This window comes from Allobosea sp. 05T433, assembly GCF_056396065.1.
This window is the reverse complement of record NZ_JBFTKS010000037.1, coordinates 1-44,064: the sequence shown is the minus strand read 5'-3', so window position 1 is coordinate 44,064 and position 44,064 is coordinate 1. Positions and strand designations below refer to the sequence as shown.

The 44,064-nt window shown below is 62.5% G+C and carries 43 protein-coding genes and 3 pseudogenes; 23 read left to right on the top strand and 23 right to left on the bottom strand.

Annotation, left to right across the window (positions count from 1 at the left end; all coding sequences use genetic code 11):
- The first annotated feature begins 74 nt into the window (after positions 1 to 74).
- A complete protein-coding gene (locus AC1DGP_RS31265; RefSeq protein WP_476832973.1) occupies positions 75 to 656 on the top strand; it encodes an SDR family oxidoreductase in 582 nt (193 codons plus the stop codon).
- Positions 657 to 789: 133 nt separating this feature from the next.
- On the opposite strand, the gene AC1DGP_RS31260 is transcribed toward AC1DGP_RS31265, so the two are convergent.
- The 4 genes and pseudogenes from AC1DGP_RS31260 to AC1DGP_RS31245 form a co-directional block, all read right to left on the bottom strand.
- Positions 790 to 1,137: a hypothetical protein gene (locus AC1DGP_RS31260; RefSeq protein WP_441509149.1), complete on the bottom strand. Its 348-nt coding sequence runs from the start codon at positions 1,135 to 1,137 to the stop codon at positions 790 to 792.
- 715 nt (positions 1,138 to 1,852) lie between these two features.
- A pseudogene (locus AC1DGP_RS31255) lies at positions 1,853 to 2,559 on the bottom strand (IS110 family RNA-guided transposase); the annotation flags it as partial.
- Positions 2,560 to 2,987: 428 nt separating this feature from the next.
- Positions 2,988 to 3,215 carry a hypothetical protein gene (locus tag AC1DGP_RS31250; RefSeq protein WP_476832972.1) on the bottom strand — a complete coding sequence of 76 codons (228 nt, stop codon included), beginning with the start codon at positions 3,213 to 3,215 and terminating at the stop codon, positions 2,988 to 2,990.
- 7 nt (positions 3,216 to 3,222) lie between these two features.
- Complete coding sequence (locus AC1DGP_RS31245; protein ID WP_441509148.1) at positions 3,223 to 3,450, bottom strand: helix-turn-helix domain-containing protein; 228 nt, start codon at positions 3,448 to 3,450, stop codon at positions 3,223 to 3,225.
- A gap of 217 nt (positions 3,451 to 3,667) precedes the next feature.
- Between AC1DGP_RS31245 and AC1DGP_RS31240 the strand changes: the two genes are divergently transcribed.
- Both AC1DGP_RS31240 and AC1DGP_RS31235 read left to right on the top strand, forming a co-directional pair.
- Positions 3,668 to 3,886, top strand: a complete 219-nt coding sequence (locus AC1DGP_RS31240; RefSeq protein ID WP_441509147.1) for an ATP-binding protein — start codon at positions 3,668 to 3,670, stop codon at positions 3,884 to 3,886.
- A gap of 103 nt (positions 3,887 to 3,989) precedes the next feature.
- Positions 3,990 to 4,184 carry a response regulator gene (locus AC1DGP_RS31235; protein WP_441509212.1) on the top strand — a complete coding sequence of 65 codons (195 nt, stop codon included), beginning with the start codon at positions 3,990 to 3,992 and terminating at the stop codon, positions 4,182 to 4,184.
- Between the two features lie 366 nt (positions 4,185 to 4,550).
- Here the strand turns inward: AC1DGP_RS31235 and AC1DGP_RS31230 are convergent, their stop codons facing one another.
- A complete protein-coding gene (locus AC1DGP_RS31230) occupies positions 4,551 to 4,886 on the bottom strand; it encodes a type II toxin-antitoxin system RelE/ParE family toxin (RefSeq protein ID WP_476832971.1) in 336 nt (111 codons plus the stop codon).
- Positions 4,883 to 5,161, bottom strand: coding sequence for a type II toxin-antitoxin system Phd/YefM family antitoxin (locus AC1DGP_RS31225; RefSeq protein WP_476832970.1), 279 nt, complete (start codon positions 5,159 to 5,161; stop codon positions 4,883 to 4,885). Before AC1DGP_RS31225 ends, AC1DGP_RS31230 begins: the two co-directional genes overlap by 4 nt.
- Positions 5,162 to 5,630: 469 nt before the next feature.
- Between AC1DGP_RS31225 and AC1DGP_RS31220 the strand changes: the two genes are divergently transcribed.
- From AC1DGP_RS31220 to AC1DGP_RS31210, 3 genes are read left to right on the top strand one after another with little or no spacing between them, the layout of a single operon-like run.
- Positions 5,631 to 6,206 (top strand): (2Fe-2S)-binding protein, encoded by a 576-nt coding sequence (locus AC1DGP_RS31220; protein WP_476832975.1) that lies wholly within the window; start codon positions 5,631 to 5,633, stop codon positions 6,204 to 6,206.
- Positions 6,203 to 7,231, top strand: coding sequence for an FAD binding domain-containing protein (locus AC1DGP_RS31215; RefSeq protein ID WP_476832969.1), 1,029 nt, complete (start codon positions 6,203 to 6,205; stop codon positions 7,229 to 7,231). The genes AC1DGP_RS31220 and AC1DGP_RS31215 overlap by 4 nt, the downstream gene beginning before the upstream one ends.
- Positions 7,232 to 7,243: 12 nt before the next feature.
- Positions 7,244 to 9,484 (top strand): xanthine dehydrogenase family protein molybdopterin-binding subunit, encoded by a 2,241-nt coding sequence (locus tag AC1DGP_RS31210; RefSeq protein ID WP_476832968.1) that lies wholly within the window; start codon positions 7,244 to 7,246, stop codon positions 9,482 to 9,484.
- A 116-nt stretch (positions 9,485 to 9,600) separates the two neighbouring features.
- Here the strand turns inward: AC1DGP_RS31210 and AC1DGP_RS31205 are convergent, their stop codons facing one another.
- Positions 9,601 to 10,266 (bottom strand): trimeric intracellular cation channel family protein, encoded by a 666-nt coding sequence (locus tag AC1DGP_RS31205; RefSeq protein ID WP_476770633.1) that lies wholly within the window; start codon positions 10,264 to 10,266, stop codon positions 9,601 to 9,603.
- Between AC1DGP_RS31205 and AC1DGP_RS31200 the strand changes: the two genes are divergently transcribed.
- The gene (locus tag AC1DGP_RS31200; RefSeq protein ID WP_476770632.1) at positions 10,183 to 10,359 is read left to right on the top strand and encodes a hypothetical protein; all 177 of its coding nucleotides are present in this window, start codon (positions 10,183 to 10,185) and stop codon (positions 10,357 to 10,359) included. The two genes, AC1DGP_RS31205 and AC1DGP_RS31200, sit on opposite strands and share 84 nt — an antisense overlap.
- Before the next feature lie 6 nt (positions 10,360 to 10,365).
- Here AC1DGP_RS31200 and AC1DGP_RS31195 read toward each other — a convergent pair whose 3' ends face one another.
- The 3 genes from AC1DGP_RS31195 to AC1DGP_RS31185 form a co-directional block, all read right to left on the bottom strand.
- A complete protein-coding gene (locus AC1DGP_RS31195; protein WP_476770628.1) occupies positions 10,366 to 11,646 on the bottom strand; it encodes a M20 family metallopeptidase in 1,281 nt (426 codons plus the stop codon).
- A gap of 395 nt (positions 11,647 to 12,041) precedes the next feature.
- Positions 12,042 to 13,691, bottom strand: coding sequence for a cytochrome c oxidase subunit I (gene ctaD, locus AC1DGP_RS31190; RefSeq protein WP_476832967.1), 1,650 nt, complete (start codon positions 13,689 to 13,691; stop codon positions 12,042 to 12,044).
- 269 nt (positions 13,692 to 13,960) lie between these two features.
- Positions 13,961 to 14,155: a hypothetical protein gene (locus AC1DGP_RS31185; RefSeq protein WP_476770626.1), complete on the bottom strand. Its 195-nt coding sequence runs from the start codon at positions 14,153 to 14,155 to the stop codon at positions 13,961 to 13,963.
- 549 nt (positions 14,156 to 14,704) lie between these two features.
- Between AC1DGP_RS31185 and AC1DGP_RS31180 the strand changes: the two genes are divergently transcribed.
- A complete protein-coding gene (locus AC1DGP_RS31180) occupies positions 14,705 to 15,166 on the top strand; it encodes a DUF6894 family protein (RefSeq protein WP_476832966.1) in 462 nt (153 codons plus the stop codon).
- 127 nt (positions 15,167 to 15,293) lie between these two features.
- On the opposite strand, the gene AC1DGP_RS31175 is transcribed toward AC1DGP_RS31180, so the two are convergent.
- Positions 15,294 to 16,817 (bottom strand): PAS domain S-box protein, encoded by a 1,524-nt coding sequence (locus AC1DGP_RS31175; protein WP_476832965.1) that lies wholly within the window; start codon positions 16,815 to 16,817, stop codon positions 15,294 to 15,296.
- 81 nt (positions 16,818 to 16,898) lie between these two features.
- Complete coding sequence (locus tag AC1DGP_RS31170) at positions 16,899 to 17,486, bottom strand: diguanylate cyclase domain-containing protein (RefSeq protein WP_476770623.1); 588 nt, start codon at positions 17,484 to 17,486, stop codon at positions 16,899 to 16,901.
- 151 nt (positions 17,487 to 17,637) lie between these two features.
- On the opposite strand from AC1DGP_RS31170, the gene AC1DGP_RS31165 reads away from it, so the two are divergent.
- The 3 genes from AC1DGP_RS31165 to AC1DGP_RS31155 all read left to right on the top strand — a co-directional run bounded on the left by AC1DGP_RS31165 (position 17,638) and on the right by AC1DGP_RS31155 (position 19,260).
- A complete protein-coding gene (locus tag AC1DGP_RS31165; RefSeq protein WP_441508577.1) occupies positions 17,638 to 18,648 on the top strand; it encodes a S1C family serine protease in 1,011 nt (336 codons plus the stop codon).
- A gap of 181 nt (positions 18,649 to 18,829) precedes the next feature.
- The gene (locus AC1DGP_RS31160; RefSeq protein ID WP_476832964.1) at positions 18,830 to 19,018 is read left to right on the top strand and encodes a hypothetical protein; all 189 of its coding nucleotides are present in this window, start codon (positions 18,830 to 18,832) and stop codon (positions 19,016 to 19,018) included.
- Positions 19,015 to 19,260, top strand: coding sequence for a hypothetical protein (locus tag AC1DGP_RS31155; protein ID WP_476770620.1), 246 nt, complete (start codon positions 19,015 to 19,017; stop codon positions 19,258 to 19,260). The genes AC1DGP_RS31160 and AC1DGP_RS31155 overlap by 4 nt, the downstream gene beginning before the upstream one ends.
- A 238-nt stretch (positions 19,261 to 19,498) precedes the next feature.
- On the opposite strand, the gene AC1DGP_RS31150 is transcribed toward AC1DGP_RS31155, so the two are convergent.
- Together AC1DGP_RS31150 and AC1DGP_RS31145 are read right to left on the bottom strand one after the other, a co-directional pair.
- Positions 19,499 to 19,789, bottom strand: coding sequence for a hypothetical protein (locus AC1DGP_RS31150; protein WP_476770619.1), 291 nt, complete (start codon positions 19,787 to 19,789; stop codon positions 19,499 to 19,501).
- Between the two features lie 301 nt (positions 19,790 to 20,090).
- On the bottom strand, positions 20,091 to 20,453 hold the full coding sequence (locus tag AC1DGP_RS31145; protein WP_441508573.1) for a hypothetical protein: 363 nt from the start codon (positions 20,451 to 20,453) through the stop codon (positions 20,091 to 20,093).
- Between the two features lie 456 nt (positions 20,454 to 20,909).
- On the opposite strand from AC1DGP_RS31145, the gene AC1DGP_RS31140 reads away from it, so the two are divergent.
- The 3 genes from AC1DGP_RS31140 to AC1DGP_RS31130 all read left to right on the top strand — a co-directional run bounded on the left by AC1DGP_RS31140 (position 20,910) and on the right by AC1DGP_RS31130 (position 22,244).
- The gene (locus tag AC1DGP_RS31140; protein ID WP_476832963.1) at positions 20,910 to 21,209 is read left to right on the top strand and encodes a PepSY domain-containing protein; all 300 of its coding nucleotides are present in this window, start codon (positions 20,910 to 20,912) and stop codon (positions 21,207 to 21,209) included.
- A gap of 11 nt (positions 21,210 to 21,220) precedes the next feature.
- Positions 21,221 to 21,757, top strand: coding sequence for a hypothetical protein (locus AC1DGP_RS31135; protein WP_476770617.1), 537 nt, complete (start codon positions 21,221 to 21,223; stop codon positions 21,755 to 21,757).
- Between the two features lie 199 nt (positions 21,758 to 21,956).
- Complete coding sequence (locus AC1DGP_RS31130; RefSeq protein WP_476770616.1) at positions 21,957 to 22,244, top strand: DUF6894 family protein; 288 nt, start codon at positions 21,957 to 21,959, stop codon at positions 22,242 to 22,244.
- Between the two features lie 109 nt (positions 22,245 to 22,353).
- Here the strand turns inward: AC1DGP_RS31130 and AC1DGP_RS31125 are convergent.
- The 5 genes and pseudogenes from AC1DGP_RS31125 to AC1DGP_RS31105 form a co-directional block, all read right to left on the bottom strand.
- A pseudogene (locus tag AC1DGP_RS31125) lies at positions 22,354 to 22,700 on the bottom strand (xanthine dehydrogenase family protein molybdopterin-binding subunit); the annotation flags it as partial.
- 522 nt (positions 22,701 to 23,222) lie between these two features.
- Entirely contained in the window at positions 23,223 to 23,459 is a 237-nt protein-coding gene (locus tag AC1DGP_RS31120) for a hypothetical protein (RefSeq protein ID WP_476770615.1), read from the bottom strand.
- Between the two features lie 278 nt (positions 23,460 to 23,737).
- The gene (locus AC1DGP_RS31115) at positions 23,738 to 24,247 is read right to left on the bottom strand and encodes a DUF4399 domain-containing protein (protein ID WP_441508568.1); all 510 of its coding nucleotides are present in this window, start codon (positions 24,245 to 24,247) and stop codon (positions 23,738 to 23,740) included.
- Positions 24,248 to 24,259: 12 nt separating this feature from the next.
- Positions 24,260 to 25,852 (bottom strand): SUMF1/EgtB/PvdO family nonheme iron enzyme, encoded by a 1,593-nt coding sequence (locus AC1DGP_RS31110; protein ID WP_476832962.1) that lies wholly within the window; start codon positions 25,850 to 25,852, stop codon positions 24,260 to 24,262.
- A 496-nt stretch (positions 25,853 to 26,348) separates the two neighbouring features.
- Complete coding sequence (locus AC1DGP_RS31105; protein WP_476832961.1) at positions 26,349 to 27,428, bottom strand: YihY/virulence factor BrkB family protein; 1,080 nt, start codon at positions 27,426 to 27,428, stop codon at positions 26,349 to 26,351.
- A gap of 262 nt (positions 27,429 to 27,690) precedes the next feature.
- On the opposite strand from AC1DGP_RS31105, the gene AC1DGP_RS31100 reads away from it, so the two are divergent.
- The gene (locus tag AC1DGP_RS31100) at positions 27,691 to 29,217 is read left to right on the top strand and encodes a PAS domain S-box protein (RefSeq protein WP_476832960.1); all 1,527 of its coding nucleotides are present in this window, start codon (positions 27,691 to 27,693) and stop codon (positions 29,215 to 29,217) included.
- Between the two features lie 151 nt (positions 29,218 to 29,368).
- On the opposite strand, the gene AC1DGP_RS31095 is transcribed toward AC1DGP_RS31100, so the two are convergent.
- Both AC1DGP_RS31095 and AC1DGP_RS31090 read right to left on the bottom strand, forming a co-directional pair.
- Positions 29,369 to 30,736 (bottom strand): NAD-dependent succinate-semialdehyde dehydrogenase, encoded by a 1,368-nt coding sequence (locus tag AC1DGP_RS31095; protein WP_476832959.1) that lies wholly within the window; start codon positions 30,734 to 30,736, stop codon positions 29,369 to 29,371.
- A 59-nt stretch (positions 30,737 to 30,795) separates the two neighbouring features.
- Positions 30,796 to 31,326 (bottom strand): nuclear transport factor 2 family protein, encoded by a 531-nt coding sequence (locus tag AC1DGP_RS31090; RefSeq protein WP_476832958.1) that lies wholly within the window; start codon positions 31,324 to 31,326, stop codon positions 30,796 to 30,798.
- Between the two features lie 573 nt (positions 31,327 to 31,899).
- Here AC1DGP_RS31090 and AC1DGP_RS31085 point away from each other — a divergent pair.
- The 6 genes from AC1DGP_RS31085 to AC1DGP_RS31060 all read left to right on the top strand — a co-directional run bounded on the left by AC1DGP_RS31085 (position 31,900) and on the right by AC1DGP_RS31060 (position 40,184).
- The gene (locus tag AC1DGP_RS31085) at positions 31,900 to 32,106 is read left to right on the top strand and encodes a CsbD family protein (RefSeq protein ID WP_069880139.1); all 207 of its coding nucleotides are present in this window, start codon (positions 31,900 to 31,902) and stop codon (positions 32,104 to 32,106) included.
- A gap of 191 nt (positions 32,107 to 32,297) precedes the next feature.
- Entirely contained in the window at positions 32,298 to 32,561 is a 264-nt protein-coding gene (locus tag AC1DGP_RS31080; RefSeq protein ID WP_476832957.1) for a hypothetical protein, read from the top strand.
- Positions 32,562 to 32,669: 108 nt separating this feature from the next.
- Positions 32,670 to 33,422 (top strand): ImuA family protein, encoded by a 753-nt coding sequence (locus tag AC1DGP_RS31075; protein WP_476832956.1) that lies wholly within the window; start codon positions 32,670 to 32,672, stop codon positions 33,420 to 33,422.
- The gene (locus tag AC1DGP_RS31070) at positions 33,337 to 34,860 is read left to right on the top strand and encodes a DUF6504 family protein (protein WP_476832955.1); all 1,524 of its coding nucleotides are present in this window, start codon (positions 33,337 to 33,339) and stop codon (positions 34,858 to 34,860) included. Before AC1DGP_RS31075 ends, AC1DGP_RS31070 begins: the two co-directional genes overlap by 86 nt.
- On the top strand, positions 34,857 to 38,129 hold the full coding sequence (locus tag AC1DGP_RS31065; RefSeq protein ID WP_476832954.1) for an error-prone DNA polymerase: 3,273 nt from the start codon (positions 34,857 to 34,859) through the stop codon (positions 38,127 to 38,129). The genes AC1DGP_RS31070 and AC1DGP_RS31065 overlap by 4 nt, the downstream gene beginning before the upstream one ends.
- 678 nt (positions 38,130 to 38,807) lie before the next feature.
- Complete coding sequence (locus tag AC1DGP_RS31060; RefSeq protein WP_476768012.1) at positions 38,808 to 40,184, top strand: transposase; 1,377 nt, start codon at positions 38,808 to 38,810, stop codon at positions 40,182 to 40,184.
- Between the two features lie 119 nt (positions 40,185 to 40,303).
- On the opposite strand, the pseudogene AC1DGP_RS31055 reads toward AC1DGP_RS31060, so the two are convergent.
- A pseudogene (locus AC1DGP_RS31055) lies at positions 40,304 to 41,056 on the bottom strand (autotransporter outer membrane beta-barrel domain-containing protein); the annotation flags it as partial.
- 12 nt (positions 41,057 to 41,068) lie between these two features.
- Complete coding sequence (locus AC1DGP_RS31050; RefSeq protein ID WP_476832953.1) at positions 41,069 to 41,368, bottom strand: hypothetical protein; 300 nt, start codon at positions 41,366 to 41,368, stop codon at positions 41,069 to 41,071.
- A 1,533-nt stretch (positions 41,369 to 42,901) separates the two neighbouring features.
- On the opposite strand from AC1DGP_RS31050, the gene AC1DGP_RS31045 reads away from it, so the two are divergent.
- Together AC1DGP_RS31045 and AC1DGP_RS31040 are read left to right on the top strand one after the other, a co-directional pair.
- Entirely contained in the window at positions 42,902 to 43,495 is a 594-nt protein-coding gene (locus AC1DGP_RS31045; RefSeq protein ID WP_476832952.1) for a hypothetical protein, read from the top strand.
- The gene (locus AC1DGP_RS31040) at positions 43,485 to 43,631 is read left to right on the top strand and encodes a putative quinol monooxygenase (RefSeq protein ID WP_476832974.1); all 147 of its coding nucleotides are present in this window, start codon (positions 43,485 to 43,487) and stop codon (positions 43,629 to 43,631) included. The genes AC1DGP_RS31045 and AC1DGP_RS31040 overlap by 11 nt, the downstream gene beginning before the upstream one ends.
- Positions 43,632 to 44,064: the final 433 nt, after the last annotated feature.

Here is a 44,064-nt window from a genome sequence, read left to right as displayed (position 1 = left end):
CCCCTAGATTGACCTGTCGGCTCTGGATCTGATGGCATGGTGTGGCGGTCTTCGTACTGACCACGGACAGAAGCATGATCCTGGCGACGAGATATCGTTCAGAGGGACTTGACGATCAAAGGCCCATTACAGAAGCCCTTACAGAAGCTCTGCGAGGTGGTCCGATTACAAGGCTTGTGAACAATGTCGGGGCGGTCTTCCCGAGTAGCGTCGAAACCCAGACGCTGGCCGAGTTGGATATGGCAGTTTCACTGAATTTACGTTGTGCTCTTCAGTGCCTTCAAGCGGTCTTGCCAGGCATGAAGGATGCTGGATTTGGTCGGATCGTGAACATCTCTTCGCGTGCGGCCCTTGGTAAGGAGCTTCGGAGTGCATACGCCGCAACCAAGGCTGGTCTGATTGGTATGGCTAAAGTCTGGGCTCTCGAACTGGGGTGTCACCGGATCACCGCTAATAGTGTCGGGCCTGGTCCCATTCGTACAGAGCTGTTCGAGCGCGCCAATCCGAGAGAAAGTCCTGCAACGCAAGCGATTATCGATAGCATCCCGGTTGGTCGAATGGGCGAACCGGAGGACGTGGCCCATTCGGAGCATACCTCCTTGATCAGCGAAGCGGCTTTGTCACCGGACAGACACTCTATGTATGTGGGGGAATGACGGTTGGCGCCGCGGGTGCATGAGTGTGTCGATCGGCAACGTAATCCGCTCGGCGTCCTTATAAGGTGATCGAAGAGACGAACTGCCCCGCCCACTTGCGTAGGGGGCGTTCGGTATTGCAATCCTTCCGGTCTCAATCCGTCAGTCGGATCGATTTCTCACGGCAAAGATCGATGCCCTCATTGTCGCTCTCGACCTCGTCGCTGAACTTGGCGAGGACGGAGTAGTTGCAACCCGCCGGCTTGTTGAGCTTGAGCGCAATGCTCTTACCGGCGGCGAGCGGCTTGGAGAGCTTCGCAATAAGCCGCGGCTTATCACCCGGGGTAGTGATTTCCAGGGAGACGACCGGCACGAGGCGGGCATTCGTGACTTTGACTTGCGCGGGCGGCTTGGCGGATTGCGCAGTGGCTGGATTAGTCGCGAGGCAAATGGATACAGTGAAGCCGATTAAGCCGGCCGAGATAACGGGCTGACATCTCATGTTGTATGGTTCCCCCCTTGCGAGCCTGATGCTGCTCGCATCTAATTTCCGGCTATAATGGGCAGGAAAGCGGCTGCTGTCCTCCCGAACAGCAACCTTCTCCCGCAGAGCGGCGTTCCCCCCGAGATTATTATTAGCCCCGTGCTTTTTCTCGGCTGCAGGTACAATCACACACGCTGTTGCGGGACGACAGCTATACTTTATATGGCCCACCATTAATCTGCCACATTGTGATCCGCAACTTCCCCGGGTGTCGTTTCAAGTACTGTTAATGTTTCTCACTGTGTAAGCTTTCATTTACCGCTGTGAAACATCCTCGACGAGGTTCGATCAGTCAAACGGTCGCCCGCCTGCCGATTGCTAATGGAGCCCCTGCCATTAATTCAGGAAGAATGAGGATGCAGCCAAACGTGCCGACCTCTCGGCCACATAACCCGATTACTGAAATGTTCAACCGGTTGAAGCGCGAAGAGGCCGTTTTGCCTCTCGTCGGCACTTCGGACTCACCGAATGTTACGGCTCAAATGCCGCCTCCTACCCATCTTGGAAGAAATCAGACGGCATTCGTTGATCGGCCAATGAATAAAGACGCGATTTTATAAGCATCTGGCGGTTTGTAAGGCCACGTTATTCACGAGGTAGCCTCTTCCCGCGGACCGGTATTTCCATCAATGCCACGCGCATTTGATTGCCAACTTCGCCCCGTGGGAAGCAACCCTCGGGCCGATTTTACGGGTAGCAATCTAGATTGGAGTGTTGCGGCGGAGTCAGTCCGGAACTGGTCGGGATCGGTTACGGCTGCGGCACTGCCGTGGCCGTGATCACGCCGAGGCCAGGGATGGCGGCGAGCCTGCGACTAGTTTCGCTCTCGGCATGCCAGGCGGTGAGCTGTTGGTCGAGGACTGCAATCTCGCCGCTGCTGATCGTCACGATCTGGCGGATCAATATCTCCAGAGCGGATCGAGCATAGGATGGCAGCGCATCCTTGTCGGCAAGCGCCTGCTCGGCGAGCCTCGCAAGATGGGCGATACCGGGGTTGGCGACGAGGCCCAGCTCCGCCAGATGCCCGCGCACGGCATTGGCCAACATGGTGCGCTGGCGCACGAGCAGGGATCGGGCGCGATGAGTCATGAGCACACTCTGTTGCTCCACCGTCTTGCCCGGCCCAAACCGCATCGTCGGACGGTGGACGGCTTCGCAGATCGCTTCGGCGTCGAGCGCATCGCTCTTGCCGCGCTTGATGTAGGCCTTCACGTAGGACGGAGGAATCAGCCGCACTTTGTGGCCCATGTTGGCGAGCGTGCGTGCCCAGTGATGCGCCGTTCCGCAGGCCTCCACGCCGATCAGGCAAGGAGGCAGCTTCGAGAAGAGGGGCAGCATCTGCTTGCGGTGTAGCCGCTTGACCAGAATCGTACGTGAGGTTGGCCCGCTTGTACCGCGCAAGTTCTGAGGAGTGACGAACGCCGCCCTCCCGAGATCCGGCGACGCTCGGTGCTTCAACTTGGCAATATCCTAAGGTGCACGTTTATCGCTTCGCTAACTGGTTCTACGCCTTTTGTCTCATGCCGACCTTGCTGCTACCTCGCGAGCGAGTAACAATAGGGGGCGCGGCGACACCTCCACGCGGCGTTCCCCTCCACTCGGCCGCCAACGGGCGGCCTCTTTTTGATCAGGTGGGAACAGTAGAGCCTACAGCATAGTTGGCGGACTTTCCTGCGCTTCGAGGAACTCGGTCCGAGTTCTGCCCCTGCCGGCTCCCCTCGCTGACGATCTTGTCCTCAGCCCTGATCGCACGAACTGGCGATCTTTGGGCGGTTAGCGGATGAAGGCGCTCTGCTTGGGCCGAATGGCTATCCCAGGTTCCGTTCAATTGCGGATCGGGCGGCCTGGAAGGTTGCTACTGCTTCCGGCACCGCTCCTTGCTGCTGTTCAAGAATGAGAAGGGCAATTTCGTAAATCTCCCTGACGTCGGCTGCTTCCAATAGGCCTTTCTGCACCAGGCAGCGCAGTAGGCCGGCCATTGTTGCTGAGGAGACCAGATTTGCTGCGGCGACGCCATTCAATGAGGCAACGGACATCGGGGGCTCATTGTGCTTCTGTATGCGCAGGTTCCGGCACGGTGTAGCCGTCCGCTGCGTACGAAGTTATTTTGTTTCGCAGCGTGCGGATGGCGATGCCGAGTAGCGAGGTGGCGTGGGTGCGGTTGCCGCCGGTTTCCCGGAGCGTGGCTAGGATCAGTTGGCGTTCGACAAAGGCTACTGGCAGGCCGACGAACTGATCTACGACGGGTCGCTCACCATCGAGCAGTTGCATGGTCACGGTCCTTTTCGAGCCCCCCAACTCTTCTGGACCCCTTAGAATGGCGCCCGCCGTGGTTAAGAAGCGGTAAATCGATATTGTGAGTGGGCTCGGGACAACGTTGGGTTCGGCGCTCTCCGCCTCTGCGCGCCCGCAGGGCGCAAGTCTAATCGCTAACTGCATCAACTTACTTGGGCAGTGACGACTTCACCCGACTTGGGATTGCACTGACTTGCGCCCTCTGTTCCGTGGAATAAATAAGCGCTATGCCGGAAGGCTCACTATCGAAGCACAGAACCTGACCCTTGCGCCGGGTGAAGTCGCCGGGCTGCCTATTCACGGGAGCCAAGATTTTGTTGCGATCACAGTGCGCGACACCGATGTCGGCATGTTCGCGGACGTGATTGAAAAGGCTTTCGATCCGTTCTTCACGACGAAACCGATCGGCTAGGGAACGGGCCTAGCTGTCTTGGCTTCGCCGGCATCGGCAGCGCGGCGAGCGCAGGATTCACGACCGCAGATCAGCCCCGCATCACTGTCCGCATGCAACGCCCGTGCAGCGCGTCGCCGCGATCGAATCGCTGAGGGCAAACCCGCATATCGACCTGTTGATCTCCGATGTCGGACTTCCCGGGATGAACGGTCGTCAGCTTGCAGAGATTGCGCAAGGCCAGATGCCGGATCTCAAGGGGCTATTCATCACCGGCTATGCAGCCAATGCGGTCAACCGCAACCGACTTTCTGGCTGACCCGCATGGATATGATCACCAAGCCCTTCGGCCTGGAAAAGCTCGGACGGAAGATCGGCGAAATGCTGGCGAGAAACTAGCGAAATGCCGATCCAGGTCAGAGGACTTCTCTGGATGTACGCCGTGCATTTCGCAGTGACGATTAGATTTGCGCACCAATGCCGGGATCCGTGCGCGCAATGCGCGGTGTGGATGTGTTCTGCGTCTAGACGCCCCTTCGAGAGCGGCTCATCGGCTACTTGGCTGCGGTGTAGCTCGATTGATGGTTTTAGATGAGCGTTCCCGGGCCGAGATGCTGGCCCCGGCTCCAACTCGTCCGTTCGCGCTCACGCAACAGCGATCGAGAACCTGGGAGCAGGTTCGTGATCACCGGCCAAGTAGGCGGCGTTCAAGCAAAGCCTGCATGTCGCGGCGGCCGTCAGCGATGACGAAGATGACGACTTTGCTGCCAATTACGCGGTAGATTAGGCGATACGGATCGAGCAGAATCTGCCGGAATTCCCGAACACCTAACGCCTCAAGTTCCTTGGGGAAGCTGCCCCGTTCCGGGTAACGCTCCAGTGTGGAGATCCTTTCAATGAACGAATCGAGCAAGCACCCAGCCGCTTCCATTGAACGGTGTTCAGCCAGGTAGTAGTGAATGGCTTCGAGATCATCCTCTGCGCCTTGCGTCAGCTCGACCTCAAAGAGGCCCTCCTTCATCGACGATCCGCCGCTTTTCCGCGCAGTCTTTCGACGACAGCGCGAGCCGGCTTGGTCTTGCCTGCATCGACATCCTGATTGCCGATGGCAAGCAGCTTCAACAGCGCGAGCGTCTCTTGCGTCTGTTCAAAGGAGGCAACGTCCTGGAGCACCGCCTTGGCCTCGCCATTCTGCGTGATCACCAGAGGCTCTCGCCTTTCGGTGAGGTTGAGGAGGATGTCGGCTGCGTTGGCCTTCAGATAGCTGATCGGTTTGACTTGGGCAGAATACCGCAAAGGAGCCTCCCGGACTAAATTCGGTTCGAATATAGTCCGGACGTTAGCGCCGTGCAACTGTGGCGTAGCGGCTGGTGCCTTCCGGTGTTCGCGATCGTCCAGTCAATAGTAAGCGTCGGCACGGAGCCAACCAGCAGCAGTGATCATCGCGGCGTTGTCACGTTAACTGCCGGCGTGCGCAAAGAGGTGCATTCGGCCTGGTGAAAGGCTCACGCGGTGACGCCGGCCACGGCTAACATCATGGTTTGAGCTCCCGTTTCGAGTGCGGTCGAGGCTGCAACCCATGCGCCGGCCGGTTGGTTCCGGCCTGCTTCCTGCCTTGTCCCATGACGCTTCGGTCGCCGCGCGCAGGCCTCTTAAGGGATGGTCAGGTGCACGCTCCGCCCCGAAGCAGCAGCCGAACTTAGGGCTGGATCAAACTGTTCCTGTTCGAAGGAACACATCGTGCTCGCGAGCCGTTGTCGTCGAGATGAACTTGCGCGCCCGCGCCCCCCACGCCCAGAACCATGCGCCCAAGGAGATCGCCGTGACACTCCGCACGCTCGCTCCCGACGAAAAAATCGAGATTTCCCTCGGCCTGAATGGCCGGCCCGTTCACATCGAGGTCGATGCTGCAACGACCTTGCTCGATATCCTGCGCAACCATCTCGCGCTGACCGGGACCAAGAAGGGCTGCGATCACGGTCAATGCGGCGCGTGCACGGTGCTGATCGATGGCGAGCGAATGAATTCGTGCCTGAAGCTCGCGGTGATGCTGGACGGCAGCGCTATCACCACGATCGAGGGCTTGGCAGAGGATGGCGCGTTGCATCCCATGCAGCGCGCCTTCATCGAGCGCGATGCATTCCAGTGCGGCTATTGCACGCCGGGACAGATCTGCTCGGCCGTGGCGCTCGTAGCCGAAGGCCGCGCCCATAGCCGCGACGAGATCTGCGAGCTGATGAGCGGGAATATCTGCCGCTGTGGCGCCTATCCGAACATCGTCGACGCCATCGAGGACGTCATCGCCCAGCAGACAGGGCACATGCGGGAGGCCGCAGAATGAACCGCTTCTCCTATCTCCAGGCCGAGAGCCTCGAAGGCGCGCTCGCCGCGCTGGCAGCCGACCCCGGCGCTAGGCTGATTGCCGGCGGCACGAATCTGCTCGATCTGATGAAATATGATGTTGAGCAGCCGGACCGCCTGATCGACATCACCCGCCTCGGGGATCTCGATACGATCGCCGAGACCGCGGACGGCGGCATCCTGATGGGGGCGCTCGTCTCGAATACGACGATCGCCTATCACCCGTTGGTCGCCGGGACTTTCCCGCTGCTGTCGAGCGCGATCTTGGCGGGCGCGACGCCACAACTTCGTAACGCCGCGACGGCCGGCGGCAATCTCAACCAGCGCACTCGCTGCCATTATTTTTACGATGCCGCATTGCCCTGCAACAAGCGCGAACCTGGCAGCGGCTGCCCGGCGATCAAGGGCGTGAACCGCAATCATGCCATTCTCGGCGCGAGCACCGACTGCATCGCAACCCATCCCTCCGACATGTGCGTCGCGCTTGCCGCACTCTCGGCGAGCGTCCATGTCGCCGGGCCGCAGGGCACCCGGACGATCGCGATGGCGGATTATCATCGGCTGCCGAACGGTTCACCGGATCGCGACACGACGCTCGGCGCGGGCGAGATCGTCACCGGCATCGAGTTGCCCGCCGAGGCGCAACGTTTTGCCGAGCACCACAGCTATCTCAAGCTGCGCGACCGGCTCTCTTATGCCTTCGCGTTGGTTTCCGTCGCGGCCTGTCTGGAAATGGGCAGTGGCGGTGCGATCCGCGATGCGCGGCTGGCACTTGGCGGCGTTGCTCACAAGCCTTGGCGTCGGCCGCAGGCAGAACAGGTGCTGATTGGCCGTAAGCCCGACGATGCGAGCTTCGCCGCGGCGGCGGACGTTCTGCTGGAAGGAGCACAGGGCCGCGAGCACAATGCCTTCAAGATCGAGCTCGCGCGCCGCGCCATCATTCGCGCACTGACCCAAGCCGCAGCCGGGACGCCGCAATCGCAATCCGACAAGCGCATCGCCTGAGGGAGCACGGCCATGATCAGCAACGATCCCCATGTCGGCTCGCCGCGGAGCCGGGTCGACGGCGTAGCCAAGGTCACCGGCCGCGCGACCTATGCAGCCGAGTTCGTTGCTCCGGACCTGCTTCATGGCTGCATCGTCGGCAGCGCGATTCCGCGCGGCAAGATTCGCGATTTCGATCTCACGGCGGCGCTTGCAGTGCCGGGTGTCGTGACGATCTTCACCCATGAGAACCGCGCTCACACCGCCTGGTTCGACAGCAGCTACCGGGACCAGGTCTCCCCGCCCGGCAAGCCGCTCCGCCCGCTCCACGACGCCACCATCCAGCACAGCGACCAGCCGATAGCCTTGGTCGTCGCGTCGAGCTTCGAGGCCGCCCGTGACGCGGCCTCCCTGGTCGGCGTGTCCTATGAACGAGAACCGCACGAGACCGATCTCGAGCGCGCCCGCCAGGACAGCTATGAGCCGCCGAAGAAGCGCGCAGGCATCGCGCGGCCGCCCGATCCGAAAGGCGACGCGGAAACTGCCTTCGCAGACGCCCCGATCAAGGTCAGCGCCGAGTACCGCGTCCCGACCGAGCACCATAATCCGATGGAACTGCACGGGACGACGGTGGTCTGGGAGGGCGACGGCAAGATCACCGTCCACGACAAGACGCAGGGCGCGCTCAACACGCAAGGCTATGTTACGTCGGTCTTCGGCCTGGCAACCGAGGATGTCCGCGTGGTTTGTCCCTTCGTCGGTGGCGCCTTTGGCTCCGCGCTGCGGCCGCACCACCAATTGTTCCTCGCGGTGATGGCGTCGCTCGCACTCGAGCGATCCGTGCGCGTGGAGATGACCCGGGCCCAGATGTTCAGCCATGCGCATCGTCCGCAGACGATCAATTCTGTCGCGATCGGTGCCGATGCCGAAGGGCATATCCGTTCGCTCCAGCACCATGCGGTCGCCGCGACCTCCGGCTACGAGGATTATCAGGAGAACGTCGTCAACTGGTCGGGCATGCTCTATCACAGCGAGACGTCGCTGCTCGCCTACGAACTCGCCAAGCTCGACATCCCGACGCCCGGCGACATGCGGGCGCCCGGTGCGCCGACAGGCCTGTTCGCGCTGGAAAGTGCCATGGACGAACTGTCCTTTGCCACCGGCATCGACCCGATCGAACTCAGGCTCAGGAATTACACCACGCGGGACGAGAACGACGACAAGCCCCTGACCTCCAAGGAGCTGCGCGCCTGCTATGCCGAAGGCGCCGCCCGCTTCGGCTGGCACAGGCGCAAGCCGGCGCCGCGCTCGATGACAAACGGCAAGGAGTTGGTGGGCTGGGGCATGGCCAGCGGCGTCTGGGAAGCGATGATGATGAAATCCTCCGCCCGCGCGACGCTGACGCGCGACGGCAGGCTCGAGATCGCCTGCGCCACATCCGATATCGGAACGGGCACCTACACGATCCTCAGCCAGATCGGGGCCGATGCACTGGGGCTCGATCTCGACGCGGTGACCGTGAAACTCGGCGATTCATCGCTCCCACCAGCCCCGATCCAGGGGGGCTCCTGGACGGCGGCTTCCTCGGGGAGCGCGGTGATGCTGGCCTGCCGAAGGCTGTGCGAGACCCTGCTGAAACACGCAAAGTCCATCGAAGGATCGCCTCTGTCCGGCGCCCGGATCGATGACGTCGTCTTCAATGACGGGTTCGTTCGGTTGCGCCAGGAGCAATCGAGCGCCGTCTCATTCGTCGATGCCCTGAGTGCGGCGCAGGTTGAGCGGATCGAGGCCGAGGAAACAGCCAGTCCTGGCCTGATCGCGCCGCTGCGCCGCGCTTCCTACACCCATTCGGCCGTCTTCGCCGAGGTCCATGTCGACGAGCAACTCAATATCGTGCGCGTGACCCGGGTGGTTAGCGCCATCGCGGCCGGGCGCATCCTCAACCCCAAGACGGCGCGCAGCCAGATCATCGGCGGCGTGGTCTGGGGCATCGGCATGGCCCTGCACGAGGAGACGCTGACCGACCATCGCTTCGGCCGGTTCATGAACAGGAACCTCGGCGAGTATCATGTACCAGCCAATGCCGACATCGGTGGGATCGAGGTCCTCTTTGTCGAGGAGCATGACGACCAGATCAATCCGATCGGCGTGAAGGGGCTGGGCGAGATCGGCGTCGTCGGCACGGCGGCGGCCATCGCCAACGCCATTCATCACGCGACGGGCAAACGCATCCGCAGCCTGCCGATCACCGTCGACAAGCTGCTTGCGGCGTGAGGAGCAGCATAGTTGGCGTCGCGAGAGGCCGATCTCGGCAGATATTGCGCGCCATTGGAAACGCGAGGCCGCGCTTCACCCTCCCTCCCGGAGGGCAAACCGTTGGAGGGGCAAACTTACCGCCCGCTCTCATCCTCCGAAGCATCTATTGCAGCGCGCCCTTGCGCGGAGAGATGAGCGACCGGCAAATGCCAACCACGTCTGATCGCCATGAAACGAAGGCCGAAGCACACGGCAGCTCCAGCCAGCGCTGAAACGCCATAGGAAACGCCGAGCACATGGCCGATAACAACGAAGGACGCGGCGGTCAGCGCTGCGACGGCGTACAAATCGGAACGCAATACCTGCGGAATCTCCGCAAGCAGAACATCGCGCGTCATGCCTCCGCCGATTCCGGTCAGCATGCCCAGAAGCGCTGACATCACCGGGTTTAGTCCGAACTCGATCGCCTTCTGTGCACCGACCACCGCGAAAAACGAAAGGCCTACCGCGTCGAACAGGAGGACGGGGCTACGCAGCTTGCCGACGCCGGCATACCAGAAGAAGGTGATGAGCCCGGCCAGGACTGAGACCAGCAGGTACCGCCAATCCGTCAGAGCGGCAGGCGGGATTGCGCCGATCAGGACGTCGCGAGTGATCCCGCCAAAATTCCCCGTCACGAACGATAGGACGAGGATACCGAAAATGTCGAGGCGGCGATTGACTGCGGCAACCGCCCCGCTGATCGCGAAAACGAAGGTGCCGCCCAGGTCGAGAAGTCGCACAAGGGTTTCGATGGCGATCATGACGGGTCCGCCTGCGAAAAATCCTACCGCATCGGGACGAAAGCACCGAACAGCCTTCAAATAAGACTGATCTGCGATGCAATCGGGTAGAACAGTTCATTTTTTGTTCGGGCCGAGCCAGGCGAGCGCTCCGACGACCAGTGCCTCGACGCCTGTTGCCAGCGTGGGATGGAGGACGGGCGCGAATTGCGGACTGTGATTGACCGGAAGTTCGTTCAGCTTGCCGGCCGCCTTAGCCTCTGCATAGACCTTGGGATCGTTGCCACCCACGAACCAGAACACCGAAGGCACCTGCCACGCGGTGCCGAAGCAGCCGAAATCCTCGCTCGCCGGGGCGGGGCCGGTGTGCTTGACCCGGTTCGGCGAAAAATGGCCGCGAAACGCTGCGGCGATGCGGTTGCTGGCGGCTTCGTCGTTGACGTTTAAAGGGTAGCGGTCGAGCGGCGTGATTTCCGGTTTGCGCGGCGCCCCGGAGGCTTCGGCCTCGGCATTGACGATCCGCTCGATGGCGGCGAGCACATGCTTGCGCACGCCTTCGTCGAACGTACGCACATTGAGCTTGATGACGGCGTCGTCGGGGATGACGTTTTCCTTGGTTCCTGCCTGTAGCACGCCGACAGTGACCACTGCCGCGTCGTTGGCGGCAACCTCGCGGGACACGATGGTCTGGAGACGCAGCACGACGGAGGCCGCCATGATGACGGGATCGATGCTGGCCTGCGGCATCGACCCGTGCGCGCCGCGCCCGAACAGGCGGATTTGCAGGCTGTCCGCAGCGGAGGTTATCGGCCCGGCACTGCCGGCGACCGAGCCGGAGGGTCCGACCATGACGTGCTGGCCCAGCACGACATCGGGCTGCGGAAAGCGCTTCAGCAGACCATCGTCGATCATGGCCTGGGCGCCTTGCGCGGTTTCCTCGCCCGGCTGGAAGACGGCCATCAGGGTGCCCTTCCAGGCATCGCGCGCCTGTGACAGCAATGTCGCCGCACCGACCAGCCAGGCGACATGCATGTCATGTCCGCACATATGGCTCACGGGGACGGTGCTTCCCTCGGGGTCCGTCGCAGTAACCTTGCTGGCGTAAGCAAGGCCGGTATCCTCTGCGATCGGCAGCGCATCCATGTCAGCGCGCAGCATGACCGTCGGCCCCTCGCCGTTGCGAAGCAATCCGACCACGCCCGTCTTACCCACGCCAGTCGTTACCTCGAAGCCGGCTTTCCTGAGCTTGTCGGCGGCGAGACCCGCAGTTCGCATCTCCCGCATCGACAATTCCGGGTGGGCGTGGACGTCCTTATAGAGCGCCTCGATATCGGGCAGCAGCTTGTCCAGATCCGTCAAGACGACGGATGCGCTTCCGGAAGAGGTGTGCTCAGCCATGATGATCCCCTCCTATATTTCCGACGGGGGCAATGGGGTCGCAGCGATGCGTAGATCGGCATGGCCATGGGCCTGTCGCGCAACGCGGTCCATCCACATATCGAGGCGGCGAAATCCAAGATCGACGCGAATTCTCGTGCGCAACTCCTGCGCGGCGTGATGGCGGGCATCCTGAGATCGAGCCCTTGGCTTTAGCCAGCGCTTGCCTTTTCAGAGCTGAGTTCGGACCTCGGAACGCCGCGTGGCCCGTCAATCCCCCTCGCTCGTAGCGAATGGCTCCCTTCAGAGCACTTTCACCGTCAAAGACCACGCCACCGAGTGTCGGGCGCGAGCGATGCCGACGTAGAGGTTTGGGGCGGATGCTTCGACATGCGAAAAATCGCCCGGTGGACGAACTATCGATCCCAGTGGTCCGAGCTGACGATGCGCGGCAGGGTCTCGAACTGGTGGAACGGCGGAGGCGAGGACAGGGTCCATTCCAGCGTCGTTGCACCTTCGCCCCACGGATTGTCTCCGGCGAGCTGCTTTTTCGTGAAAGCGATGATCACGCCGTAGAAGAAGATGAGCAGGCCGGCAGCGAAGATGTAGGAGCCGATCGACGACCAGAAATKCCAGCCGGCGAAGGCATCCGGATAGTCCACATAGTGACGCGGCATGCCGGCGAGACCAAGGAAGTGCTGCGGGAAGAACAGCAGGTTGGCGCCGAAGAAGGCGACCCAGAAGTGCAGCCTGCCGATCCAGTCGGGGATGATATAGCCCGACATCTTCGGGAACCAGTAGTAGAAGCCGGCGAACAGGCCGAATACGGCGCCGAGCGACAGCACGTAGTGGAAATGGGCCACGACGTAATAGGTCGCATGCAGCGAGCGGTCGATGCCCGCATTGGCCAGCACCACGCCGGTCACGCCGCCGACGGTGAACAGGAAGATGAAGCCGATGGCCCAGAGCATCGGCGCGGTGAAGCGCAGGCTGCCGCCCCACATCGTCGCGATCCAGGAGAAGATCTTGATGCCGGTCGGCACGGCGATCACCATCGTGGCGAAGACGAAGTAGCGCTGCGTGTTGAGCGAGAGGCCGACTGTAAACATGTGGTGCGCCCACACGATGAAGCCGACGACGCCGATCGCCACCATCGCATAAGCCATGCCGAGATAGCCGAAGATCGGCTTCTTCGAGAAGGTCGAGATGATGTGGCTGACGATGCCGAAGGCCGGCAGGATCATAATGTACACTTCGGGGTGACCGAAGAACCAGAACAGGTGCTGGTAGAGCACCGGGTCGCCACCACCGGCCGGATCAAAGAAGGTGGTGCCAAAATTGCGATCGGTCAGGAGCATCGTGATGGCCCCGGCCAGGACCGGCAACGCCAATAGCAGCAGGAAGGCAGTGACCAGCACGCCCCAGGCGAACAGCGGCATCTTGTGCATGGTCATGCCAGGCGCGCGCATGTTCAGGATAGTGGTGATGAAATTGATCGCGCCCAGAATGGAAGATGCGCCCGCGAGGTGCAGCGCGAGAATGCCGAAATCGACCGAGGGACCGGGGTGGCCCGCCGTCGAGAAGGGCGGGTAGATAGTCCAGCCGGTGCCGACGCCATGGGCGCCAGGCGCGCCTTCGACGAACAACGAAATGGTCAGCAGGATGAATGCGGCCACGACGAGCCAGAACGAGATATTGTTCAGCCGTGGAAAGGCCATGTCGGGCGCGCCAATCATCAACGGCACGAACCAGTTGCCGAAGCCACCGATCAGTGCCGGCATGACCATGAAGAAGATCATGATCAGGCCGTGGCCGGTGACGAAGACGTTGTAGCTCTGGCCGTTGGCGAAGATCTGCAGGCCGGGCTGCTGAAGCTCGATACGCATCATAATCGACAGGAACCCGCCGACGAGTCCCGCCATGATCGAGAAGATCAGGTAGAGCGTCCCAATGTCCTTGTGATTGGTGGACAGTAGCCAGCGTCGCCATCCTGTCGGATTGGCATGAGCTTCCCCGTGTTCGCGAGCGTCGACAGTTGGGAATTGGGCGTTCGGGGCGGTTCCCATGGGTTCGCCTCCCATTAGGACAGTTTCGAACTTTCATTTCCAATGGTCAAGGCCTGAGCCACGCCTGGCGGAGCCGCCATCAGCAAAACGCACAGTCGCGTTCAAGGTGAACCAACTATCGTGGCTTTGAACTGGGCGCATCGGGGCGGCGCCGTGGACGAGCAACTCATCCGTGGCATTCGCCTCGCCGCCCACTCAATGGATAACCCGAGGGCGCAACTATTTGGCGAGAGGCCGGCGCGTATCCACCGCTCTTACATTAAAGATGGTCATTTCAGTGACTGAACGAATACGTACAGCCACCAAATCCCATAACCCAGAAGCATAAGCACCGCGACCATGACCAGAAACAAAACTAGCGCGATTGAGCCCCCTTGAACGCGGGGTGAAAACCCATCCAAGGCGTCAGTTGTTTTGGTTTTTCCAGCGCCGATCGGCTGCTGAGTCCGCTTGCTTGTCGTCATTTCTACCTCCCAGGGGACGTGCATCAGCGTCCATTGGGCTGACTATTAGAACGGTCGCTTTCGGCAATAGCGTCATATGAATACTGCTGCTGGGTCAGCTCACCCGTCCCGAGGCACGTTCCTGCGCGCCGTGGAACGGAGAGCTTCGGCACCAATAGCCAGACGCGCTATCGAAAGAACGCGAGCAGGATGATGATCGGCAGGGGAATGCCCAACATCCAAAGAAGAATACCGCGGCCCATTGTTCGTCCTCCAATTTGTCGAGGCAGAACCCGCCACTGAAAGGAGTGTTCCCGGCCCTATAGGTTCCGGCTGGAACTCTTTTGCTTCGCCATCTGTTCACCCCTCGTCACGTGTGTGACGGAGCATCGGAGGGTCTCATGAACGGCGTCATCTACATCGTCGGCCTTATCGTGGTCGTGTTGGCCATACTTTCATTTCTCGGTCTTCGGTAAGGCATGTTTCCGATGGCAAGTCTGCCACCTTGGAACGGGCACTCTTCAGACGCGTTCTGTGAGAGCCGGATCCGTCGCTTAGCCGGTAACGAACATGACCCGTTATTTCTTCGACAGCACGGATGGCGACTTCGTCGATATCGACGAGGACGGAATTGAACTTTCCAGCGACGAAGAGGCGCGGCGATCAGCGTTGGACGCCTTGCCRGATATGACACGCGCGGTGATGCCAAACGGCGACTGCCGATTGTTCACCGTTAGCGTCCGCAGGGAAGAAGGTGGCGTCATTTACCGGGCGAGCATGGAACTTTTGGACGAGCGATCCGAAAACTGGAGCACAAAGGAGGTCGATATGGCGAATGCAGATCCAAACAAGGCGGCAGGTCAGCCCGGGAGGACAAGTGATAGCCGCCCACGACCGGGCACAGGCATACCGAAAGACGATCGCGGAACGCCGGCGGCGGATGCGAGCGTCGCTTCGCCAGCAAAGGGCGAGCCAAAACCCTCCAGCTCGCCGAGCGCACTCGACCCTGGGCGGCCGGTTAAGAAAACCTGATCTGCGGGGCCGCTAGGAACGCCTCGGCGTGCGCCGGTTTAAGCTGGGATGAATGAACCCTTCCGACGGCCGCAGATGTTGCCAAGTTATCGGCGCATGGGGATCGAGTTGATCGCTTGCGGTGCTGTCAAGCTTCGAGCCTGTCACGCTCGATGACGAGCTCGATGACCACGCCCAACGTGTCCCAAACTCTGCTGACCCGGCCAAGTTGACTTGCCGTCGCTTTGACCAAGCGGCTCCCGAAGCCTTCGCCTCCCGATCTCCGCGGAGATGGACCACCGCGCTCGCGCCAGACGATCACGAACTCGGACAGTCGCTCTGAGCATGTAATCTCGACCATGCCGTCCATCGTCGAAAGACTGCCGTATTTCGCGGCGTTGGTCGCGAATTCATGGAGCAGCAGCGAGAGCGATGTCACCAAGGTGGAAGGGATTGGAATGTCAGCACCGCGAACCTCGCAGCGCGACCGTTCACCCGCACGATAGGGTGCGAGTATGGCTGCAATCAGCGGGTGCAACGTGGTTGCGGCCGGTTCGCTTCCCGCAGCTACGGACGACATAGTCAAAGCGTGCGCGCGCGACAGGGTGGCGAGACGCTCGCTAACCGTTGAAGCGAGCTCGGCCGGGGTATTGGCTGAACGCGCCGTGAGATTGACGATTCCGCTCGTGAGCGCGAAGACGTTCTTGACGCGGTGGTTCATCTCGTGAAGCAGCAACTGTTGCTGTTCCTGCGCCCGTTGCCGCTCCGAGATATCCCGGGCAATCTTCGAGGCCCCCACGATTTCGCCTCTGGCGTCCCTGATGGGCGAGACGGTCAGCGAGATCGCTACAGGCGTTCCGTCCTTGCGGCGGCGGATGGTTTCGTGGTGCTCGATGTGCTCCCCGGCGCGAATGCGCTCCAGAATCGTTGGCTCCTCGCCCCGACGGTCTTCCGGAATGAGCAGCATGACGGGCTGACCCAACATCTCCTCTCGCCGATACCCGAAAAGGCGCTCGGCGCCCGGATTCCAGTCGGTGATGAGACCGTTCAGATCCTTTGCGATGATCGCGTCATCGGACGATTCGACGAGCGCAGTCAGCCGGCGGGCCGAGGCGTCCCCGGCATGACGTTCGAGGGCAAAGCCGAGCTGGCGTGCGACGAGCAGCGCGAGGTCGCGCTCGTGATCGGTGAAGACCCGCGGAGTGTCATAATAGACCATGAACTTGCCTGCCAGTTCGTCGGCTCCGGCGAGCGGGATGAAGGCCAAGGCATGGATGCCCTCGCCGATAATGGTTTCGATGAGTTGTCTCGGCTCCTTGCTGAGGGCGACGTCCGAGAGGAAGATCGGGTCGGTTTCGCGCTCATGGCGCTTCCAGGGCGAGTGGCCGTCTACAGCGGCGCGGTATCCATCCGAGAGGCCGCGCCAAGCGACGAAACGCATTGTTCCCCCATCATCGAAGCGAAGGATCGACGCCCGCGAGCACATGAGGGTTTCACAAATGGCGTCAAGCGCACACTCGTAGATCTCGACGACGGTGCGGGCTCGAAACAGGCGATCGGTGAAGCGGAAGAGTGTGGTCTGCTCCCGAACCTGGCGCGCCAGATCGTTCGCAGCGTCGGTGGTCCTGCTGCGGACCGTAACCGTCGCCTGACGATCGGTGCTTTGCTCCATGGGCACCCTCATGAACAGCCGAGATCTCGCACAACGAGGAATCCCCTCTGGCGACCGGGGCATTCGAGCACCGAACCCGGCTCATCGCAATGTCATTTGGTCATAATCCGTTCTTCGTTTGAGCAGGGGTTCGTGCGCGCCGCCAGCGCAGTAAGGCGTCTGCGCCAACGACCGCACCTGTGCAAAGATCAACCTTGGGCTGATACTGAAATCCGAACTCGTCGTTCGCCAGCGTTGCATTTCGTTCGTCAGGCGAATGCGATTGCGACTCTGAATTTCGTCCTCGGCCCTGAACTCGCACGCCTCGCGGGATGGAGAGGATTTCGAGCGCCGGAGGGCGGCTCCGGCCCGACCGAGCACCAACCTGGTGTCGAAGCCGGCCTCGGCGATCACGAAGCCGGTGGCAAACCGAATGGTGATCGTCGCTCCCGAAACGACGAAGGTCGCCGACAACGCAGAGATCAACCTCTTGATGATTTCAGGGCCTTCATCGGAGCTCGCGAGCGGCTTTACCAGCGCAAATTCATTCGAGTCGATGCGTCCCACGACGCCGACGCCGGTGGTGCCAATGCGCTCGGCGATTTGGACGAGAACCTGGTCGCCGACGTCGAAGCCATAGCCGGAGTTGATGTCATGAAAGCCCGCGACATCCAGCTTTGCGATCAGCATAGGACCTTTGCCCGTGGCAGCGAGGCCCGCCACAGAATTCACGCAGTATCGCTCCATGGGTCCTCGTGTCCGGGACCTGGCCGGGCTCAGCCCTTTTGCGGCGGGGACCGCATCGCCATATCCAGGCAAACAACGCAGGGCGGTTCCACCAATGCTCGACGTTACACCTCGCTTCGTCCTCAACGAGGACGACTTCGATTCGTCCACGCTTCCGCTCTCACCAGCAAGCGATGGCGCGCTGCTTGATGCTTATTCGCTTGCCGTCACCGACGTGGTGGAGCGGGTGGGCCCGGCCGTCGTCAGGCTTAATGTCCGCAGGCACGGGCGCCCCTCCGGCTCCGGCTCGGGCGTGATCCTGTCGCCGGACGGGCTCATTCTCACCAACAGCCATGTCGTGCAAGGCTCGGCGCGGGTCGGGGTGCAGATGCCAGACGGGCGGCATTTCGATGCGCGTCTGATCGGCGATGACCCGGATACCGATCTGGCGCTCGTCCATGCCGAACCGCCCGTGAGCCTGCCGACGGGCCGTCTCGGTGACAGCGGGCTGCTGAAGCGAGGACAGATCGCCGTCGCCATCGGCAACCCGCTCGGGTTCGAGGCGACGGTGACGGTCGGCGTGATCTCGGCGCTCGGCCGCTCGCTGCGCGCCAAGAACGGCCGGCTGATCGACGATGTGATCCAGACCGATGCTGCGCTCAATCCGGGCAATTCGGGCGGCGCGCTGGTGTCATCGCGGGGCGAGGTCATCGGCATCAACAGCGCCATGATCATGGGCGCGCAAGGCATCAGCTTCGCGGTGGCGTCGAACACGGCGAGCTTCGTGATGGGCGGCCTCATCCGCCACGGTCGGGTCCGCCGGGCCTCGATCGGCATCGCGGCGCACCCGGCCGTGATCGCCCGTCGCATCCAGGTTGCGGCTGACGTGGATCAGGCGGCGGGCGTCATGGTCGACTCCGTGGAGGGCGGAGGCGCGGCTGATGTGGCCGGCATACGGGCAGGAGACATCATTGTGGCGGTCGACGGCACCCGTGTCTCCGGTGCCGACGATCTCGTGCGCCTGCTGGCCGAGGACAAGATCGGCCGGCCCACCGCCTTCGGACTGCTGCGCAATGGCCGCAGGCAGGTCATTGAGGTCACCCCACGCGAGAGGCGGGGGACATGAAGGCTGTTCCCCTGATGCTTCAGCCGCATGGGCTCACGCAGCAAAACGGATGGACGCGAACTCATTGAAGTCGTTGACGAAGCCGTGCTCGTTCGCGAGGCCCCTTTCATCTCAGGAGACACGGGAGGCTCACATGGGACCCTCAGAGGCAGTTGCTTCCGGCCAGGATCTTGCGCTGCGCATGAATGCAGCGTTCCCGCGCCGCGATTGGGTTGCTCTCCTGGCGGAACGGTCGCGAGAGAGTCGTGAGTTCGTCGAATGGCATCTTCAGGAAGACATCGCACCTCCGGAGACGCTGTTGCGCGCAGCATCAGGCCTGCTCGACGAGAATGCCGCCAGCGACAACTCACAAGTGGATTCCCCGACATGACGTTCAGAAACCACGAGGAGTATGAGGCTGCCGTACAGCGCGCCGCCGCGTTGAGCGATGCGCCCGAAGGATCTCCGCAGGCGGCCGAGTTCCGTCAGCTCACCGCTGAGATCCGCCGCTGGAATGAGGCGGACGAGGACGAGAACAGTCACGGGCCGGCCCCGCCCCACAGCTTGCTCACGCCGGACGATCTTCCCTTTTCGGGGCTGCCGGGCAATCTCGGGAAGCTCAGGAAGGACTGAGCCGTTCTCAGTCAAATGATCGGATGACCGCCGGTCACAGCGATGGTGGCACCCGAGACGTGGCTCGAACGCGGATTGGCCAGCGATATCCCGTCATTTCGGCAAGCCCGCGCGCCTGCTCAACGATGCCGAGGTACAGGGTTTGCCGAGTGAGGCCGGGCCATCGAGCGCGCGCCTCACTCCTTTCAGTCGGCAAGCCTAGCCTGCCCAACCCGATTGGGGCTCGATGTCAGACGTACTAGTCGAGTTCGTCGACTTTCGTGGTTCCAGATGCGCCAGCAGCACCAGTGGCTTTCTTTCCAGCCTTGGCTCCAGCGCTGCCATGCCCGCTGCCGCCTGCCTTGATGCGTGGGGCCACGACCTCAGCGTCGACATCGGCATTTCCGCTGGCTGAGGGCGCGGGACCGCCGATTTTGCCCTGTGCCTTGCCGCGTGTCTGGGTATCGACCGAGACGCCCTGCGCCAGAGCAGGCCCTGCAAGTGCGGCAGACATCGCAAGCACAATCGCGGACAATTTCACGCCATTCATCGGCTTCTCCTAGTCTGAATGCGCGACGGTATCGGTATTGGTGCGCCGCTCGCCTGGAACAATTGGACCGCCGCGCCAGGTCGGTACGAACGACGCAGGCCCATGCAAACGGCGCAGCATGACCATTGTTCGGATTTTCTGGGGTGATTTCGCGAGTCCGGTGCCGTATTGCGGCCCCGCATGTGGCAGTGATGAATCCCTGGCCCACAGGGGCGGGCGCTTCAAATATGTCGCCGTTCGGATAGGCTCATTGGTCGAATGACCTGCGACGTCGCATAGCCAGGATGCGACCACACGGCGATCAGCTCGCCCGTTTTGCAACGATGGTCAGCATGCCGTCTTCACCGAGCTGGGCAACGACCACGTCCCGTGATGTGAAGCCCTTCGCCGCGAGCGCCGATTTCAGCTCCGGCTCATTCTCTATGGCCGCTTGCAATTGCTGGATCTCGTCAGCCGAACGGTTTGTCAGTACCTGGTTGACCTGCACCTGGGCCTCAGCCGGAAGCGCAGCGAGATCGACGACGCTCACCGATTTGATAGTTGTTCGGCCCGAGCCCTGTTGCGGTGATGCAGACGGAGGTGTGGGCTGTGATAGACCCTGCGCATTCGCGCCGCCTGCCAGAATGAATGTAACGCCGACCACAGTTGTTATGATCTTTCGCATCGGATTTCCTTCCATGAGCTGTGGATAGGCGTCCAATTCCATAACGCGAATGCGGTCAGGGGTTGAAGCTGATCTGGTCATTTATTGACCATATAGTGGCAGGGCTGCGTGATCGGCCTCCCAAACTAGGTGCGATCACGCGCCGATCGACGCGATCGTCAGCAGGATTTCCTCATCGATCTTGAGGCGGGAAAGCGGTCATGCCAGCTCGGCGGTAGCCTTCTCGTCGACGAGGCGCTCGGTTTTTGCCTCACTGAGCTCGCGGCCGAGCCTGAGTTGCGGACCGGGCCGCGGAGTCCAAGCTTGGCGCGCCAAAGTCATGCCTCCGCGGCGCGTTCGTCGCGCGCAGCCTACCAGATGGAGACCGGACGCCAGCACCTATCGACATCCCTGGAACAAGTGCCCAAGCGCCCGGTTTGATTGTGCATATATGGCAACTGTTTCAGGGAGATATCGATGAAACGGACGATCATCGCGGCGGTGTTTTGCGGGGCGACGATCCTGGCAGCTCAGGCGCAAACGCCGACGACTGCACCTACTCCTTCGCCAAATGCTCCAGACGAAGCGAACGCGCCGCTGCCCGGTGCCAACAGCTTCACGGAAGGCCAGGCGAAGAGCCGGCTCGAGACCAACGGCTACACCGCAGTGTCCGAACTCAAGAAGGACGACAACGGTGTCGGGAAGGGCAGGGCGACGCACGACGGCCAGCCGGTCAACGTAAGCGTCGATTACCGCGGCAACATTACGCGCAACTGAGGATCTCGCAGATGACCCAGACCATCACGCGTTCGTACGATACCTATCAGCAGGCTGAATCCGTGGTGCGAAAGCTGAAGGACGCCGGCGTTGCCGATTCCGATATCAGCCTTGTCGGCCGTCACGCCGATGCCGATGAAAGCCACGCGGGCGAGGGAGCAGGAATCGGCAGCTTGATCGGCGGTGCAGCCGGGCTGCTGGCGGGTCTCGGCCTGATTGCGATCCCCGGCATCGGCCCTGTGGTGGCCGCTGGCTGGCTTGCTGCTACCGCCGCGGGAGCCGCGACGGGCGCCGTCGCGGGGGGGCTTGTGGGCGCCCTGACGAGTTCGGGCGTCGATGAAAATGACGCCCACTACTTTGCAGAGACGGTGAGGCGAGGTGGCAGCGTTGTGGCTGTTCGGGCAACCGACGAACAGGCGCCTACGGTCGTGGCAATCATGGACGGCGCGACACCCATCAACACAATCGACCGCCGTGCTGCTTATGAGAGGGAGGGGTGGACAGAATTCGATCCCGAAGCTCCGCCGTATGTGCGGCCCTCGATTTAACTGACCAGGGGGCCCCGGCAGCGATGGGGCCTCCTTCCAGCAACTTTGCATGCGGCTGGTGGTCTAGGAGTTTGCCCAACAGCCTGCCACCCCGCGCCGCTATCTCGATCGATCAACTTCCCAGCGGTGGGCGCAATGCGACGAATTGTACGCGCCGAGGGGATCGGGACCTTGGCGACGGCGCCACGGATGAAAATGCATGGCCCAGTATTTTTTCGACATCGAGATCAACACCGAACTGGTCGTAGACGACGAAGGAATAGACCTTGAAGATCACGTCGCCGCGCGTCTTTCGGCGCTTTCAAGTCTCGGCGACATTATCGCCGAGCATATCCAGACCAGTGACGGTCTGAGAGTGGATATGAGAATCCGCTACGCCGATGGAACCCCCATTTTTGCAGCGACGCTGACGCTCAATAGCCAGTGGCTAACGCCAGTTCCCCCGTCTCAACTTCGGCAGACGGTGCCCCGCAAGACGGAACCGTGAGATAGGCATCATCTGAAGTGGTTGCCTGCGGGAAACTGCGGCCTCCAACCGGGCGCCACAATCAGGATGCCGAGGCGGCGCCAAGCACATGCCGAGATGACCCGAACACTCACGCGGCCATGAGCTTGTCGATTATTGGCAGCCGCGCGCATTTTCCTGTCGCGTGAAAGATCGCGTTGGCTTCGGCGGCAGCGGCGCCAACGATGCGTATTCCTCCGGCACCCGATCGGGCTGACTTTATCGTCATGCACCTCGACAAAGATCACCTCGATGCCGTCGATATCGCTTCGAAGTGACGTGATATTCGCCGAGATTGCCGTTTATGAACCGACCATAGCGATGGCGGTCAGGGTTTCCTCGTGAGGGGCATTCCGATACCCCCACCACGCCGCCGATGATCTGGCTTCGCGCCGTCTTTGGGTTCAGGATCCGGCCTGCGGCAACGGCGCTTACCACCCCATCCGGGGTCGACAAGGTCCATGCGGTGATCGGCCATCTGAACGCCATCTGAAAGGCGTAGCAGGAAGCCGACCAGACCGTCCGTCGTTGGAACAAACCCCAAGGCAGTTCGTTGCCACCACGCGAAATTCTTTGTTGGCCCCGGAAGGAGAAATCCGATGACACCTGTGCATGGGCGGACTGACCCTTGTAGTTTCCGTTAAGGTCTATACCGAGATGTGGCTAACCTTCACCGCGCCGCGCGACGAGAGCGCGGATGTTGTCGTACCTCTCGCTGCGATTAGAGCCTCGCGAGGGGATGGTGAATGCCGGAGCTTCAGGTGTGCCGCCGCGATCGCCAGGCTGATATTGCCGATGAACCGCGGGCCGATGACGTTCCCCATGCCTCTTCGGTCAGATCGAGCGGGTGTGCGCCACACACCCCGCGCTCGATAGCCAGGCCGCCAGCGAGACGCGACTGAGTGCGCTGGCCGCGGAGAGACCGGCCGCGCCCCGAAGCCCGCCTGCCTATGGCCCCATTTAGCCAAGACTGCGCTGGGTGAGGCCGAAAGTCTCAGCAAAAGCGCGGGTGAACTGCTCACTCGGAAAGCGGATGGCTATCGCTGAGTCGTCGATTCCCGCAACCTGATAGGCAATGTCCCACTCGCTCAGCCAAGTATCCATCGCCTGAAGACGAGATAGAAGGTCCTGCCCTTCGATCGGGATGAGGACCTCATGTGTCCGCGGCTGTGCTTCTTCGGTGGGGAAACAATTCATCGCATTGCCTGCGGTTTTCGGCTGCGGAATGGCTTGTCGATGTTCAATAGACGATCGAGGGCAGTGTCCGATGCCAGCAAAGGCCCCGCCGACGGCAAACCTCGGCGGGACCCTAGGCCGTGCGGCTCCTAAGGATGGAGAGCCACCACGCAGAGAAAACGAACTGGTCTCTCGACAGTTTCACCACGACCGGGTTTGTTCGCCCAATACCAGAACCATGAAAAGAAGTGCGGGCCGCGGATGGGGCCACCGGAGCACAGGAGTGGGCTCCCTAGACCTTAAGCACCCTTTCCACTGGCCTTCTTCAACGTTCTCGCCGGCGCCGCTGGCAACACAGTTATGGTCACCTTCTTCGAAATGAGCATCGGTTTGAATGGCCGGTGGTCGGGGTCGCCGAGCACCAATTGCAGGGTATGTTTGCCAGGCGGCAACTCAAGCCTCGCCTCAGTCTGCCCTGCACCGAAGTGAAGATGCTTGTTGTCTGACGGAAGCGGCTCGTCCGGAACAATCTCATCGGTGACATCGACCAGAAGGTGGTGATGTCCGGCATTCGGAGCGGAGCTGCCGGCCTGCGTCACGCCCATATTTCGTAGGCCGAACCGCACCCAGAATTCGCCGCGGATCTGCGCTCCGTCCCAAGGATAGATGATGTACAGGCGCGCATCCGGAGATGGCGCCCGTTGCGGTGTGGAGGGCGTTGGGCCCGGCGCTGTCTGCGCCAAGGTTTCGAGCGGGAAAAGGCTGACTACAGCAAAGGCGAGAAAGATGCCGCTGGCGGATCGGCCCATGGAACCCTCCTGTCAGAGCGAGCGAGCTATCCTGAATCCGTGTGCAGGGTAACGGACGCCCGTATCGTAATGGGTCCGGCTCGCTGGCCTCACCGAGACAGCGTTGCTTCGCCAGGAGCCGCCTCTCAAGACATTCTCGCGGCAATTCTCAACCGTCCGAGGGGAGCCCTCCAACGGCGCATCCCGGTAGTTGGGCAGCCAGCAATCGGCCACCCACTGCGCGACGCCGCCTCCGAAATCGGCACCCCCGAATGCATTGCGCGCGAAACTGCCGACCGGCATCGGAACCTTCGGATCTTGAGGCCCGCCGCAGTCCCTGCAATTGGCGTTGCCGGGTTCGAGCTCTCGACCCCACCAAAAGCGGGTCGAGGTGCCCGCCCTTGCGGCGTATTCCCACTCCGCTTCGCTCGGCAAACGGTATGGCTTACCGGTCAATTGCGCGAGCCAGTCCACATATTGCTTGGCATCGAGCCAGCTCAGATTGCGGGCTGGCGTTGTGTCGCTTCCGTCGAGCGAGAAGTTGCAGCCCTTTGCGGCCGCGCATCGGTTCCACTCGGCGACGGAGATGGGCGACAGACCGATTGCAAACGGCGAGATGGTCACGGTCCGGATCGGTTGTTCCGAGGGGTCTTCGTCGCTACCCATCCGAAAAGCCCCGCCGGGTATGCGGATCATTTCGGGGCAGGTTTCGCAGTCCCGGAAGCCGGAAGCGGTTTGGATCATCCGTGCAGCAGGAAGGTTCGGAGTCAAAATCGCGACCTGCGGATCTGAAGCTGGGGCGCCAGGCGTGGGATCCGCCAATGGGGCCAAAGGTCTGGCCGCATCAGCATTGTTGCTTGCCGGCGTCTCAACCCGTGGGGCACGGGTAGGTTGGTTTGTCACGGTGACGAGGGGGACGGGCACCCATTGCGGGCGCTGTTCGACTGACACCAGACTTGGCTTTCCGCCGACCAAGTAGCCGGCGGAGTAGAGGCCTGCGGCAAGCAGCGCAAATGCTGCCGCGATCCCCGCAGGTATCAAAAATAGGCGTCTTTTTTTCGTCGCGCGAGTGAAGGAAGCTGGATCGGGAAGCACACGATAGATGCGAACAGGATCGGTGATGTTCTTCAGCTTCTCGTCGCCAAGCGACTGATATCCGCAGACCAGCTTATTCTTGATCTGTTCGTAGACTCCGCCGGAGATATAGACGCCGCCGGGGGTCGCTAGAGCCTCCAGGCGCGCGGCGATGTTGACGCCATCGCCGAAGACATCGTCCGGCTCAACGATAACGTCGCCTAGGTTCACCCCTATCCGGTATTGAAGCCTGTGTTCACGCGGAAGATCGGTGTTCCTTGCCGTCACGGACTGCTGAATGACAATCGCGCATCTCACGGCTTCGAGCGGACTGTCGAACATAGCGAGGAAGCCATCGCCGGTGTTCTTTATGAGCCTCCCGTAGTGCTCTTCAAGTGTGGGATCGACGATCTCGCGGCGAACCTGCTTCAGCCGGCGAACCGTTCCTTCCTCGTCGTGACCCATCATCTGGCTGTAACCAACGATGTCCGCCGCGAGGATAGCCGCAAGCCTGCGATGAGGGTGCGGATGAGCTGGAAACTCTTCGCGCATCACGACCACCACTGTGGATCACACAGCCCCGCCTTATCCATATCAGGTAGCCCATCCAGCGTCGCGAACTTTCCGCTGATCGACGAGCGCTGGGCGTCGCCCTGGCGCTCCGGCAGCGGGCCACGCTCGGCCCGACCTTCACCCGGATGATCCGCGAGGGGGGCCGGAACGCAGCGGACCGGCGGACCGCTAAAGAAAACGCGCGGGAGGCTTTCGAGGAGAGTCGGTATGAAGGAACTCTACCGGGTAGAATGCCGTGATGGGTGAGGGCGGTTGCTCATCGTCATCGTCAGGCGAAAGCTTCCACTCCTAACCCGCCTATTCAAAAGCGATGGCGCTGAGCGGGGCCTCATATCATACGGCTTGGCCGATGGACGGGACGTGCGTCTCGTTGACGATCACATCTTTGAAATCACTGAAGATGGAACGACACTGACCCGCGAGACGTGACGGMCAAGAGCGTTTCCGAGCTTTCGCGCCCAGTCGGCGGTGGCCGTCACCCCTTGTTATCCGCTGCGTCAGCACCTCGAAACCCGATTGGCTCCGGCGGGCCCTTGGTCGTGTCCCGCAAGGTCTGGCGTTCGGCTTCTGAATTCAGTTCAGCTCCGACCAGTACGATCGTCGCTGACAGCCACATCCACATCAGCAGCGCGACAACTGCGCCGAGCGTGCCATAGGTCTTGTTGTAATCCTCGAAAGTCGCGACGTACCAGGAGAATGCGAGCGAGCCGACCAGCCAGGTCACGCTGGCCAGAATGGCACCGGGACTGACCCATTTCCACTGTGCGTTGTCGCGGCTGGGTCCAAACCGATAGAGAGCGGAAAGCCCGAGCATCAGGACGAGGATCACGGCCGGCCAGCGCCCGAGCCAGAGAATCCATTCTGCTGCCGGACCCAGGTACAGGAATTCCAGCAACACGGGCACGGCGGCGATGGCGCCGAGTGCCAGCAAGGCGAAGAGGAGGATTGCAAGTGTGAAGCAGAGCGTGGTCAGGTTTAGGCGGAGGAAGCTGCGCTTCTCCTCCTCGCCGTAGGCGACGTTCAACGCATCGAAGAGCGCCTTCACACCAGCATTCGCGCTCCATGCCGACAGACCGAGGCTGATCAGGAACGCTATTCCGAGCTTCGTTTCATCGCCTGTGGCGATCCGGGTGATCTGATCGCGAACGACCTCGAGGGCGCCGGATGGCAATAGGCCTTCCGCCATTGCCAATTGACCCGCGACAGTGGCCGGATCGGCAATGATCCCATACAGCGAAACGAAGGCGGTGATGGCCGGAAACAGCGCAAGCAGCCCATAGAAGGTGACACCGGCGGCCACGGCCAGCACCCGGTCCTTCCCGACCTCGTCATAGGTCCGTCGGAGGATCGCTGCCCAGCCCCCAGGGGGAATCTCGGTCGGTGTCTTCGCATCTCCCCCGTCGCGAAATCCCGTGTGTCCGCCACCCTTTGCGGGCCCCTTGGCGCCCCCCTTGGCGCGGCCCTCGAACTGCCTGGCGATGATCGATCCCCCAACCCCGATCAGGGCCGCCAATGACAATTGGGCAAGCAGACGTTGAGCGCGCAATTCGGTCACTCCCAAAGCGAGGGAACTTCGGGCACTCAAAAAAGTTGCCGAACGCCGCGACAGTCGAGGACGATGCCGGAACAGGCCGGAATTAGGAGCGCTGGCCCGTTTTCACTCCCATAGGCGCCGCGCAGAACTCGGGTCAAAATATGCGACGGCCTCTGAACAATTGACATTGAGACCAGCCGAATTTGATGTTCGAATGATTGACTCGCCAGACGGGATCTCTCGTTGTGAGATGATCTGAACTGGCTACGCCGCGAGGCCGCCGATGGTGCGAAGAAGCCCTGACCGTCATCCCAGCGCCGCGGTTTGGGGCAAAACCACGGACGCCGCGAACGACCTGGCGCGCCAGGTCCGTGAACAGACCACACTCTTCCACTTCACCGATCGCTTGTTTCGCGCTCGCACGCTCGTCGATATCTATGAAGCGGCCCTCGACGCCATTTGCGCAGCGCTCGCGAGCCCCCGTGCCTCCATCCTGCGCTTCGACGAGGGCGGAACGATGCGTTTCGTCGCCTGGCGCGGACTTTCAGACGGATATCGTGCGGCCATCGACGGCCACTCGCCCTGGCAGCGTCAGGACCGCGAGGCCGACCCGATCTTCGTTTCGGACGTCGCTCTCAGCGGAGAGCCTCAGAAGTTGATTGAGACCGTCACCGGCGAAGGCATTCATGCCCTGGCCTTCATTCCGCTCGCCGGGGCCGATAAGCTGGTCGGCAAGTTCATGGTCTATTACGATACGCCGCGGGTCTTCACCGATCACGAGCGCGATCTCGCGCTGATCATTGCGCGCCAGCTTGGCTTTGCTATCGAACGCCATAGCAACGATGCCTCGACCCGGCGTCTGACGGCGCTCGTCGAATCGTCTGAAGACGCGATCATCGCCAAGGATCTCGACGGCCTTATTACCGACTGGAATCCGGGCGCCGAGCGGCTTTTCGGGTATCGCCCCGAGAAGGTCCTAGGCCAGTCGGTGTTATTGCTCATTCCCGAGGACCGCCGGGACGAGGAGCCAGAAATTCTGGCGCGCATTCGTGCTGGAGAGCGAATCGAGCATTTTGAGACGATCCGCCGACGTAAGGACGGAACGCCTGTCGCGATCTCGCTCACCATCTCGCCGATCAAAGACGCCCGGGGCGAGATCGTGGGTGCGTCCAAGATCGCCCGCGACATTTCCGATCAACAGCGCGCGCAGGAGCAGCAGCAAATGCTCCTGCGCGAGATGAACCACCGGGTCAAAAATGTCTTCGCGCTCACGAGCGGTATCGTTAATCTCAGCGCGCGTTCGGCTTCCAGCCCGGCTGAGCTCGCCGCAACGGTATCTGAGCGACTCGCGACCTTGTCACGCGCCCACGCGCTTACGATGTCAGCCATGGCCGCTGGTGGCGAACCGGCGGCCACCACGCTGCACGCCCTGATCGCGGCAATACTCGCGCCGTATGACGTCGGTGAACGGCCACGCAGCGAGGTTAGCGGTGCCGATATTCCAGTGCCCTCTGCTCTGGTCACATCGCTCTCGCTGCTGCTCCACGAGTTTGCAACCAACGCTGCAAAGTACGGCAGTCTTTCCACCGCGGATGGCAAGGTTGAGATCACATGCTCGGATCGATCGTCCGAATTCGTACTCGTCTGGCGTGAGCGCGGGGGACCATCGCCGACGATCACACGAAGCGACGGCTTCGGCAGCCGGTTGATCAAGGCGACGGCCAGTCAGCTTGGTCGGGTCAGCAGGGATTGGGACCCGCTGGGTGTTGTCATCGAGCTTGTCATCCAGCGCGACAGGCTCGGAACCTGACGCGAAGAGTTTGAATGGCCCGGCAGTGGACGGAAGAGTGCGCCGGTGGTCGCGGACGCCGCGGTCTTGAAAGGACAGCGTGAGCGGGCGCGTGGGCCTTACCTATCGGTCCCGTGCCGGAATGCTCATCGATGAAAAGAGCGAAGTGGGCTCAATTCGGCCGCATGACTGACTTGAGGTTCATGAACTCGTGCAGACCGTGAGTGCCAAGCTCTCGGCCGTGACCAGACGTCTTCATCCCGCCGAATGGCACCTCGGGCGAGGAGGCGAGCATCTGGTTGATCGCAGTCATGCCAGCCTCGATCTCGCGCACGAACCGCTCCTGTTCCTGGGAATCATTCGTCCAGACGGACGAGCCCAGTCCATAGGGAATGGCATTCGCGATCCGGATCGCGTCGCCGATATCCTCAGCCTTGAACAGCATGGCAATGGGGCCGAAGATCTCTTCTTTCATGAGATCGCCCTCGAGAGGCACGTCGACCAATATCCCCGCTGACATGTAGGCGCCCTTGCCGGGTAGCGCCTCGCCGCCGAACAGTAGTTTAGCGCCGACCGCCTTCGCAGCGGCGAGCTGGTCGAGGACCGTTTCGCGCTGTTCGAAACTCGAAAGCGGGCCCATGTTCGAAGCCGCATCCATCGGATCGCCGGCCTTCACGGCCTGCATCGCCGTTGAGAATTTCTCCCGGAATGCGTCGTAGATGTCGGCATGGACGATCATCCGCTTGCCGCAAATGCACGACTGGCCACTGTTCTGGATGCGAGCCGTCACGGCCTGCCTCACTGCCGTGTCGAGATCGGCCGAGGGCATGACTATGAAGGGGTCGGATCCCCCGGGTTCCAGCACGACCTTCTTCAACGCCGCGCCCGCCTGCTCGGCCACTGCGCGTCCGGCTGCCTCGCTGCCCGTCAGCGTAACCGCGACGATGCGCGTGTCCGCAATGAGGCCGGCGACGGCGGAGGACTTGATGGCAAGATTCTGGAACACGCCGTCGGGTGCGCCGGCGGCGATCACCATCTCCTCCATCAGGCCGGCGACGCCCTGGACGATGCTGGCATGCTTTAGCAAGCCGACGTTGCCCGCCAGGATCGTTGGCGCAAGGAAGCGGACGGCCTGCCAGTAGGGGAAGTTCCAAGGCATGATCGCCAAAACAGGCCCCTGCGGCAGGTAGCGCACCTCTGCGCGGCCGCCGCTCGCCATAGCGATCTCGGTCGGCTCCAGCATCGCGGGGCCGTTCTGCGCGTAGTGACGGAAGGCCGCGGCGCTCTTCTGAACCTCAGCGATGGCCGACGCATGGGTCTTGCCCATCTCCTGGACCGCCATCACCGCAAGTTTCTCGCTGTTTGCCTCGTATTGCTCGGCGATCTTCTCCAGCAATGCGGCGCGCTCCGCGATGGGCCTCGCACGCCAGTGCCGGAAGGCCGCCTCCGCCTTGACGACCTTGCTCTCCAACTCCGGTGCGGTCAGTTCGGGATAGGTGGCGATCTCGTCGCCGGTTGCAGGATTGACGCTGCGAAACATGTTGGCTCCTTCGCAAGTGTGCTTCTCGGGGCGCGCGCTAATCGGATCGGGCAGGAAACTCAGGCTCCGGCGCGGCCCGCTCCGTCATTCTCGACGAAGCCTCCCGGCCGGGCGGGGTGGGGCAGATTCCAGCCGAAGTAGACCTCCGTCCTGACGATCCGGCCAGCGCGAACGGCATGCAGCTCGACGTTGCGAAAGCGCTTCCGCTCCGTTGCAGCTTCGTAGACGATCCAGGCGGTCTCGCCATCTTCGCTACCGGCGACGAGGGTCATCTCGACCAACACTTCGCTGTTTGGCCAGCACTGCGCGAAATGGGATTGGCGGTCGAGACCGTTATCGATGGGGCTCGTGAAGCTGTAGTCCTCTGCGATCAGGCGCTCGATCGCGCTACGATCCTTATCCACGTAGGCTTTGAGCGCTGCCTTCACTGTGGCGAGCGGACCGCACATGATCTTCTCCCTGAAAGAACTTTTATCTAGCCGCTCGGCTCTCAGATTCTGCGGCCAGTGATTGGTGAACGTCGCGTTGGCGAGGGGGTTCCTTCCATCTCGTAGGATCGCCGCCTCACGGGGCTGGAGGACGAGTTCCATCCCGCACGCAGATCATCGGGAGGTGGATTACGCGCGCGAACTGTGAGCGCGGTAGAGCCTCGGGCACACACGCCCTCAGGTGTCCTCCTTGCCCGGGCCAATAGGCGTCTGTTGCCAGCGCCCCTCTGGCTCCCGTCTGCACACGCCTCGCGTATGCGTCTCGATCGCGGCGAGCGCTGCGTCTAACGAGGAATATGGCCCCGGCGAGAGTGTTGCCATAGTACCCACAGCTCGGCCCGACGGAATTATGCGGAAGCAGCCGGACAAGGCCAGCTCGACATGCCCCGCGTTACGGCCGAGCAAGTCGCTCAGGTCCCACCTTGTCGAGCTCGATTGCTTGATGATGAGATCCACGAAGGCTTCTCCCCTCCAACGGTCGCCTACCGTTAACAATCCAAGCTCGAACAGGTTGCGCGAACGGTCCGCGGTTTTTGGGTTTACGGGCGCGGGAAGCGATCGCAGCGGCAAGGGTGGTCACCGGCAGACAGACGCGCGGAGACCCGCAGTGTCTCTGAACAAAAACACGGCCCGTGCGTTCTTTCGCTATCCCATTCACGCCAACGGAGAGGTCCCATGGATTGGAATCGCGTCGAAGGAAACTGGAAGCAGCTCAAGGGCAAGGTGAAAGAGCAGTGGGGCAAACTCACTGACGATGACCTCGACGTGATCGCGGGAAAGCGTGATCAGCTCGAGGGAAAAATCCAGGAGCGATACGGTCTCGCGAAGGATCAGGTTCGGTCGGACGTCGATAACTGGTACGGCCGTCAGACTTGGCAGTAGCTATTGCAGTGAAGAAGCCCCGCCGGCTTGAGCCGACGGGGCACCCACTCGATGATCCTCTAATGCCGAGAGTGCGCGAGATCATTTTGCTTGCGGACGACGCGCGCATTTTACCGGAACGAACCTTGGGGCAGGTCCATCCAATCGTTTGAGCCACTGGCTGAGGTTGGGGCGAGTCGTGGAGGTCCGCTATGTCTCTGACATTTGAAGCCGACCCGGTGGACACACCGGTGACCGCCGCGGATTATTCGGGTGATCCGCGTATCCAGAGAATTGCCAGGGCGATGTGTCGCGCCGCGCGGATAGACCCCGACCAGCCAGCCGGAGGGGTTGCGATCTTCAAGGTCATGCACTGCCAAGTCGGACGGTCGGAGAATGATCCGGCATGGACGTTGTTTCAGCGTCAGGCTGAACTCTTCGTCGCCATGAACCCCGATGTGGTCGGACCACTCTGATCCGTCAGCGAGGCGGCTATCGCATTGATGACCTCATCTTGACTCCCGAGCATTGAAGGAGGAACAAAAGAGGAACATGGCGCCCATTTTCAGAGGACACCAACAATTGTGCGGCCCGAGCTCGCCATACACTCTCTGCGCGCGCAGATCGCAAGGATCGAAGGCACGAACCGGCGCGCGAAAGCGGTGCTTCCGTTCGGAATCGCCGCGGTGGACGCGCGCCTCCCAGGCGGCGGGCTGGCGCTCGGGGCGCTGCATGAAGTGGCTGGCGGCGGCAACGGCGCGATCGACGGTGCCGCGGCCGCACTGTTCAGCGCGGGAGTTGCTGCCCGCACCCGGGGGAGGGTCCTGTGGTGCATCACACGGCCGGACCTCTTTGCTCCCGCCTTCGCGCAGGCCGGACTTGTCCCTGATCGGGTGATCTATGTCGAAGCCGGTGACGACAAGGCAGTCCTTTCCTGCATGGAAGAAGGACTGCGGCACGGTGGACTTGGATCCGTCGTGGGGGAAGTCGCCCGCCTATCCATGACCGCCTCTCGTCGGCTGCAACTGGCCGCGGAGGGGACCGGGTCGGTCGGAATTGCCCTTCGCCGTTGGCGGCGTCAGGCGGAAGCCGCCGATTTTGGTCAACCGACAGCGGCCATGACGCGTTGGCGGATCTCGGTGATGCCATCCTCGCCGCTGCCGGTTCCCGGCGTGGGACGGCCTCGCTGGCTGGTCGAGCTCATCCGGGCCCGTGCCGGCGACAGTGCAGATTTCGAGTTGGAGGCGTGCGATGACACGGGTTGTCTCGCTCTTCCTGCCGACCTGGTCCACCGACCGGGCGCGACGGAAGGCTGGCGACGCAGCGCCTCCGCCTGAGGCCCCGCTCTGCCTCATAGGCCGCGACGGAAACAGGCGAGTGGTGCTGGCATCAGATGCCGCGGCTCAGGCTGCCGGTCTCGGCGTTGGCATGCCTGTGACAAAGGCGCAGGTACTCGTTCCGGGTCTGATCGTCGAGGATGCCGATCCGGCCGCTGACGCCGAAGGACTCGATCGGCTGGCTGTCTGGATTCTGGAGCGTATTGCACCGGTCGTCGCACCCGATCCGCCGGACGGCATCGTCATCGACTCGACCGGGGCAGACCATTTGCACGGCGGCGAGAACGCTATGCTCGACGGGGTGATCGGTCGCCTTGCCATGTCGGGGATCGTCGCTCGGGCGGCGATCGCTGATACATGGGGCGCCGCTCACGCACTGGCTCGTTACCGGACACGTTCGACGATCGTCGCCGCTCCAGGGCATGGACCATCCATCATCGCCCCGTTGCCGCTGGAGGCTCTGCGGCTTCCGTCCTCGGTTAGTGCCGGGCTGCGCACCTTGGGCTTCGAGCGGATCGGTGACTTGCTGGCTCAGCCGCGGGCTCCTCTGGCTCTGCGCTTTGGACCAGAGATTGGCCGCCGCATCGACCAGGCGCTTGGAGACCTCGCGGAGCCGATCAAGGCCATTCGGCCGCCCGACCTGATCGAGGTTCGCCAAGCCTTCGCCGAGCCCATCGGCGCCGCGGAGACGATCGCGCGCTATATCGCCAAGCTCGTTGGGCAACTCTGCGAGCGCCTGGAGGAACGTGGGTTCGGCGCACGTCGTCTCGACCTCATCTGCCATCGCGTCGACAATCGTGCAGAGGCGGTTCGGGTCGGATTGGCCACGCCGGTTCGGGACGTCAAGCGACTGACGCGGCTCCTCTGCGAGAAGATCGATACGATCGAGCCGGGTTTCGGAATTGAGGTGCTGACGCTGGCCGCGACCATCGCCGAACCGCTGGAACGCAAGCAGACCCACAACTCGCTTGTCGAAGCGAGCTTCCCGGACGTGTCTGCCCTGGTCGACACCCTGGCGAACCGGGTCGGGGAGCGCGCCGTCTATCGTCTGGCTCCGGTCGCAAGCGACGTGCCTGAACGTTGCGTCTGCCGAATCCCGGCCATGGCGGCCGAGACGGGGGCGAGTTGGCCGGGTCATTGGCCGCGGCCATCCCGGCTGTTGCCTCAACCCGAACCGGTCGAGACCATGGCGCTGCTGCCTGACCAGCCCCCGGTTTCGTTCACCTGGCGGGGGATCCGTCGGCGAGTGAAGCGCGCCGATGGCCCCGAGCGCGTGTTCGGCGAATGGTGGAAGCGCGATGCCGAGCTTGTGGCGGTCCGCGACTATTTCCGGGTCGAGGATGATGCAGGCGAGCGCTACTGGCTCTATCGGGCAGGTGACGGTGAGCACGCTGCGACCGGCTCCCATCGCTGGTTTCTGCACGGGGTATTCGGATGAGCCGCCCGCGCTACGCCGAGCTTCAGGTCACCTCGCATTTCAGTTTCCTGCGCGGGGCCTCCTCGTGTGAGCAACTGTTCGCACAGGCCGCCGCGGCTGGCATAGATGCAGTGGCGGTTGTCGATCACAATTCGCTGGCGGGGATCGTCCGCGCCCATGAGGCGGCCAAGGCAACCGGTGTCCGCCTCATCGTCGGCTGCCGCCTTGACCTCGTCGATGGCATGTCGATGCTCGTCTACCCGACTGACCGACCGGCGTATTCGCGTCTCTGTCGGCTGCTCTCGCTCGGCAAGCAACGTGGCGGCAAGGCAAAGTGCCATCTCGAGTGGCCTGATCTTGTCGCCTATGGCGAGGGTCTGATCGCTGTCCTCGTGCCCGATCAGGCCGACGAGGAATGTGGCTTCCGCCTTCGGCGCCTTCGGGATGCGTTCGGCAACCGTGCCTATCTCGCGCTGACGCTGCGCCGACGTCCGAACGACCAGCTTCGGCTTCACGAGTTGTCGAACCTCGCGGCCCGGATGGGCGTGCCGACCGTCGTCACCAACGACGTGCTGTTCCATGAGCCCGCGCGGCGCATTCTCCAGGACGTGGTGACCTGCATCCGTCACAACGTCACGATCGACGCCCTCGGCGGCCGGCGTGAACGGCATGCCGATCGCTACATCAAGCGGCCGGAAGAGATGCATCGGCTGTTCAGCCGCTACCCCGAGGCGTTGGCGCGGACGCTACAGATTGCTGATCGATGCCGCTTTTCGCTTGGTGAGCTGGCCTATCAGTATCCGGAGGAGCGAGACGATCCGGCGCTCACACCCCAGCAGACCCTGGACAAACTGACCTGGGAAGGCGCCGCCGAACGCTATCCCGAAGGCATTCCCGAGAGCGTCGATGCGGCGCTTCAGCACGAGCTTCGGTTGATCGAGAAGCTGGGCTACGCGCCATATTTCCTGACGGTGAACTCGATCGTTCGCTTCGCCCGATCTAAGGACATTCTGTGCCAAGGCCGCGGCTCGGCGGCGAACTCGGCTGTCTGCTACGTGCTCGGCATTACGTCGATCGACCCGGGCCGCAATGATTTGCTGTTCGAGCGTTTCGTTTCCGAGGAACGCCGAGAGCCGCCGGACATCGACGTCGATTTCGAGCATGAGCGGCGCGAGATCGTCATGCAGTGGATTTTCGACACCTATGGTCGCGATCACGCGGCGTTGTGCTCGACCGTCATCCGCTATCGCACCAAGGGCGCGCTGCGGGACGTCGGAAAAGCCCTTGGCCTGCCGGACGACTTGATCGGCACGCTGTCCTCGCAGGTCTGCGCCTGGTCGGAAGGTGGCGTAGAGCCGCGCCATGTCGAAGAGCTGAACCTCAATCTCAAGGACCGTCGGCTTCGGCTGACACTCGATCTCGCGCGTCAACTCATGGGCGCGCCCCGGCACCTCAGCCAGCATCCCGGTGGATTTGTCCTCACCCATGACCGGCTCGACGATCTCGTGCCGATCGAGCCTGCCGCCATGGCTGATCGCCAGGTTATCGAGTGGGACAAGGATGATATCGATGCCCTGAAGTTCATGAAGGTCGACGTGCTGGCACTTGGCATGCTGACCTGCATGAAGAAGGGGCTGAATCTTCTGGCCGAACACAAGGGCATCAATCTCGACCTCGCAACGATCCCCGCCGAGGATCCGCGCAGCTACGCCATGATCCGCAAGGCAGACACGCTCGGCACCTTTCAGATCGAGAGCCGCGCGCAAATGTCGATGCTGCCGAGGTTGAAGCCGCGGACCTTCTACGACCTCGTGGTCCAGGTCGCGATCGTTCGCCCTGGCCCGATCCAGGGAGACATGGTCCACCCGTACCTTCGACGGCGTGAAGGACTGGAGCCGGTCCACTATCCCAAGCCCGAACTGGAGAAGGTGCTGGGCAAGACCCTCGGTGTGCCCCTGTTCCAGGAACAGGCCATGCGCGTGGCGATCGAATGCGCCGGCTTTACCCCGGGCGAGGCCGACATGCTCCGGAAGTCGATGGCGACCTTCAAGTTCACCGGAGGCGTATCGTCCTTCAAGGACAAGCTGATCGCGGGCATGGTCGCCAACGGCTACGAGGAGGAGTTCGCCGAGCAGACCTTCAAGCAGCTCGAAGGATTTGGCAGCTATGGCTTCCCGGAAAGCCACGCAGCATCATTCGCCCTGATCGCCTACGCTTCGGCGTGGCTCAAATGCTGGCATCCCGACGTCTTCTGCGCCGCACTCCTCAACAGCCAGCCCATGGGCTTCTATGCTCCGGCCCAGATCGTCCGGGACGCGCAAGCACATGGGATCGAGGTTCGTCCCGTCTGCGCCAACGCCTCAAGGTGGGACTCGACGCTGGAGCCGACCCGCGACGACGGCCGATTCGCGGTCCGGTTGGGTCTGTGCATGGTGAAGGGCCTCGCCAACGCACATGGCGCAGCCATCGTCACGGCCCGGGCTGATCAGCCCTTTGCTTCGGTCGATGACCTCTGGCGGCGTGCCGGTGTTCCTGTGGTTGCGCTCACGCACATAGCCGAGGCCGATGGCTTCCGACCGTGCTTTGACCTAGCTCGTCGAGAAGCGCTGTGGGCGATCAAAGCACTGCGCGATGAGCCGCTACCGCTTTTCGCGGCGGCGTCTGCTCGGCAGAGCGAGATCATCCCCGAAGTGGATGAGCCGGCTGTTTCCCTCCAGCCGATGACGGCCGGTAGCGAGGTGGTCGAAGACTACCGCCATGTCAGCCTGTCGCTGCGCAGCCACCCGGTTTCCTTCCTCCGACGGGATCTGCGAAGGCGACGGATCGTTACCTGCGCCGAGGCGATGGAAGCTCGTGATGGCCGCTGGCTCGAGGCTGCTGGGATCGTGCTCGTCCGCCAGCGGCCGGGCAGCGCCAAGGGCGTCATGTTCATCACCCTCGAGGACGAGAGCGGCATTGCCAACCTTGTGGTCTGGCAAAAGGTCTTCGAGCAGAATCGCCGCACCATCCTCTCCTCCGGTATGATTGCGGTGCGTGGCCGCGTCCAGCGCGAGGGCGAGGTCGTTCATCTGGTCGCGCAGCGTCTAACCGATCTGTCGGCAGAACTCGCCAGCGTCGGGGAGCGCGACGACGCCTTCCCCCTGCCTCATGGCCGGGGGGACGAGTTCCACCATGTTTCGCCGACGCCGGATCCGCGTGGGCTTCCTCCGAAGGGGCTTCGAACCCGCGACATCTACATTCCCGACCTGCATCTGGATACGATCAAGGTGAAGACGCGAGATTTCCGGTGAACCCGACGGTGCACCGATGGTCGCAAGCCGACGGCGGACGTCTTCGTGCCGCTATCTCTCGGTCGTGGGAACAAAGAAACCGCCGCAGGGTTTCGGACGCGTGCAAGGACGCCGCGAACGCTCTTGCACGGCCTGACGCCCCGTCGCTCTTTCGGCGGGGCAGCACATCGGTCATTGCGATTGAGTAGCGGGCGGTCGGAAGCCTCAGAAGGCATGCGGCGATAGGTAATCGCGTTCGCATCATCCACCGTCAGGAGGAGACATCCATGGCGACGGGAACTGTGAAGTGGACTGAGCCAGGCCTGGCCCCTTCGAGCTCTCTGATACGCTGCCAAGTTCTCCGATAGTCAGCAGAGGTCTTAATCGTAATGATTGGCGCCTTAGGCCCAGCGTGAGAATTGGGCATGACCTGAGACCCATTTCTCCTCCGGCCTGAGGGAGGGTCCTATGTTTCATTTCTGGCCTTAGGCGGCCTGTTTTTCCAGCGTGGATTTGAGGGCGAATTCGCGGGAATGATTTGTTGCGAGGATGCGAGCGAATCAGCCGAGTTGAGGCGCCCGATCGAAGTGAGCTTTCGGACGGAGGTCGAAAGGGCAGAATTGACCGATTGTGTTGAAGAAGTCGGTGTTGCTGGGAGCTTGAGGTTCTGATTCATTCGTCGCTGCGGAGGGCAGCGCGATGATGGGCGAGCGGACGGTTGCGCAGGAGGCACTGTTCTACGAGTTCAGCCTGGAACGGCACGTCCCTGCGGACCATCTGCTGCGCGCCATCGATCGCTTTGTCGATCTGTCCGGCATTCGTGCGCATTTGCGCCCGTTCTACAGCGAAACCGGCCGACCTTCGATCGATCCCGAGCTGATGATCCGAATGCTGATCGTCGGCTACTGCTTCGGCATCCGCTCCGAGCGCAGGCTCTGCGACGAGGTCCATCTGAACCTGGCCTATCGCTGGTTTTGCCGGCTCGGCCTGGAGGGGGATGTACCCGACCATTCCACCTTCTCGAAGAACCGGCACGGTCGCTTCCGCGACAGCGATTTGCTGCGCGAGGTCTTCGAGATCACGGTCAGGCGCTGCATGGCGGAGGGGCTGGTTGGCGGCGAGGGGTTTGCCGTCGATGCCAGCCTGATCAAGGCCGACGCCAATCGCCAGAACGGCGTACCCGGCAAGGACGGGTTGGCGCCCGAGGCCGCCAACCATGCGGTGCGCGAGTATCTGGCCGTGCTGGACGATGCCGCCTTCGGCGCGGCGACACCGGTCGTGCCCAAGTTCATCTCGCCGGCCGATCCTGCCGCGCGCTGGACGGCCGCCCATGGCGGGCAGGCCTTCTTCGCCTATGCGACGAACTACCTGATCGATCTGAAGCATGCCGTCATCATGGACGTCGAGGCGACCACGGCCGTGCGGCAGGCCGAGGTCGGCGCCGCGCGAACTATGATCGGGCGCACGCAGGACAGGTTCGGCACATGGCCTGAGAAGCTGGTAGCGGACGCCGCCTATGGCTCGGCCGAGAACCTGGCCTGGCTGGTGCACGAGCGAGGTATCGAGCCGCATATTCCGGTGTTCGACAAATCCCGGCGCCGCGACGGCACCTTCAGCCGTTCCGACTTCGCCTATGATCACGATCGCGATCTCTACATCTGTCCGGGCGGCAAGGAACTTCGGCAGTTCCGACGGCCCTTCGCGGTGCCGCGCGACGGTATCGATCCTGAAGGCCTCATGCGCTACCGGGCGATCAAGAGCGACTGCGACGCCTGTTCCCTGAAGCCAAAGTGCTGTCCGAAAGATCCTGCTCGCAAGATCCTCCGCTCCATCCACGAAGGCGCCCGCGACATGGCGCGCGATATCGCCGCCACCGATGCATACGTAACCTCGCGACGAGAGCGGAAGAAGGTCGAGATGCTGTTTGCGCACCTGAAGCGCATCCTCAAACTCGATCGCCTGCGCTTGCGAGGACCATGCGGCGCCCGCGACGAGTTCCTCCTCGCAGCCACCGCCCAGAACCTCAGGAAAATGGCGAAGCTGATGCCGGCCGGAGCACTGCCCCTGGCGGCATGAGGGCGAACGCCCTCTCAGCGACCCGTTCAGCATCAATCGGCAGCCGACCCCAGCGCCGACTTCTTCAACACAATCGACCCCGAGCTGACCTCGGGAGGGTCCGCTTGTTGGCTTATCCTTCAGAACCTCACGGCGAGCACGCCCTTGAAAGCATGGTCCTGAGCGTCCTGGGCCAGTTGCCTGGTATAGGACAGGCCCAGCGTGGCGCTCTGGCTGATCGCGAGGTCGAGCCCGGCCTCGACGAGGGCCGCGTCCTTGGCGATCGGCAGGCCGGCCACCGTGAAGGTGCTGGAGCCGGCGAAGGCGAGCGTTGTTTTCGGGTCGACGTCGCCGAAGGCGTGGCGCCAGGCGAGCCCGCCGCGCAAGGTCAGGCTCATGCCTTGCAGGTCGAGGCTGGTCGCGGCGCGCAAGCCCAGCGTGGAATAGCCGAGGCTGGTGTCGTCGCCGCGGCCGGTTAGCGCCGTCGCGCCGCCGGTCTCGCTGAACCCGTCCGTGCGCAGGTTGGGTTCGAGCGCCACCCGGCCGAGCGCGATGCGGTAGCCGATTTCGCCGATGACCTGAGACGTGCTGGCGTCGTAGTCAGCGCGCGGGTTACTGCCGATGAACGCGGCCGTGACCGCCCGGCGGGTCTCGATGTCGTGCCAGGTGTAGCTCGCGCCGGTGCGCAGGTTGAGCGCGCCCCATTGCCCACCGCCATAGAGGCCAAGATGGTAGTTGTCGCTCTCGCCCGAGGAGAGCCTGGCGTTCACGTCGAACTCGCTGCGGCTGTAGCCCGCGATCACGCCGAAGCGCAGAGTGTCGAACACCGCCACGTCTGCGCCGAGCAGCAGCCCGCCGCTCGACCGCGTCAGCTTGCTGGCGTTGCCGTCGCTATCGGTGCGGCCCTAATAGCCGTAGCCTTGGCCCCAGACTGCGAAGCGGTCGGTCTGCGGTCGTGRCATCGGTCCCTTCACGCTCGGCGCGAGGTCCGCCGTGAAGCCGTAGCTCAAGCTCGCCAGCGGCGCCGCGCCGACGCTGCCGAAGGCCGAACCCAGCCGGTCGTTGACCGCGGCGCGCAAGAGCCAGCTCTCGTCGATAAGAGCCGTCTTGGCCGAGGCGTGGATTTCGCCGGAGACCTGGTTCAGCGCCCGGCGCGCCGCATCTCTGCGCGAGATCGCCCCCACCAATCTTAGGTGCGGGGGCACGCCCTCCCGACGGACCTGGCGCTGCACCAATCTGCCGACCCACGGAGCGGTATTGGATCATCCTTTCGGTTGATAGGTGCCCCGAAAGACGGCGTTGAATCTCTTCGGATTTTGGCGCTCTCATTAGACAGCCGAGGCGCGCCTGGATTTGTCCAACCCCCGGTGAGAGCCGGGCTGGCAATCGCCCGCCGGTCCGGCTCGCCCAAAGGTTACCAGCGAGTGATGCGTAGATCCCACCCTCGGCCGGTGGTGGGGCTATGCAGGGCAAGGGCTGACCGTGCCGGGGGGCTCCGTGCTGCGAGCTGGACCATTGAAAAGAGTCTGCCCCACCAAGCGGCGGGGCAGGGCGGCCAGCTTAGCCAGCCATCGAGATCACCAGCGTGCGGAATGGTGTCGTCCGGTACCCGTGGGCGGGCGCCCAAGGCGGTGGTCCGCCTTGGCGATGACCGTACCCGTACCCGTCGTCGTAACGGTCGCGCCGGTAGTAGCGTTGCCGTTGCTGGTAATACTCCATCTCAGCTATCCGATGATCGCGATTGTGGCGCGTGTATTCCGCGGGCAGCTTGTCCAGCGACTCGGACGCGCGGAAGTTTGGGTGCGGCGTTGGCCATCGTGGCCGGCGCCCCAAGGAAAAAACTAGCGATCAGAAGCGGACGCATTGGGGCCTCCCTGCACCATGCCGGAGGGCGCAATGCTTGGCGGTCGCGAAAACTCAGAGGCGGCCCTTGGAGGGGGCGGCTACACCGGGTCTGACTTGACCCGTTCGAATAACTTCTTCGCGGAAACACTCCGCACGTCGCCTCCGCTGCCCAGAGCCAGGAAACTCCCTGATTATAAGTTGTGCCGTGGAACCGGCAGTTTCGCGGTGGGTTCGATTCACGCGTGTTGGCGTCGCCGCACATCCGGCGCCCTCACGGCCTGGTCGCCCCGCCGCCAAATCCCCCGGAGGCGGGGCGACCAGGCCTAACTTCGCCGAGTTCAGACCTGCCTAAGCGATGCCGGACCTCCGTATGCCATGATTGTTTGTCGGAACCGTTCCGCAGCCCGCCACGTTAGGTCGTCTTCGTCTTCGGCGACGTGCAAGAATGCAGCCACGATGTAAGCTAACCGAGCACGCTCCCGCTCCTCAAATCCCTCGGGAACGGTCGATCTGACTTCGTTCCAAGCGGCCTCCAGAGCCGCCTGCGCGCGAGCGAGGTCAACGGGGTCCCTCAGCGATGAGAATGGCATGGCTCCCTCCTTCCCCAGGAAACTGCGAAAAAAATTTAGGCAAGCAGCCTGCGGCGACAAGGGGTGAACGATAGGATTCCGCAGATGATTGGCTGCGAGCCACTCGCCCAATGCATCGACTCGGTCAGGCCTGGGCGTTACCGCGCCCCTACTTCCCACGAAGCAATCGCTGGCGCGCTTCCTCCGCGGCTTTGGCGGAATTCTTCGCCTTCAGCGGCAGACGGCGCTCGGGCTTGTCGACGCTAGGCTCGATATAACGATCTTTCGGGCTTGAGGTGCGCTCTGCGATCGACGGCGGGCTCTATGACCCCGCCGTGGGCGCTTTTGCTTGACTCCTACCGCCCCAAAAGAGAAGGCCCGCCCCCCCTTTCGGAGCGGCGGGCCATTTTCAACAGGGTAGCGTCAAACCGAGAGGCAGGAGCCACTCGAAATACGCTGCTGACAGATCAGGAGATCGAGGCCCGCGCGCGCCGCGTCAATCCCCGCGTCATGGGCGTTCCGGACCTTCGCAGCGGCGCGCAGCGACTGGATGTGCGCTTCATCCAGTTCGACAACGTCGTGATCGAGCTTCTGCAGTACCGCGACGCCAACGAGCCGGCGGGAAGCGGTGCCGCATTCGCCGAGCCGCTCGATCATATGAGCCCGGCCTTCCCGCGCATGATGCACATCTGCTTCCATCTCCGCGACGATGTCGATTTCAACCGATTCATCGCCGATCTCGAAGCCGAGGCGGCGCGCCGCGGCATGACGCAGGTCAAGGCGAACCGGGTGATCACCGTCACCAGCGAGCCGGAACGCCGCGCCGCGCCGATCGATGCCAACAGCAACGGAATCACTGAAGGCCAATCGAACGGCTGGCGGCTGATCCGCCGCGCCCGGCCATTTCATCTTCTATGAAATCTTCGCCAGTGAGGCGGATTTCAAAGCTCACAACGCGACACCGCATGTACAAGCCTGGTTCGTGCGCCTGCCCGAACTCGCAGAAGATGGTGTCGCGGTCACCCATATGCAGTTGCGGGGCAATACTCGTTAAGACGAACGCGAGCCCGCAACGGCAAGGCCACCGGACAGCAGGGGAGCAGGATCTGTTCCCCTGCTCGAAGAGCAGAATAAGGTGCACGATCTACACCCGCGCCCCATCCGAGCCGGTCATTCGGCGTGGTGGAATGCTCAAGGCAGTGGCGCGCCAGTTCCAGACATTGGGCTGCTGCCCGAAAGCAGACTTTGCTATGGGGCGCGCACGTCGTGGCCGCGATCGCAACGCCGCGAACGGCGCATTCGTGGAACAAGCGAATACGCCCTCAGGTAAGGCTTCTGTAATGGGCCTTTGATCGTCAAGTCCCTCTGAACGATATCTCGTCGCCAGGATCATGCTTCTGTCCGTGGTCAGTACGAAGACCGCCACACCATGCCATCAGATCCAGAGCCGACAGGTCAATCTAGGGGTGCGTGATGGGGTGCGTGAT

What these genes read in the sequence shown, in the direction of transcription:
- AC1DGP_RS31115 (WP_441508568.1), bottom strand. Translation starts at nt 24,247, where the DNA reads ATGGGCCGATCCGCCAGCGGCATCTTTCTCGCCTTTGCTGTAGTCAGC.
- AC1DGP_RS31265 (WP_476832973.1), top strand. Translation starts at nt 75, where the DNA reads ATGATCCTGGCGACGAGATATCGTTCAGAGGGACTTGACGATCAAAGG.
- AC1DGP_RS31220 (WP_476832975.1), top strand. Translation starts at nt 5,631, where the DNA reads ATGAACTTGCGCGCCCGCGCCCCCCACGCCCAGAACCATGCGCCCAAG.
- AC1DGP_RS31140 (WP_476832963.1), top strand. Translation starts at nt 20,910, where the DNA reads ATGAAACGGACGATCATCGCGGCGGTGTTTTGCGGGGCGACGATCCTG.
- AC1DGP_RS31085 (WP_069880139.1), top strand. Translation starts at nt 31,900, where the DNA reads ATGGATTGGAATCGCGTCGAAGGAAACTGGAAGCAGCTCAAGGGCAAG.
- AC1DGP_RS31175 (WP_476832965.1), bottom strand. Translation starts at nt 16,817, where the DNA reads ATGGAGCAAAGCACCGATCGTCAGGCGACGGTTACGGTCCGCAGCAGG.
- AC1DGP_RS31155 (WP_476770620.1), top strand. Translation starts at nt 19,015, where the DNA reads ATGACGTTCAGAAACCACGAGGAGTATGAGGCTGCCGTACAGCGCGCC.
- AC1DGP_RS31230 (WP_476832971.1), bottom strand. Translation starts at nt 4,886, where the DNA reads ATGAAGGAGGGCCTCTTTGAGGTCGAGCTGACGCAAGGCGCAGAGGAT.
- AC1DGP_RS31245 (WP_441509148.1), bottom strand. Translation starts at nt 3,450, where the DNA reads ATGCAACTGCTCGATGGTGAGCGACCCGTCGTAGATCAGTTCGTCGGC.
- AC1DGP_RS31185 (WP_476770626.1), bottom strand. Translation starts at nt 14,155, where the DNA reads ATGACGACAAGCAAGCGGACTCAGCAGCCGATCGGCGCTGGAAAAACC.
- AC1DGP_RS31145 (WP_441508573.1), bottom strand. Translation starts at nt 20,453, where the DNA reads ATGCGAAAGATCATAACAACTGTGGTCGGCGTTACATTCATTCTGGCA.
- AC1DGP_RS31065 (WP_476832954.1), top strand. Translation starts at nt 34,857, where the DNA reads ATGAGCCGCCCGCGCTACGCCGAGCTTCAGGTCACCTCGCATTTCAGT.
- AC1DGP_RS31210 (WP_476832968.1), top strand. Translation starts at nt 7,244, where the DNA reads ATGATCAGCAACGATCCCCATGTCGGCTCGCCGCGGAGCCGGGTCGAC.
- AC1DGP_RS31095 (WP_476832959.1), bottom strand. Translation starts at nt 30,736, where the DNA reads ATGTTTCGCAGCGTCAATCCTGCAACCGGCGACGAGATCGCCACCTAT.
- AC1DGP_RS31260 (WP_441509149.1), bottom strand. Translation starts at nt 1,137, where the DNA reads ATGAGATGTCAGCCCGTTATCTCGGCCGGCTTAATCGGCTTCACTGTA.
- AC1DGP_RS31135 (WP_476770617.1), top strand. Translation starts at nt 21,221, where the DNA reads ATGACCCAGACCATCACGCGTTCGTACGATACCTATCAGCAGGCTGAA.
- AC1DGP_RS31160 (WP_476832964.1), top strand. Translation starts at nt 18,830, where the DNA reads ATGAATGCAGCGTTCCCGCGCCGCGATTGGGTTGCTCTCCTGGCGGAA.
- AC1DGP_RS31170 (WP_476770623.1), bottom strand. Translation starts at nt 17,486, where the DNA reads ATGCTGATCGCAAAGCTGGATGTCGCGGGCTTTCATGACATCAACTCC.
- AC1DGP_RS31090 (WP_476832958.1), bottom strand. Translation starts at nt 31,326, where the DNA reads ATGGAACTCGTCCTCCAGCCCCGTGAGGCGGCGATCCTACGAGATGGA.
- AC1DGP_RS31100 (WP_476832960.1), top strand. Translation starts at nt 27,691, where the DNA reads ATGGTGCGAAGAAGCCCTGACCGTCATCCCAGCGCCGCGGTTTGGGGC.
- AC1DGP_RS31130 (WP_476770616.1), top strand. Translation starts at nt 21,957, where the DNA reads ATGGCCCAGTATTTTTTCGACATCGAGATCAACACCGAACTGGTCGTA.
- AC1DGP_RS31215 (WP_476832969.1), top strand. Translation starts at nt 6,203, where the DNA reads ATGAACCGCTTCTCCTATCTCCAGGCCGAGAGCCTCGAAGGCGCGCTC.
- AC1DGP_RS31250 (WP_476832972.1), bottom strand. Translation starts at nt 3,215, where the DNA reads ATGTCCGTTGCCTCATTGAATGGCGTCGCCGCAGCAAATCTGGTCTCC.
- AC1DGP_RS31080 (WP_476832957.1), top strand. Translation starts at nt 32,298, where the DNA reads ATGTCTCTGACATTTGAAGCCGACCCGGTGGACACACCGGTGACCGCC.
- AC1DGP_RS31150 (WP_476770619.1), bottom strand. Translation starts at nt 19,789, where the DNA reads ATGAATGGCGTGAAATTGTCCGCGATTGTGCTTGCGATGTCTGCCGCA.
- AC1DGP_RS31045 (WP_476832952.1), top strand. Translation starts at nt 42,902, where the DNA reads ATGACCCCGCCGTGGGCGCTTTTGCTTGACTCCTACCGCCCCAAAAGA.
- AC1DGP_RS31165 (WP_441508577.1), top strand. Translation starts at nt 17,638, where the DNA reads ATGCTCGACGTTACACCTCGCTTCGTCCTCAACGAGGACGACTTCGAT.
- AC1DGP_RS31195 (WP_476770628.1), bottom strand. Translation starts at nt 11,646, where the DNA reads ATGGCTGAGCACACCTCTTCCGGAAGCGCATCCGTCGTCTTGACGGAT.
- AC1DGP_RS31110 (WP_476832962.1), bottom strand. Translation starts at nt 25,852, where the DNA reads ATGCGCGAAGAGTTTCCAGCTCATCCGCACCCTCATCGCAGGCTTGCG.
- AC1DGP_RS31060 (WP_476768012.1), top strand. Translation starts at nt 38,808, where the DNA reads ATGATGGGCGAGCGGACGGTTGCGCAGGAGGCACTGTTCTACGAGTTC.
- AC1DGP_RS31070 (WP_476832955.1), top strand. Translation starts at nt 33,337, where the DNA reads ATGACACGGGTTGTCTCGCTCTTCCTGCCGACCTGGTCCACCGACCGG.
- AC1DGP_RS31120 (WP_476770615.1), bottom strand. Translation starts at nt 23,459, where the DNA reads ATGAATTGTTTCCCCACCGAAGAAGCACAGCCGCGGACACATGAGGTC.